The sequence below is a fragment of the Nocardiopsis akebiae genome, from assembly GCF_018316795.1.
In the GTDB taxonomy this organism is placed as follows: Bacteria; Actinomycetota; Actinomycetes; order Streptosporangiales; family Streptosporangiaceae; genus Nocardiopsis; species Nocardiopsis dassonvillei.
This window is the reverse complement of the sequence record NZ_CP074132.1, coordinates 228725-283786: the sequence shown is the minus strand read 5'-3', so window position 1 is coordinate 283786 and position 55062 is coordinate 228725. Positions and strand designations below refer to the sequence as shown.

Here is a 55062-nt window from a genome sequence, read left to right as displayed (position 1 = left end):
GCTACACCTACCTCAACCTGGCCGACCCGGGCGCGGTGCGGCACCGGACCGGGGCGCTGCTGGCCCAGCGCGACTTCGACACCTTCTGCGTGAACGACACCACGGAACCGGACGAGGCGGCCGAGAGGCACGTCGAGGAGTTCCTGGGCGACTACTTCCCCTTCAGAAGCAGCTTCGAGAAGTGAGGGGCGGCCCGGCCGCGGCCGGGCCGCCCCGGGTCAGCGCACCAGGACGGTGGTGTGCACGTCGATGTTGCCGCTCTCCCAGAGCCAGTCCATCGCGGCCAGGCTCACCCGGGCGCATCCGTGGGAGGCGGGCTGGGCCGGGACGACCGGGTACCCGTGCACGGCGATGCCGCCGTTGAAGTACTTCGGTCTGTAGAGCGCACCGTAGGGACCGGGGTCCCAGGCGTCGACCTCGCGGAAGACGGTGTAGGTGCCGGTCGGGGTGGTGGCGATCCGCTCGGTGCCGTCCGAGGACTCGTAGGGCTGGCCGGATCCCGTGGAGGTGTTGAGGACTCGCTCCACCTCGCCGCCGGAGACCACCAGCAGCAGCTGCCGGTCCAGGTCGATCTCCAACAGGTCGCCGGAGGTGCTCTGGGCCTCGGGGAGCACGCCCTCGGCGAGGGCGGCGCGGGTGGCCGGGCCCACGACGCCGTCGCGGGCGATACCGGCGGCCTTCTGGAGCGCCACGACGGCCTGCTCGGTGTGGAAGCCGAACTGGCCGTCCACGCCGTCGATCCAGTAGCCCAGTTCGGCGAGGCGCTCCTGGACGGCGCTCACCCCGGCCCCGGAGCTGCCCTGGCGCAGTTCCGGTCCGGTGCTGACCGAGGCCGGTGCGGCGTGCGCGGACGGAGCCGCCACGACGGCCCCAAGGAGCAGGGCGAACGCCGCGGCCACGGCCAGGAGGAGGGTCTGTTTCGGGTGCTGTGTCGGGAGGAAACGGGGGGTTGCCATACGTCCTCCTTACCCATCCGGCGCGCGGTTCTCCCCGCCGCGCGGGACTTGTGGACGACTTCCGCCCTCGTGTGCGGGCGGACGTGCGCGGACGCGCAGGCGGTTTCCCGGACCGCGCGTCCGCCGCGACGGCGGGCGGCGCCCGACCGGGTTCAGCGCCCTCCGGGGTCCGGGCTGTGCGAACGCGCGTGCAGGGACGAGGCGACGTGGGCCAGGGCCCGGCACCGGGCGAACTCCACGGCGGTGAAGGGGATGACCTCCCGGCGGACGGTCAGGACACCGCCGTCGGGCGCCGGAAGGGTCATGACCGTGCCGGACAGGTCCTCGCGGGCCGTTCCGGCGGGCGGTTCGGCGGTGTGCTCCACGGCCCGCGCCGAGGCCAGGGACAGCAGCGAGCGCTCCAGCGTGGTCGCCCCGGTGACCAGGGCGCTGACCAGGGAGAGCGTGCGGCTGGTGGTGTCGCTGAGCTCGTGGACGTCGGCGCGGCGCACGGCGGCGTCGCGTCCGCCCGCCGCCCGTACGGCGGTGTACATGTCGCCCTCTCCCACGTGCGCGGGAGCGCTGACGAAGAACTCGTCCACGGCGTCCGCCCCCGAAGGGTGCACCTGCATGAGCCGGATGTCGATCCCGAGGGCGGCGAACCGCGCGGTGAGCGCGGCCAGGCCGCCGGGCACGTCCGCGACCGTCGCGCGGACGCTCCACAGCAGGTCGTCGGACGGGGAGCGCAGCGGTTCCCCGCCCGCCGGAGCCTCGATCCCCTCCCCGTCGGGCAGTCCGGCCGGGCGGTGGTTCCGGAAGGGTCCTCGGCCATCGGCCGATCCGGTGTTCGCGGGCGCCCCTGCGCTCCCGGACGCGTTCACCTCCCCCGGGTCCCGGGGCGGCCGGGGAGCGGACGCGGCCTTGTGGCGTCGCCACCGGTGAACCGCGGAGACCGCGAGCAGCAGCAGTCCCACGGTGATCAGGACGCGGACGCCCGTGTCGCTGTGCCCGAGGGAGAGCACCACCAGGTGCGCCGCACCGGCGGCGAGGAGCAGGGTGCCCAGGTCGAGTGCCTCGCGGCCGAAGAAGCCGTGGCGGTGGTCGTCGGTTCCGTGCTGTCCTTCGGAAACGTCCATGGACCGAAGATCCCAGGGCGACGTTGCGCCCGTTCGCCCCTGCGTGAAGGACCGGTAACAACGGAGAGTGACAATGGCCACTTCTGCGGGACGCGCGCGTTCCGCAAGCGGACGCGCCCGGAGGCGGACGCCTCCCGGCGGGACCGGGAAACGGCTGCCGCACCGGCGTTCCCGAGGCCGCGAAGCTCTCAGGAAGCCCGCCCGATCAGCGAGAACGCCGGTCGGCCCGGCTCCGCGCACAAGGAATGTGCCGTGTCGCACAGCGCTTCTACCGTGAGGTGGAACGGCACCGGCGTGTCCTCCCCATGACGACATCCTCCCGTTGGACGCCTTCCGTCCACAGACGCATGGAGCACACGGAACACATGGAGCGCGACGTGACCAGGACCGGACCGCAGAACAGGGCCCGCGATCCGCACCCGCGAACGACGAGCGGCTCCGGGGCGCCGGTGCGCACACTGCGCGCCCGGTCCCCGCTGCCGCTCCTGGTCACCGGGGCCGTCGCCTCCCTGGTGGCCCTCCTGGCGACCGCCGAGATCGCCACCACCCTGGCGGGCGGACCGCTGCACCACCACGCGTGGATCTGGTTCGACACCCACGGCCACGAGGAGCTCTGGGCGACTCCCGAGACGATGCTCGCGTCCGCGCTGCTCATGTCCATGGGGCTGACCGTCGTCGTGCTCGCGCTCGTTCCCGCGCGAGGCGACTGGCTGGCGCTGTGCGACGACGGAGTCCGCCCCGCCGACGGCGTGCCCGGCCTCCGCCTCGCAGCGGAGGAGTAGGCGCACCGGTCACGGCCTCACCCGCCCCGGGCCGGGTCGTCCAGGTCGACGACATCGATGTCCAGGCGGGCGACCGGCAGGCCGAGCCGCTGTTCGGCCAGGGAGCGCATAGCGCTCCGGGCGGCGTCGGCGGCGTCCGGGATGGGGAAGCCGACGGCGACACGCGCCGTGGCCCGGACGGAGAGGCCCTCGCGGGTCTGCTCGACGCGGCAGCGGCCGACCACGACCCCCGGGACGGACTCGACGGAGGTCCGGAGCATGGCCGCCACGGCCGACTCCCGGACCTCGGTGCCGCCGGGGCCGGAGCCGCTCAGGACGATCGTCCCCTCGGATCGGCGCTCGGCGCGCACCACGCGCATGACGTCCGTGAGCAGGCCGGGAGGAGCGGTGACCTCCTCCGCGTCGTCCCGGCGCACCGCTTCGACGAGCGGGCGCAGCTCACCGGCCTCCGCCACGCAGTGCTCGCAGGAGGTCTCGTGCTCGGTGAGCCGACCGGACAGCAGGTCCCTCAGGAGTGCGTCCACCGAGGTTCCGCAGGGCAGTCGGTCGTGGTCGTCGGACGGGTCTACCGCCATGGCTCAAGCGCCTCCACGAGATGGGTACGCGCGCGGTGAATACGTCCACGCACAGCGGTCGGGGTCGTGTCGACGATCTCCGCTATCTCTTCATAGCCCAATCCTTCCATTTCGCGCAGAACCCAGCAGATCCGTTGCGGGGGCGGCAATCCCGACAGCGCTTCGAACAGCGCCTCGCGCAGGTCGCCCGCGAGCGTCTCCCCCGCCGGTCCGGGTTCCCGTGCCTCCAAGCGTTCGTCGTCCTCCACCGGTTCCACCGGCCTGCGGTCCCGCAGCATGTTCAGGGCGCGCCGTCCCACGATGCGGTTGAGCCAGGCGGGGAAGCTCTGCGGGTCGGCGAGTTCGGGAAGCCTGCGCCACGCGGTGATCAGGGCCTCCTGGGCCGCGTCCCGAGCGTCGGCGGGATCGCGCAGCACACGCAGGGCGATCCGGTAGACGACGTCCTGGTGCCGACGGACGAGGTCCTCGAAAGCCCTGTCGTCCCCGTCCTGGGCGCGCTCCACGAGCACGCTCTCCGGAAGTGCGGTTTCCCTGTGCATCGTCGCTGCGGCCACCCCTCCCCGTACACGAGCACAGAGAAACTACCCCAGGTTTCCGCCGAACACGGCAGTCCCGCACCCGCGCCTCCCCCACACTAGGGGTGACACAGGTCACACTGAAACGGCCGTGAGCCTACGGCCCTTCCCCGTGTCCTTCCCTGTGACGGCGCCACGAGGGGTGGCGCCGAGCGAGCGAGGAGAGCACCGCCATGGGAGAGATCAGGTTCAGCCTCAGGAGGACGGCCGCCATGCGCGCCGCCGAGGCGGCCGTCCCGGCCGGGACCCCGCCCCTGGCCCGCACCCCCGACGCCGCGCCGGAGCACGCCCGGAGCGACAGCCGGGACGTGGTCGTCGACGCGGCGGCCCGTTTCGCGGCCTCCTCTCGCGACCGAACGCGATAGAGGCCACAGCACCGCCGGAAGAGGAGTCGGCGGCGCCGCCCGGGGAAGACCGACAGTCCAGCTCAGAGCGGCCCCGACGGCCCCGCGCGAAGGACCGGCGGACGGGCCCGGCCACGGCGGGCCGCCCGTCTCCACCCCTGACCGAACACCCGAGAACACAAGGAGAACCGACCATGGCCGCGAAGAGCGCCCAGAGCAGTGAACTCGCCCCCGCCGAACTGCGCGAGGCGGGCAGCGCCCCCGTGCGCGCCCAGCACTCCCACGAGCTGAACACCGACACCGGCCGCACCTCGATCGCCGACCACGTGGTCGCCAAGATCGCCGGTATGGCCGCCCGGGAGGTCCGGGGCGTCCACCACATGGGCGGCGGGGCCGGACGCGCCTTCGACGCCGTCCGCGAGCGCATCCCCGGCTCCACCTCCACGAGCACCGCGGCGCGCGGTGTGGCCGTGGAGGTCGGCGAGCGCCAGGCCGCGGTGGACATCAACCTCGTCGTCGAGTACGGCGTCTCGATCCCGGACCTGGCGGCCGTCGTGCGGCGCAACGTCATCTCCGGCGTGGAGCGGATGACCGGCCTGGAGGTCACGGAGGTCAACGTGACCGTGGACGACATCCACCTGCCGGACGAGGAGGAGAGCCGTTCCACCGCCGAGCCGAGGGTCAGGTGACGGCGGAGCGGACAGCGGCACACCGGCAGACACGACGTGAGGGAGTGAGGACCCATGTGGTCGATCGTCGGACTCGCCTTCGGGGCGGTCCTCGGCCTCGCCGCCGCCTTCGGGGGCTTCGGAGCCTTCCTCCTGGTGCTGGTCCTGGGAGCCGCGGGCTTCCTGGCGGGCAGGGCCTACGAGGGCGAGGTCGACCTCGCGGAGCTGTTCACGCGCCGTGAGCGCGGTGGTCGCCTGTGAGCGCCGCCGAGGCCTTCCCGGGGAGCCGCGGACCGGCCCCCGGGGAGGACGCCGCGGGGGCCGGGGCGGCCGCGGAGGCCGCCGGGACGCCCGGTGCGCTTGCGCGGTCCGGCGCCGAGCCGGACCGGCACGCGCTCCGGGTGCCGCCCGAGGAGCGCGGCACCACGGTCGTGTCCGACCGGGCGGTCCGCCGCCTGGCGTGCGCCGCCGCCGCCGAGCACCGGTCCACCCGCCCCCTGGGCGACCGGCTGGGCGGGCTGGTGGGCGAGGGCCGCAGGGCCCGAGCCGAGGTGCGCCGGGGCGGCTCCCGTGTGGGACTGCGCCTGGAGATCGCCGTCGCCTACCCCTCCCCGCTCGCCCGCACCGCCGAGGAGGTCCGCGCGCACGTGGCCGCCACGGTGGAGGGCCTCACCGGGCTGACCGTCCACAGCACCGACATCGAGATCGTCGAACTCGTACCCGCGCCGCGGGTGCGCTGAGCCATCGGAGGAAGCGGAGATGACTTCCCTCCAGGAGGAGGCGCGGACCCACGGGGCGTCCGCGGACCCGGGCGGCCCCCCGCCCGGGGATCGGCGCGGGGACCGCGGGGCCCGGCGGACCGCTGTGAGGGTCTTCCGGCCCCGGCGGTCACTGCCCGCCGTCGTGGTCGCCGCCTCGGTGGCGGCGGTCTCCGGGCTGGTGCTAGCCGTGATCACCGCGAGCATGGTCGGCGCGCCCGCGCCGTTCCCCGCGGTGGACGGCATGGCCGCCCGCGCCGCCACGGTCCCGTGGGAGGCGCCCGAGACCATGCTGGCCTCGGGGGTCGCCGCCACCCTGGGCCTGATGCTGCTGATCGCGGCGTCACTGCCCGGGTACGGCGGCCACCTGGTCCTGCGCACCGACGACCGGGACATGGCCGTGGGCCTGTCCCGGCGGGCGCTGCGCGACCTCCTCGCCGTCTCGGCGCGCGGGGTGGACGGTGTCCGCGGAGCACGCGTGCGGGTGGGCCGCCGCACGGTGCGGGTGCGGGCGCGCACGCACGTACGCGGCGCCCACTGGCTGAGGCGGGACGTGGACGCGGCCGTGCGCCGGAGGCTGGAGGAGCTCGCTCCGGTCCGCGCGCCGAGGATCCGCGTCCGGGTGCGGGAGGAGGCGTGAGCATGGACGGACAGCGATCCGCACCGGAGCCGGACCCGTCCGGCACGGGGGACGCGGGGACGGACAGCCCGGGTACAGGCAGCACGGACGCGGGCGGCCCGAACACGGGCGGCGTCGCCGGGACCGCCCAGGGCACGACCGGCGCGAGCACAGCGGCCTCCGACACGGCCGGCGCCGACGCGTCACACGGGCACGCTCCGACCCGGTCCACGATCCGGGGCTTCCCCCACCGCCGCACCAGGAGGACCGCGCGGGGCAACCGGCTCGGACTGTTCCTCACCGGCCTGGTGCTCCTGATCGGCGGCGCGGCCGGGCTCGCCGTCGGCGGCGGCCTGTTCGGCGACGGCCCCGCCGCCGCCCCGCTGACCGGCCTCGAACCGGTGGCACGGGCCCTGGCCTGGCCCTGGGCACCCCACACCGCCGCGGCGGTCGCGCTGGTGCTCACCGTGCTGGCCGTGCGCTGGCTCCTGGTCCAGGGCCGCGCGTACCGCCCGCGCAGGCTGCTCGTGGGCGCGGACACGGCGGCGGGGCGGACCGAGGTGTCGCCCTCCGCCGCAGGGGAAGCCCTGGTCGCCCAGCTCAGCGCGCACCCGCGCGTGGTGCGCGGCAGGGCGAGGTTCACCGAGTCCGCGCGGGAGCCGCGCCTGTGGCTCGACCTGGTGCTGACCGAGGACGCAGATCCCGTGCAGGTGTGGCACGCCTGCCGGGACGAGGGGGTCGACTCCCTGCGCGAATCCCTGGAGCTGGAGCGGCTGCCCACCGTCGTGCGCATGTCGGCCTCGGGGCGCAGCGGGGGCAGGGACCTCGCCTGACACGTGCGCCCCGCGGGGAAACGGAAGCCGGGATCCCGCCGGGTCCCGTACGCCCCACCGGACACACGTGAACGAGAACACCGACCGCCCCGCGCACCCCGCTGAGGGGGAGCGGGCGCGGACGGCCCACCTGCCCCGCGCCCCCGCAGGGGGCGGGAGCGAGAACCCCGCCCGGTCCGCGCGTCCCCGTCGAGGGGAGGGGGCGTGACCGGGCGGGCGACGGGGGCGGCGCGGTCCGCCGGTACAAGGGGAGACGCCGGCGTGACCCCGCCCCCGTCATCACACCCGGACTCCGCCCGCCCGGCTCCCACCGCGACCGGGACCTGCGGCGGCCCCGCGTGTGCTATCTTCGCCACTCGCGGCGACCCGGACCTGAGCCCCGTGCGTCAGGGACGTGCCGGACCCCCGTGTCTCCCCGGCCCCCGGTGTCGAGACCGGTAGTTCACCACCTGCACGTCTCGACACACCAGGAGTCCACGCCCGTGCGCGTCTACTTCGCGGTGTACGCCCGAGGGCTGCACCGCTACTCCACCTACCGCGCGGCCACGGTCGCCGGGATCTTCACCAACTCCGTCTTCGGCGCGATCAACGCCACCGTCATGCTCGCCCTGTTCGCGGCGCGCCCCGAGATCAACGGCTACGACGCCGGGGACGCCGTCACCCAGGTGTTCGTCAGCCAGGGCCTGATCGGCATGGTCGCCATCATGGGCCCGCCGCTGGAGCTGGGCGAACGGGTGCGCTCGGGCGCCGTGGGCGCAGACCTGCTGCGGCCGGTCTCCCTCCAGGGCTGGTGGCTGGCCGAGGACCTGGGCAGGGCCACGTTCAACCTGGTCTTCCGCGGGGTGCCCACGTTCGCGGCGGGGATGGTGCTGTTCGACCTGGAGCTGCCCGGCGACCCGCTCCGCTGGGCCGCCGTCCTGCTGTCCGCCGTGCTGGCCACTCTGGTCTCGTTCGGGCTGCGCTACCTGTACGAGCTGGCCGGGTTCTGGATCCTTGACTCCAGCGGGGTCTGGGCGGTGGCCGGGCTGCTCGGCCCGGTGGCCGCCGGGATGCTGCTGCCGCTCACCCTGTTCCCCCCTGCGCTGGCCGACACCCTGCGGCTGCTGCCGTGGGCGTCGATGGTCCAGATCCCCGCCGAGATCATGCTCGGCAAGGACACCCTGCCGGGCGGCACCGTGCTCGGCGGGCTGGCCCTCCAGGCGTGGTGGGCCGCCGCCCTGTTCGGCCTGGGCGCGTGGGTCACAGCCCGGGCGACCCGCAGGGTGGTGGTCCAGGGTGGCTGACCCGCTCTCCCGCGCCCGCGAGTCCGTGGCCTGGCCGCTGCGCGCCTACCTGCTGCTGGCCTGGACCTGGTGCCGGGCCCTGGCCCAGTACCCGACCTCGCTGGTGCTGATGACGCTGGCGACCTCGATCGGGGTGTTCGCCGAGATCGGCGCCGTCCTGGTGGTGTTCGGCCACGCCGGGCGGCTGGCGGGGTTCGACCTCGTCGAGGGGCTTCTCATCGCCGGGCTGGCCGCGACCGCCTTCGCCTGCGCCGACATGCTCCTGGGCAACGTCGAGCGGCTGGGGGAGCACATCCGCACCGGGTCGCTCGACGTGATGCTGGTGCGCCCGGTGCCGCCGCTGGTGCAGATGGCGACCGACCGGTTCGCGCCGCGCCGCCTGGGCCGGATCGTCCCGGGCTCGGTCGTGACCGTCTTCGCCCTGGCCGCGTGCGACATCGACTGGACCCCCGGCAAGGTGCTGATGCTGCCGCTGCTGCTGGTCTCGGGGACCGCGATCTGCTGCGCGGTCTGGGTCATCGGGGCGTGCCTCCAGTTCCTCGTCGCCGATTCCAGGGAGGCGGCCAACTCGGTCACCTACGGCGGGCAGGCCCTCACCGAGTACCCGCTGGCCGTCTACGGCCGCGACCTCGTGCGGGCGGTGACCTTCGTGCTGCCGCTCGCCTTCGTCACCTGGCAGCCCGTCCTGTACCTGCTCGACCGCCCCGACCCGACGGGGCTGCCGGACGCCCTGCGCCACGCCACGCCCCTCGTCGCCGCCGTCCTGTGCGTGGTCGCCGCCGCCTGCTGGCGCTTCGGGCTGCGCCACTACCGATCCTCCGGGAGCTGAGCATGACCTCCGTCCGCGAGTCCGACGCGTCCGACGCCGAACCGATCATCGAGGCCGTCGGCCTGGGCCGCGACTTCGCCCTGTCCGAGGGGCCGTTCCTGCGGCGCAGGCGGCGCACCGTCAGCGCCGTGCGCGACGTGAACCTCACCGTGCGGCCCGGTGAGATCGTCGGTTACCTGGGCCCCAACGGCGCCGGGAAGAGCAGCACCATGAAGATGCTGACCGGCATCCTCACCCCCTCCTCCGGGCGCCTGCGGGTGACCGGCCTGGAACCCTCCCGCCAGCGGACGAGACTGGCGAGCCGGATCGGCGTGGTGTTCGGCCAGCGCACCACCCTGTGGTGGGACCTGCCGCTGCGGGACAGCCTGGAGCTGACCCGGCACATGTACCGCGTTCCGGCCGCCGACCACGCCCGCCGCCTGGCCGAGATGACCGAACTCCTCGAACTCGGGCCGTTCCTGGCCACCCCCGTGCGCCAGCTCAGCCTGGGCCAGCGCATGCGCGGCGACCTCACCGCGGCCCTGCTGCACGGCCCCCGGCTGCTGGTGCTGGACGAGCCGACCATCGGCCTGGACGTGGTCAGCAAGTCGAGCATCCGCGAGTTCCTGCTGCGGCTCAACGCGGAGGAGGGTACGACCATCCTGCTGACCACGCACGACCTGGGCGACGTGGAGCGCCTGTGCGAGCGGGTGGTGGTCATCGACCGGGGAAGCCTGGCCTACGACGGCGGTCTGGACGGGCTGCGCGCGAGCGTGCCCGCACCGCGCGTGCTGGTCGTGGACCTGGCCGAGCCCGCCCCGGACATCGAGGTGGAGGGCGGCCGGTGCGTGCGCGTGGACGGCCCGCGCCAGTGGCTGGAGCTGTCGGAGAACCCGGCGGCGGTGATCGCCCGCGTCGCCCAGCGGCACGAGGTGGTCGACCTGACCCTGCGCGAGCCCGACATCGAGGGCGTGGTGGCCGCGCTGTACCGGGGGACGGCCGTCGGCGGGGCCTAGCGTCTCCGGCCGGGGGCACCGTCGCCGCTCTTCTCCGCGGACCGCCTCCTCGCCGAGGCCACCACGCGTGTGGCGGGTGCGCCGGGGGTGTTTTTCCGGCCCCCGCGGCGAACCGGGACGGGGACGGCGGGATCATCGCTGTCATGGAATCAGGCGTGGTGTCGGGGATCGCGTTCGCGGTGCTCTCGTGTGCGGCCTACACGGCCGCCGCGGTGGCCCAGCGCAGGTTGGCGGTACGGGTGGCCGGGCCGCTCACCGGCGGTGGCCAGATCGCGGCGCTGCTGCGGCATCCGCTGTGGTGGCTCTCGCTGCTGTTCAACGGGGGCCGGGCCGGTTTCCAGGTGGCGGCGGTGAGCAACGCGCCGCTGACCGTGGTGCAGCCGCTGGGCGTGCTGGTGCTGGTGTTCGGCATCCCGTGGTCGGCCCGGCTGGGCGGGCGCCGGGTCACCCGCGAGGAGTGGCGGGGGGCCGCGTTCACCTCGGTGGCGCTGGGCGTGCTGCTGGCGGTGACTGTGACCGGCGGTCAGGGCGGTGTCCTCGACGACACCGGCTCGGTGGTGGTGGGCGGCGGGACGACCGCGCTCCTGCTGGCGGCCGCCTGGGCGGCGGGGCGGGTCCGCTCGGCGGCCTGGCGCAGCTACCTGCTGGCGGGCGCGGCGGGAGTGGCCTTCGGGGTCTCCTCCGCGACGGTCAAGACGGCGGTGGCGGTCATCGGGGAGACCGGCGCGATCGGACTGGTGCACGCGTCCTCGCTGGCCACGCCCGTGATCGCGGTGCTCGGACTGTTCCTGGCCCAGGCCGCCTACCAGGGCATGGAACTGGGCGCCCCGCTGGGGATCACCACCTTCACCAACCCCGTATCCGCCACCCTGGTGGGCGTGGCCTTCATGGGCGAGACCTACGCGGGCGGGTGGATCGGCGGCGCGGTCGCGGTGGTGTGCGCCCTGCTGGCGGCGTACGGGATCCGGCTGCTCACCGTTCCGCAGGGCCCGGCTCCCGAGCGGGAGCCGCGGAGGCAGCCGGAGTCCGGGAGCGCGGCCGGGGAGCGCTGAGCGGTCGGCGGTCCCGGCGGGCCGAGCTCAGCCCCCGGCGGCCGGGAACCCGACCGTCACCACCAGCCCCCCTCCCGGGCGCGCGCGGGCCTCGGCCCGCGCGCCGTGGGCGGAGGCGATCGAGCGGACGATGGCCAGGCCCAGGCCGCTGCCTGGTCGCCCGGTGCGCACCCGGGCGGCGTCGCCCCGGTGGAAGGGCTCGAACAGGCTCTCGGGGTCGGTGACGTTCCCGCCGGTGTTGGCCACCCTCAGCACGGTGCGACCGGCCGCCGTGCGCACCCGCGCCTCGACCCATCCGCCCGGGACGTTGTAGTGGACCGCGTTGTCCAGCAGGTTGCGCACGAGGTGCTCCAGGAGGACCGGGTCCCCCTCCACCTCGGCGGTCGCGAGGTCGGTCCGCAGGTCCACCCCGGCCTCCCGCGCGTCGCGCGCGAGCAGCGCCGAGGCGTTCTCCGCCGCCCCGGCCAGGTCCACCGGCTCGGTGCGGGCGAGGCCGCGGTCGGAGCGGGCGAGCAGGAGCAGCCCCGCGAGGAGGCGTTCGCTGCGGTCCACCGAGTCCAGCACGCGGGTGAACGCGGGCTTGAGGTCCTCGGGGACCCGTCCCTGCGACAGCGGTACCTCCACGGCGGCCTTCTGGACCGCCAGCGGGGTGCGCAGCTCGTGCGAGGCGTTGGCGACGAACCGCCGCTGCGCCTCGAAGGCCCGTTCCAGGCGGGAGAGCATCCCGTCGAAGGTGTCGCCCAGCTCCCGGAACTCGTCGTCGGGACCGGTCAGCGCCAGCCTGCTGTGCAGGTCGCGCTCGGAGATGTGGCGGGCCGTCTCGGTGACCGCGTGCAGCCTGCGCATCGGCCTGCCCGCGATCAGCCACCCGGCCAGGGCCGCCAGGGCGGCGACGGCCACCAGCACGGCGACCGACGTGGTCAGCAGGTCGGAGAGCACACCGTCCTGGTAGTCGCCCAGCGGGCTCGTCGGCCCGGACGCCCCCTCCACCTCCTCGAACGGTCCCGCCGACTCCGCGGGCGCGGCGGGCCCGACGGCGATGGAGGGCTCCCCTCCGTCCCCCGAGGCGACGATGGTCGCGGCCAGGTCGACGCCCCGGGTCTCCAGACTGGCGGAGACCATCGCGTAGTTGGCCCCGAGCAGCACCGCCCCGCCGGCGGCGAAGACGGCGGTGTAGACCAGGGTCAGCCTGGCGCGCAGGGTGAGCCCGGCCCTGGCCCCGCCGTCCCTCGCCCTAATCGCGGACCGCATGTCAGACCCGGTACCCGTGGCCGGGGACGGTACGGATCACCGGCGGGTCCCCGAGTTTGCGGCGCAGTCCGTGCACCACCACCTTGAGCACGCCGCTGAACGGGTCCAGGTGGGCGTCCCACACCTTCTCGACGAGGTGGGTCGTGCTCACCGGGGCGCCGTCCGCGCGCAGCAACTCCTCCAGCACACCCAGTTCCTTGGGCGACAGGGAGAGTTCGCGGCCCTCGCGGAAGGCGGTGCGGCGGTTGGTGTCGACCACCAGCCCGGCACGGGACAGCCGGGGGCGCGCACCCGGTCGGGACCGGCGCCCCAGCGCGCGGACCCGCGCGAGCAGTTCCGCGTAGGCGAAGGGCTTGGCCAGGTAGTCGTCGGCGCCCAGGTCCAATCCCTCGACCCGGTCGTCCAGGCCCCCGGCCGCGGTGAGCATGAGCACGCGTGCCTCGACGCCGGGGTCCTCGACCACCCGCGCGCACACCTGGTCTCCGTGCAGGACCGGCAGGTCCCGGTCCAGGACGATGACGTCGTAGCCGTGCACGCAGGCCATCTCCAGGCCCGTGTCGCCGTCGTGGCACACGTCCACGGCCATGCCCTCCCCGCGCAGCCCCTCGGCGACGGTCTCGGCCAGCGCCGGTTCGTCCTCCACCACCAGGACCCTCATGCGTCCCCCTCGCTCACGGCCCGCACACCGATGGCGGCGCCCCCGGACCAGCACTACCGTCCCGGCGGTTAGGCGGAGGTTAACCCCGCCGGACTCCACGGCCCTAACCGGTGGCTAACCCGGGCTCCGCTGACATGGGCCGTGCGACACGGAGGAGAGGTGCCGGACGGCACCCCCGTAGGACAGGAGTGATCGACATGCGCGTGACAGCGGGCCCCCTCGTCGGGGCGGCACTGGCCGGACTGCTGCTGACCGGCTGCGGAGCCCTAGGCGGCGGTGAGTCCGGCGGTGGCGGTGCCGGGGCGGGCGAGGAGACGTCCGCGGAGGAGGCCCGGCTGGAGTTCGCCGAGTGCATGCGCGACAACGGCCACGAGATGCCCGACCCCGAGCCCGACTCCGAGGGCGGCGTCTCCTTCGCCCTGCCCGAGGCCGACAAGGAGGGGTTCGCGGAGGCGTTGGAGGCCTGCGAGGAGCACCTTCCGGTGGACGAGGACGCCCCCGACCAGCAGGAGGTGTTCGAGCAGGACCTGAAGATGGCCGAGTGCCTGCGGGAGAACGGGGTCGACGTCCCCGACCCCAGGCCCGGTGAGAGCCTGACGCTGCCCGTGGACCCGGAGGACGACGAGCACACCGAGGCGCTGACCACCTGTTCCGAGGAGGTCTTCGGCGAGGGCGGCGGCTTCGGCGGCACCACCGGAGCCGGGGGAGGGAACTCGTGAGCGCCGACACCGCGCTCCTCCCCGAGGAGGAGCGGGAGGAGGAGCGGCCGCGCCGCCGCCGGCCCGGTCCGCTGTGGCTGGGCGCGGCGCTGCTCACCCTCGTGGTCCTGTGCGGCGTGGCGTGGGCGACCGTGCGGGGGCTGCCGGGGGACTCCCCCGGCGGGGAGGCTCCCGACCCCGGACCGACGGCGCGGGTCGAACGCACCACGATGCTGCGCGAGGAGACCTTCGACGGCGCCCTGGGATACGCGGGCGGGGGCACGTTCTTCGCCCGCTCCGACGGCGTGGTCACCCGGCTGCCCGGGGTGGGCTCCGAGTTGACCGCGGGCGACCTCGCCTGGGAGGTCGACGGCAGGCCCACGGTCCTGCTGCACGGGGACAGGCCCGCCTACCGGCCGCTGGCGCCGGGGAGCAGCGGCGAGGACGTGCGCCAGTTCGAGCAGGCGCTGGCCGGACTGGGCTACTCGGGCTTCACCGTGGACGACGAGTACACGTGGCTGACCGCCGAGGCCGTCCGGCGCTGGCAGGACGACACCGAGGGCATGGAGGTCACCGGCGAGGTGCGCCCCTCCCAGATCTGGTACACGTCCGGTGCGGTGCGGGTGACCGGGCACGAGGTGGACGTCAGCGCGGGCGTCGCGCCCGGGACACCGCTGCTGACCACCAGCTCCACCCGCCAGGTCGTGCGCGTGGACCTGCCCGTCGGCGACCGCGACCTGCTCACCGATGACGCCGGAGTCACCGTCCGGCTTCCCGGCGGGGAGAACGTCGCCGGGGTGGTGGAGAGCGTCGGCACCGTCGCCACCGTCGAGGAGGGCGAGGAGGGCGGGGGCGGCGGCGATCCCACCGTGGAGGTGGTCATCGACCTGGAGGAGGACGCCGCGGACTTCCTCGATCAGGCGCCGGTCACCGTGGTCGCCCGCGGGGAGTCGCGGGAGGACGTACTGGCCGCGCCGGTGGGCGCGCTGATCGCGCTGCCGGGGGACCGCTACGGGCTGTCCGTGGTGGACGGCGACGGCACCGTGCACGACGTGCCGGTGGAGACGGGCTGGTTCTCGGACGGCCGGGTGGAGGTCAGCGGCGAGGGGATCGGCGAGGGCACCGAGGTGGTGGTCCCCGAATGAACGCCGCGGAGTTCACCGGGGTGAGCCGCCACTACCCCGGCGGTGTACGGGCCCTGGACGGGGTGGACCTGGTCGTGGGCGGCGGGGAGATGCTGGCGATCGTGGGCCCCTCGGGCTCGGGCAAGTCCACCCTGCTCAACCTGCTCGGCACCCTGGACGCGCCGACCTCGGGCACGGTCCGCGTGTTCGGGCACGACGTGGGGTCCCTGCGCGACGACGGGCTGTCCGCGCTGCGGGCGCGCTCGATCGGGTTCGTCTTCCAGCAGTTCCACCTGGCGCCCAACGTGCGGGCCGTGGACAACGTGGCCGACGGCCTGCTCTACTCCGGCGCGCCCAGGCGCGAGCGCAGGCGGCGTGCGCTGGGAGCGCTGGAACGCGTGGGGCTGGCCGACCGCGCCGACCACCGGCCGCACGAGCTGTCCGGCGGGCAGAAGCAGCGCGTGGCGATCGCCCGCGCCGTGGCCTCCTCCCCTCGGATGCTGCTGGCCGACGAGCCGACCGGGGCGCTGGACTCGGCCTCGGGCGCGGCCGTGATGGAACTGCTCGGCGAACTGCACCGGGACGGGGTGACCGTGGTCGTGATCACGCACGACAGGGAGCTGGCCTCGGGCCTGCCGAGGCGGGTGGAGGTGCGCGACGGCCGGATCGCCGCCGACTCCGGTCCTCCGGCCCCGGCGGACGCGGGTGCCGGCGGCGCGAACACGGGTCGGACCCGATGAGGGGCGCACGGGCGCGGCGGCGCGGGCGCGGGTCGGGTCCACGACCGGCCAGGCTGTCCGTCGCGGACCGGCTGCGGACCGGGGCGAGCGGCCTGCGGGCCCGTCCGACCCGGGTGGTGCTGTCCGCCCTGGGCATCGCCATCGGGATCGCGGCCATGGTCGCGGTGGTGGGCGTCTCGGAGTCGGGCAGGGCCGAGTTGGACGCCCGGATCGGACGCCTGGGCACCAACATGCTGACCGTCGCCCCGGGCAGCGACCTGTTCGGCGGCACCACCACGCTCCCGCCCGAGGCCAAGGGCCGGATCGACCGCATGCCGGAGGTGGAGCGCTCCGCCCAGGTGGAGATGGTGAAGGGGGCGAACGTCTACCGGAGCGACCTCGTCCCCGAGGGCGAGTCCGGGGGGATCGCCGCGTACGGCGTGGAACCGGGGCTCCTGGACACCCTGCGCGCCCGCGTGGACCAGGGCGTGTGGCTGAACCCGGCCACCGCCGACCACCCGTCGGTGGTACTGGGGCGGGACGCGGCCGCGAGGCTGGGCGTCACCCGGGTCACCCCGGACACCCTCGTGCTCGTCGGGGGCGAGTACTTCGCCGTCGTCGGCATCCTGGACGCGGTGGAACTGGCCCCCGAGCTGGACAACGCGGTGCTGGTCGGCCAGGAGGCGGCCGAGGAGCTGCTCGGCGCCCGGGGCGAGGCCTCCACGATCTACGTGCGGCTGGCCCCCGAGCGGGTCGCGGACGCGCGATCGCTGGTCGGGCGCAACGCCAACCCGGAGAGCCCCAACGAGGTGAAGGTGTCGCGCCCCTCGGACGCCCTGGAGGCGCAGCGGGCCGCCGACCAGACCCTCAACGGGCTGCTGCTGGGTCTGGGCGGGATCTCCCTGCTGGTGGGCGGGGTGGGGGTGGCCAACACCATGGTCATCTCGGTCCTGGAACGCCGCGGGGAGATCGGGCTGCGCCGGGCCCTGGGTGCCACGCGCCGCGACATCCGGACGCAGTTCCTGGTGGAGGCGGTCGTGCTCTCGGCCCTGGGCGGCGCGGCCGGGAGCGTGCTCGGCGTCCTGGCGACGCTGGTCTACGCGACCCTGCGGGGTTGGCCGTTCGCCGTGCCCTGGTGGGCGGGAGCGGGGGCCCTGGTGGCGACGGTCGTCATCGGCGCGGCGGCGGGCCTGCTGCCCGCGCTGCGCGCGGCGGCCCAGCAGCCGACCGAGGCGCTCGGTTCCGCCTGATCCCCCGGCGCCGCCGCGGTGCCGCGCCCGACCGGAAGCAGGGGTCGGGCGCGGCCATTGCGTTGGCGTCCCGGGCTGGCCACGGGCCGATTTCCGTTGGCCTGAATGTGACGAAACCTGTTGCGTAGCCGATCGCGATTTCGTTGCGTTGTTTCGTCACCCGAAAACGCGTTCGGTGACGCCCTGACGGGCGCCCGCCCGAAGGCACGGCCGACCGACCGGTGCGACCGGCCGAGGCACCCGCGAGAACGCGACGGCGTGTGCGGCAGCGCCGGGGAGCACCGCCACGCCCGCGGCGCGATCGGCCTGGCGTCAAGCCGCGGGCGCGACGCCGGGGAGACGCCGCCACGTCCGCGGCGCGATCGGCCTGGCGTAGAGCCGCGGGCGCGACGCCGGGGAGACGCCGCCACGTCCGCGGCGCGATCGGGCCGCGTCCCGGCGGAGAACGCGACCGCGCGTGCGCGCACTGTTATGGGAACGCTCCCAAAAAGGGGGATGGGCGCCCTCGGGAATCTGGGGGATACTGACCGCCATGGCCGGTACGGTCCCGCTCCGACTGCCTCGCGCCACGGTGTTCGCCGCGGTGTGCACGGGCGTGTCCTCCACCGGCCACGTCCTCGCCTCCGGACACGCGGTGTCGCCGCTCGGCCTCGCGGCGGGGTTCGTCCTCGTCCTCGCCGTCGCCCACGGGCTGTTCCGCTCCGAGCAGCGCCTCGGCCCCCTCGTCGCGACGACGCTGTGGGGACAGGCCGCCCTGCACCTGCTGTTCGCGGTCGCCTCACCGGGCGGCTCCGCGTCGCACGGCGCCGACCACGCGGCCGGTTCCGGGACGCTGGCCGGAGCCGGAGTCGGGGCCGACATGCTCGTCGCCCACGCCGCCGCCGGGGTGGTGTGCGCGTGGTGGCTGCGCCAGGGGGAACGGGCGGTCTTCGCCCTCGTCGACCTCGTGCGCTCCCTGTTCCGCCGCCTCCTGGTCCTCGCCTCGGCCCCCGCCGTTCCCGCGCGCCGCGGCCCCGCCCGGCTCCGCGGGCGCACGCCGCTCCGGCACGGCGTCGTCCTCCTGTTCCTGCGGCACGTCCGGATCCTGCGCGGACCGCCCGCGGCCTTCCTGTTCTGAACCACCCGCCGGTGCCGCCAGCGCCCGGCCCCCACCGACACGTCGGTGCCCCAGGCGTGCCCGCGCACCCCCCGGGCCGCCCCGAACCGGACCCAGGAAGGTCGCTCCCATGACGTCCCATGCCCCCGACCGGCTCGGCTCCCCCGAGCCGCCTCCCCCTCCGAACCGCCGCTCCTCCGTCTGGGCGGCCCTGCGCCAACTCCTCCTACGCCTGCACTTCTACGCCGGAGTCCTCGTCGCGCCGTTCATCGCCGTGGCCGCCCTCACCGGACTGCTGTACGCGTACGCGCCGCAGCTGGAACAGGTGCTCTACGCCGACCAGCTCCGCGTCGCCCCCGGCGACAGCGCTCTGCCCCTCCAGGAACAGGTGGACACCGCGGTCGCCGCCCATCCCGAGGGAACGCTGAGCGCCGTGCGCCCGGGAACGGCCCCCGACGAGAGCACCCGCGTCCTGCTGGACGTGGAGGGGCTCCCCGAGAGCTACCGGCTCGCCGTCTTCGTCGACCCCTACGACGGCGAACTCCTCGGCGAGACGACCAGCTACGGCAGCAGCGGCGCGCTGCCCGTGCGGTCGTGGCTGTCCGAACTCCACCGCCACCTGCACCTGGGAGAGTTCGGCCGCCTGTACGGCGAACTCGCCGCGAGCTGGCTGTGGGTGGTCGCGCTGGGCGGGGTCGTGCTGTGGACCGCGCGCCGGCGCAAGGCCAGTCGTCTGCGCCGCACCCTGCTGCCCGAGCCCTCCGCCAAGGGGCGGAACCGGACCATGTCCTGGCACGGGTCGCTCGGCATCTGGGCCGTGGTCGGCCTGCTGATGGTGTCCGCCACCGGGCTGACCTGGTCCCGGTTCGCCGGAGCCAACGTCACCGACATGCGAGTGGCCCTCGGCTGGACCACGCCGTCGCTGTCGGCGCCCGCCCCGTCCGAGCACGAGGACCACGAGGAGCGGTCGGGCCACGGGGGCCACGGCGACCACTCGGACCACGGCTCGGGCGGGCAGGACGTGGACCTGGACACGGTTCTGGAGTCGGTGCGCGCCGCGGGGATCGACGGTCCGATGGAGATCTCGGTGCCCGTGGAGGAGGGCGCTCCCTTCACCGTCCAGGGAACCGGGCGGAGCTGGCCCGTGCACCAGGACGCGGCGGCCGTGGACGCGACGAGCGGCGAGGTGGTCGAGGAGCTGCGGTTCGAGGACCACCCCTTCGCGGCCAAGCTGGCCACGTGGGGGATCGCCTTCCACATGGGCCTGCTGTTCGGCCTGCCGAACCAGCTCCTGCTGACGGGGATCGCCCTGTCCGCGCTGTTCCTCGTGTTCTGGGGCTATCGGATGTGGTGGCTGCGCCGCCCGACCCGGGACACCGCGTTCTCCGTGGGACGGCCGCTCGCCCCGCGCGGGGCCTGGCGTGGGCTGCCGTGGTGGTGCCTGGCCCTGGTCGCCGCGGCGGCGGTGGGCGTCGGCCTGTTCCTGCCGGTGTTCGGGGTCTCCCTGCTGGCGTTCCTCGTGGTGGACGCGGCCCTGGGCCTGCGGCGCACGCGCCCGGAGTCAGTCCCCGAGCCGTGACCGCGCCGCCGGGGCCGGACGCGCCCGCCGCGTCCGGCCCCGGCGGGTCCGGTCGTCCGCACGGGACCGCCGACGGGCGCGGATGAAGAATTCCTCATGTTCGTTTCATCTCGTATTCCCCCGCGCCCGGAAGGCTCGGGGAGTATGAGATCACCACTGTCGTTGCTGTTAGCGGGCACCGTCGCGGCCTTCCTGGTCGCCGGGGCGGTCCTGGTGTGGGCGATGCCCGAGCGCACCCCGGACACCGCCGCCCCGGGCGAGGTGGTGGTCGGGGAGTCCCCCGGCGCCAGCCCCGCCCCTCCCTCCGACGAGGACGTCGTCCCTCCCCCGCCGCCGATCACCGACCACGACGGCGACGGGACCCCCGACGCGGAGGACCCCGACCACTCCGGGGCGTCGGGCGAGCCCTCGCCGTCCCCCTCCGCGACCCCGAGCCAGACCCCCGCTCCCACCTGCGGTGACGGCAGCGGCGATGATGACGACGACGACTGCGACGATGACGGCGACTACGAGGGCGGCGACGATGACGACTGAGGGTCGTTACGACGGGGACGCCCCGACCGAGGACCTCAGCGGAGTGGTCGGCGGGAACACCTGGGGCGGGTCGGCGCACACAGGCATGAACTCCACCATGGTCATGAGGGGCCCCCAACCGGAGGTGCCGCAGAAGCGGCGCATCCCCGCCAGACTCCTCATCATGGCCTGGGTCGTCCTGCTGATGGCCGCCGTCCTCGTCCTGGTCAACATCCTCACCTGGAGCGCGCTCACCGCGCGCAACGACGAGCGCGTGGACAGGGCGCTGTCCCAGGAGATCGGCGAGTTCCAGGAGTTCGCCGCCGTGGGCGTGGACCCGAACACGGGTGAGCCCTTCACCGACGTCTCCACCCTCATCCGGCTCCACCTGGCCCGTCAGTACCCCGACCGGGCCGAGATCCTGTTCGGCTGGGTGGAGGAGTCGGCCTCCGGCGGAGGCGCGGGCGGCGCCCCGGACGCCGGGGCCCAGCGCGGACGCATCCGCCAGGGCCAGGAGCCGCCCTTCGACGTGTCCGCGGATCCCGCGATGGTCGCGGAGGTGCTGGAGGCGTCCAGCGCCCGCGGGACCCTGGACACCCCCGCCGGTCCGATGCGGTGGGAGAAGATCCGCGCCCTGCCCCCGGGCGGCGGCACCGACGCCGCGGGCGCGGGATGGTTCGTCATCGGCTACTTCACCGAGGCCGACGAGGACACGGTCACCTCCACCACGCAGACGATCGCGCTGGTCAGCCTGGCCGGGCTGATCGCGGCGAGCACCGCGGCCTGGTGGGTGGCGGGCCGCTTCCTCGCGCCCGTGCGCCTGGTCCGGCAGACGGCCGCGCACATCACAGAGGAGGACCTGACCCGGCGCATCGACGTGTCCGGGCGGGACGACATCGCCGCGCTCGCCGAGCAGTTCAACAGCATGCTGGACCGGTTGGAGGGCGCCTTCACCGCCCAGCGGCGGTTCGTGGACGACGCCGGGCACGAGCTGCGCACGCCCATCACCATCGTGCGCGGCCACCTGGAGCTGATGGGCGACGACCCCGAGGAGCGGCGCGAGGTCGTGCGCCTGGTCACCGACGAGCTGGACCGGATGAGCCGGATCGTGGAGGACCTGCTGCTGCTCGCCAAGGCCCAGCAGCCCGACTTCCTGCGCGGGGAGGAGGTGTCCCTGGCCGAGCTGACCAGCGACATCGACGCCAAGGTGCGCAGGCTCGGCGACCGCGACTGGCGCCTGGAGTCGCTGGCCGAGGGGGTCGCCCTGCTCGACCCGCAGCGCGTCACCCAGGCCGTGGTGCAGCTGGCCGCCAACGCGGTGCGGCACACCGAGCCGGGATCGACACTGCGCGTGGGCTCGGGGTTCAGCGGCGACGAAGTGCTGTTCTGGGTCTCCGACCAGGGGCCCGGCATCCCGGCCGAGGAGCACGGCCGGATCTTCGAGCGCTTCTCGCGGGGCAGCGGGGCGGCCAGGGGGGACCGGGGCGCCGGTCTGGGCCTGGCCATCGTCCGCGCCATCGCCGAGGCCCATCACGGGCGGGTGGACCTGCGTTCCGCGCCGGGCGCCGGTTCGACGTTCACCCTCGTCATCCCCACCGGAAGGAGGTACGTGTGAGTCGCATCCTCATCGTCGAGGACGAGGAGCGGATCGCCTCGTTCGTCCGCAAGGGCCTGGACGCCAGCGGGTTCACCACCACCGTGGTGGGCACGGGGGCGGAGGCCGTGGACTACGCGGTGACCGGCGGTTTCGACCTGATCCTGCTGGACCTGGGCCTGCCGGACACCGACGGGTTCGACGTGCTGCGACGCGTGCGCTCGCTGGGCGTGGACATACCCGTGGTCATCCTGACCGCGCGCGACGGCGTGCGGGACACGGTGACGGGCCTGGAGATCGGGGCCGACGACTACGTCACCAAACCGTTCCGGTTCGAGGAGCTGCTGGCCCGGGTGCGGCTGCGGATGCGCAACGAGCGCCCCGCCGAGCTGACGGTGCTGCGCGCGGGCGGCCTGGCCCTGGACCTGCGCACGCGGCGGGTGGCGGTGGAGGGGACGTCCGTGGACCTGACCGCGCGCGAGTTCTCCCTGCTGGAGCTGCTGATGCGACACCCGGGCCAGGTGCTCACCAGGCAGCAGATGCTGTCGCACGTGTGGGGCTACGACTACGACCCCGGGTCGAACGTGGTGGACGTGTTCGTGCGGGCGCTGCGCCGCAAGGTGGGCGCGGAGCGGATCGTGACCGTGCGCGGGATGGGTTACCGGTTGACCGGGTGAAACGGGCGGCCCGGAGCGGCCCGGTGCGGCCCCGGATGACCGGCGTGCTCCGGGGAGGCAGGGTCCCGGTACGCGACGGGCGATGTCCCGGTGACCAGGGGGCGGAGGTGTCGGTGACGCCTCCGGCCCCTCTCCCGTGCCGCGGATGACCGGTGCATGACGAACATGAGGGTTCCCTCATCCACTCCTCATGGGTTCCTCACCGCCCGTCCAGAGGATGAACGCATGTTCTGGTTCGCACTGGCGGTCAACACGACCGCGATCATCGTCCTGTCGTACGCCATCTACTTCCGCCGCCACGGGCGGCGCGACCTGCTGCTGGCCTACGTGGCGCTCAACACCGGCATCTTCGCCGTGGTGTCCATGCTGACCAACCAGGAGGTCGGTCTGGCGGTCGGCTTCGGTCTGTTCGGCGTGCTGTCGATCCTGCGCCTGCGGTCGGACCTCATCAGCCAGGGCGAGATCGGCTACTACTTCACGGCGATCGCCCTGGGGCTGGTCAACGCGGTGGCGGCCCCGATGCCCTGGGTGCTGCTGGGCCTCAACGCACTGCTGCTCACCGGCATGTACGCGGCCGACCACCCGCGCCTGCTCTCGCGGCACGAGCGCCGCGTCCTGACCCTGGACGTGGTGCACGAGGACCCCGTGGCGCTGCGCCAGGACCTGGAGGCGCGGCTGCGCGGCCGGGTCACGAAGATCGAGGTCACCGAGGTCGACTACGTGCGCGACCTGATGATCGTGGACGTGCGGTTCCGGGCGCCCCGGATCGCGTCGGTCCCCGGCTCAGGACGCGGGTTCGGACGGGGCTACACCTCCGTGGCGGGACGGCCGGGACGCCGATGAGCACAGCCGTCCTCGCCCCCGCGCAAACCCTCGTCACCGTGGAGACACCCATGACCCTGGACGCCCTCAGACCCGTGGAGACGCCCGCTCCGTCGGACGTCCCCTCTCCTGTCCTCGCGGGGCTGAGCCCGATGTCGCTCGCCGAGATCAACGAGCGCGCCGCCCTGGTGACCCGGACCTGCCGCAAGTACCTGGTGCCCGTCGAGCTGCTGGAACCGCTGTTCGCGTCCGCCGGGGAGCGGTTCGGGGTGCTGGCCATCGACGGGCAGCGGGACTTCCGGTACTCGTCCACCTACTTCGACACCCCCGACCTGCGGACCTTCCACGACCACCGGCAGGGGCGGCGGGTGCGCTTCAAGGCCCGGACGCGCACGTACGTGGACACGGGAACGCGCATGTTCGAGATCAAGCTCAAGGGCGCGCGCGGGATCACCGACAAGACGCGGATCGCCTACACGGGGCCGCCGGACCGGATGACCCCCGAGGCCCGGCGGTTCCTGGACGACACCCTGGTCTCGTACGGCATCGAGGCACCGGACGTGCTGAGGGCCAGCGCGGTGACCGACTACCGGCGCACGACGGTGGTGGCCTTCTCGGGTGAGGAACGGGTGACGGTGGACACCGGCCTGGTCGGCTACCGGGCGGGCTGGTCGGTGCGGATGCGCCCGGAGGCGGTGCTGCTGGAGATCAAGACGCGCGGCGGGCTCACCGCGACCGAGCGCAGGCTGCACGAGCACGGGGTCCGGGAGGCGCGGTTCACCAAGTACGGGGCGACGGTGGCCGCGCTGGAGCCCCGGCTACGGGGCAACCGGTGGCACCGGGCGATGGGCGCGTGCCTGGACCACCCGGCGCCGTGCACCCTGGAGCGGGCGCGGGTGGGGGCAGCGCCCGTTCGCTGACCGGCCGCCGACGGGCGCGGGAACCCACCGCGCCCGGCCCTGGCCGGTTCGGCCGAGGCCGCCCGAACACCTCGTGCGCGAATACTTTCAATTCTGGCATGAGGGATTTTTTGGATAGGGCCAGCAGTTAACGCTGGCCCCTTTTTCATGTCCTCTGAACTGGCACGACAGGAGTCAAGGGAACTTTTCCCGGCCGTTTCGCGGAAAAAGTGCTCCGCCCGAACAGGCGTGCCCCAATCTGGCTGCGACCACACAACTGAACTCACACGATGACCCCGCAACGGTTAACAGCCGTTCGGGGCCGTGGCCAGCAACCCCATCCCTCTAAGCCAGAAGGATTGCCAGTATGCGCCAGTTTAGCGCTGCCCTTCTCAGCCGTGCCCTCGGCCCGCTGATCGCCTTCCTCTCCGCGCCCTGGGGACGCCATTCCACGGTGGCCGGTCGCCGCCGACGCCGGTCCACCCGCGTGCGACGCTACGTCCCCGCCCCTCCCCCGGCGCCGCTTCCGCCTCCCCGCCCGGCCACGCCCAGCACGTCTTTTCCGGCCGAGGACATCGCGCTGGTCAGGCCCTACTTCGCCGCCCACGAGCGCTCACGCGCCGCTGTGCCCGGCACCCGCGCGCCCCGCCTCCCGGCGCCCCGTGTTCCCGAACTCCGAACCTCCGCCGCGCCCCGGGGCCCCGGACTCGCCTCCGAGACGGAGGAGGTCCGGCGCGCGTTCGCCCTCGCCGTGGAACGCGCCGCCGTCCTGCGCCAGCAGTGGAAGGACGACCCCGGCGGCGACCTGCTCGGTGAGCCAGCGCCCCGTTCCGGGGTGGTCAGGGCCGCCGGACCCCGGGAGCGGTACGTGCTCTCCGGCCTGCCGCACACCCGGCTCGACCGACAGCGCCAGGCCGCACCCGCGTGACTTCAACCCCGACAGCACCGACAGCACCGACAAGGAGACGTATGCCCAGCCGAGCCCATGAGATCCCACTACGGATCATCCAGAACCAACCAGCCCTGGCCTCAGTGCTGCTCAAGGAGTCCTTGGGATTCGATGTCCCCCACCACACCGAGGCACTGCCCACCACTTCGGTTCTCACCAACTGTGACCCGAAGGAACTCAACAGCGACGGAGCCACACTGCTCCGCGACGGGACCCGCAACGTGCTGGCGGTCGTCGTGGAACGCCAGCACGACCGGGACAAGGAGAAGCGGGCGAGTTGGCCCGCCTACCTGGTCAACCTGCACGTCCGCCTGGAGTGCCCCGCCGTGCTCGTGGTCCTGTGCCCCGACGACGCGATGGCGCGCTGGTGCGCCAAGCCCATCAGCATCGGCCATCCCGGCTTCGTGCTGAGGCCGTTGGTGATCGGTCCGGGCAACACTCCCGTCGTCACCGATGTGGAGCAGGCACGCGCGATGCCCGAACTCGCGGTGCTGTCGGCCTACGCCCACGGGGACACCGACCCGCGCACCCTGAAAACGGTGGTGGAGGCGCTTGACTCCACCGCTCCGAAGAACCGCACGTTCTACTATGACTACGTACTGGCCGGTCTTCAGGAGGCCGCCCGGAAGGAGTTGGAGGGCTTGATGGCCTTGGACACCTAAAAGTGGCAGAGCGACTCCGCCCGCAAGTACGTCCATATGGGCCGCGAGGAGGGCCGGGCGGCCGAGGCCGCGAACAGCGTCCTGCTCTTCCTCGACGCACGCGGCCTGACCGTCTCCGACGAGGTCCGCCAGCGCGTCGAATCCTGCACCGACCTGGAGACCCTGCGGACGTGGATCCGTCGCGCCGGCGAGGTCGAGCGCGCGGAGGACATCTTCGGCTGACACGCCCGCGACCAGCTCAAAGGTTTCACGTGAAACCTCGCTGAGCTGCGGGAACGAGGTAGCCACCGTCCCGTATCCGATCGGGACGGTGGCCTGTCGCGATGCCCCTCCCGCTACCGGAGGGGCGCCGCGATCTCCAGAGATTACCGGGTCCGGCCCCGCCGTCGACGGGACCTTCGCCCCTCAGGAGGGGGTACTCAGGTCCACCCGGCGCAGGAGCTGGGCGTTGAGCGCCACGATGATCGTGGACAGGCTCATCAGCACCGCTCCCACGGCCGGGGCGAGCACGATCCCGACCGGCGCCAGCACCCCGGCGGCCAGCGGGACGGCGACCACGTTGTATCCGGCGGCCCACACGAGGTTCTGCACCATCTTGCGGTAACCGGCCGACGACAGCTCGCGGACCGCCACCACGCCGCGCGGGTCGTCCGAGGCCAGCACGACCCCGGCGGACTCGATCGCCACGTCGGTGCCCGCGCCGATCGCGATGCCGACGTCCGCCCTGGCCAGGGCGGGCGCGTCGTTGACACCGTCGCCGACCATCGCCACCCGGTTCCCCCTCGACTGGAGGTCGCGGACCACGGCGTCCTTCTGGTCGGGCAGGACTTGGGCGAAGACCTCGTCCAGGCCGAGCCGCTCGGCCACGGCGTCGGCCACGCTGCGGGCGTCGCCGGTCACCATCGCGACGCGCACGCCCCGCTCCTGGAGACGCTGGACGGCCGCGGCCGACTCGGGTCGGACCTCGTCGGCCAGTGCCAGGGCACCGGCCACCTCGCCGTCCACGACCACGTGCAGCACCGTCGCGCCGCGCTCACGCCAGGATCGGGTGCGTCCGGCCAGGTCGTCCGGCTCGGTGAGACCGAGCGACTCCAGCAGGGACGGGCCGCCCACGTGCACGTCGGAGCCCCCGACCGAGGCGCGGACACCGCGTCCGGTCAGCGACCGGAAGCCGGTGGCGGCGGGCACCGGACCCGCCTCCCGCGCCGCCCGGACGATCGCCCTGGCGAGCGGGTGCTCGGAGTCGGCCTCGACCGCACCGGCCAGGGCCACCACCCGCTCGGAGGTGTGCCCGGAGGCGGCGGCGGTGTCGGTGACGGCGGGGGCGCCCTTGGTCAGGGTGCCGGTCTTGTCGAAGAGCACGGTGTCCACGAGGCGGGTCCGCTCCAGTGCCATGCGGTCCTTGACCAGGATGCCGTTGCGGGCGGAGACGGCCGTGGAGATCGCGATGACCAGCGGGATCGCCAGCCCCAGGGCGTGCGGGCAGGCGATGACCAGGACGGTCACGGTGCGTTCGACGGCCTCGGTGGCCTCACCGAGCAGGGTCCACACGGCGGCCGTGAGCACGGCGGCGACCAGGGCGAACCAGAACAGGAGGGCGGCGGCCCGGTCGGCGAGCGCCTGCGAGCGCGAACGGGACTCCTGCGCCTCGCCGACGAGCCGCTGGATACCGGCCAGTGCGGTGTCCTCGCCGACGGCGTCGACGCGGACCCGGACTGAGGAGTCGGTGGCGACGGTCCCGGCGACGACGCGGTCGCCCTCGGAGCGGGTGACCGTACGGGACTCGCCGGTGATCATCGACTCGTCCATGGCGGCGCCGCCCCCGACCACCGTGCCGTCGGCGGGAACGCGCCCGCCGGAGCGGACCAGGACGGTGTCGCCGGTGCTCAGGTCGGCGAGGCCCACCTCCTCGATCCCCCCGTCGGCGCCGACCCTCTCGGCGCGGTCGGGCAGGAGCGCGGCCAGGGCCTCCAGGGCGCCGGACGCCTGGCCGAGGGCGCGCATCTCCAGCCAGTGGCCGAGGAGCATGACCACGACCAGCAGGACCAGCTCCCACCAGAAGTCGAGTTCCATGCCCACCACGCCGAACGTGGCGAGCATGCTGGAGCCGAAGGCGACGGTGATCGCCATGGCGACCAGGGTCATCATGCCGGGCCTGCGCTCGCGGAGTTCGCCGACGACGCCGGAGAGGAAGGGCCAGCCGCCGTAGAGGTAGACGACGGTGCCGAGTACCGGCGGCACCCAGGTCAGCGCGGAGGGGACCTGGTAGCCGAGCCAGCCGGAGATCATGTGGCTGGTGAGAACCACGGGAACGCTGAGCAGCAGACTCCACCAGAAGCGGGTCCGGAACATCGCGGCGTGGTCCCCGTGGCCGCCGTGCCCCCCGTGACCGGCGTGCTCACCGTGTCCCGGGGCGTCTCCGTGGCCGTGCGGTCCGTGTTCACCTGCGGTCATGTCGTTCTCCCCCTCACTCTCGCAACATACCCGTTAGGGGTATCCACGGGGCAGACGTCCACCCCGTCGGCGCGTCACTACGAGCAATATACCCCCAAGGGGTATTCCCACAACGGGTGACGTCTCCCTCCCCGTTCCGGGACCGGTGCCTCCCGCCACGGCCCCGCCCCGCTTCCGCCGGAGGGCCCGGGACCGTCCGCGCCCGACACCGGGCCCGGGTGTCCCGCACAGCGCTGCCCCGCACGGCGCCGCCCGGCACAGCACCCGCACGAAGCTCCCGCACGGGTTCCCTCCGGGGGGCGCCGGGGTAGGCCGATGCCGAGTGGACCTGGAGGAACACCATGGCAGGACGCGAGATCGACGAACGCGGGCTCCTGAGCGGCCCGAACACCACCGAACGCCCCCGTGCCACGAGCACGGCGGTCTACACGGCCCACTTCGACGCGCCGCCCGACCGGGTGTTCGCGTTCTGCACGAGCCGGTCGGGACTGGAGGACTCCATGCCCGGCGGGGTAGGCGTCCTGCGCTGGCCCGAGGCGGGCTTCGCCGTGGGCGAGACGATGGTGATGCGCTGGCGCCTGGCAGGGGTCCTCCCCGTGCGCTGGGTCGGCGTCATCGACTCCTTCGAGGAGGGCGACCACTTCACCGACCTCCAGCTGCGCGGCATGTTCCGGTACTTCCGGCACACGCACACGACGGCACCCGAGGGGGCCGGGACCGCCTACACGGACCGGGTGGAATTCGCCAGCCTCTTCGGTCCCGTTGTGGACAGAACCGTACTAAGGTTTGTGATGGACCGGATGTTCCTGCAACGTCTGGCCCGCATGCGGGAACTGGTGGAGGCCGGGGCCTGACCGCGGGGAGCCCCCACAGCTCCCCCACGTCGGTTCCACGGACCCGCCAGCGCCCCCACCAGCACGTACGCGGTGCGCCGAAACGTCGGCGCATCCGGCCCCGTCCCGGACGGGCGTCGGGACCGCGGACGAGCGCGGCGCCCGCCGGACCGGGTCCGACGGGCGCGGTGCCACGGGTGGGAGAGCGGCTCAGTCCCTCGCGGGAAGCGCGCCGTCCCCGTCGCCGTACCAGGGCCACCACTGCGTGGTGCGCCCGGACGGGATCATCCGGTCCAGCCGGATGGTCACCCTCAGTGCGAAACCGCCCGCGACCATCCCCGCCATCAGATCCGTGAACCAGTGGAAGTGCAGGTAGATCGAGACGATGGACTGGAGCAGGGCGATGGCGACGATGCAGTACGCCAGGCGCCGGATGACGTGCGGCCGGGCCGCCCCGAACCGGATGATCAGGAAGAGCACCAGGCCGTAGATGAGGATCGCGTTCGCCCCGTGGCCGGACGGGAAGGCCACGTTGCCCGGGCCCATGAAGAAGTCGGGGTTGAACTCCTTGGCGTGCCCGCGGTTGATGGCCAGCTTCATCACCGACACCAGGGACATCATCCCCACCACGCCGACCGCGCCCAGCACGATCGGACGCCAGCTGCGATGCCAGTAGGCCAGTTGGAGCGCGGTGACGCCCAGGACCGGCAGCGCGACCGCACGGGAGGCGACGGTGTCCGGCCACAGGATCATGGGCTCGCGGAGCGTGTCCCAGTAGGGCCGGGGCAGCTCGTTCAGGAAGTTGTCGACCGGGTGCAGCGGCCCAGCTGCCAGCATCGTCATGACGAGCAGCGCCACGGCGAGCATGATGGCGACGCGGTCCGACGCGATTCCCCACGCGATCTCGCTCACACTGGGCCATCGGACCGGGCGCACGACGGGCCGCCCGGGGTCGTACACGGTGGTACGCACCATGGGGATCGGCCCGCTGTAGGGTCCCGGGAGCGGTGCCGCCCGCTCTTGCCTGTCGTGTGGCTCGGTCAACTGCCTCGCCCGTGGATGTCGTCGTGTCCTCGAAGAGTGCGTCATGTGCTCAGTGCTGTCTCACACGTCGTGGGCTTGCCTGTGGCACTTGTGAAGCGTGGGGGACGGGCTAGCCGTGGTTACTGGAACTGATCTGACGTCCTCAGCGCCGACTCGGAGTGGACATGACGGAGAGTTCACTACTCTCCGCCCACTCCGTTCGACGGCCGGTCCTTCGGGCTGGTTCACTACGTCGTGACCGGCCTCTGGGCAGGATCGGCGTCCGAGGAACAAGGGGTGTCGACCGTGGCGTCTACGGTGCGCCGTGTGCTCGGCCCGGACCAGTCGGCGCGGACCGCTTGAGCGCGGATGAAGGCGGCGCAGGTCAGGGCGCCTCATCGGATTCCTCGTCGTTACGTGCGTCACGCTCCGTACAGCTTCGTGTGAATATTGCCGACAGATGAGCCTACCCGGACAGTTCCCCCCGTCGGTGGTGTGGTGGCCCACGTGCGTACCCGCCACCTCGGACTTTGCCCGACCCCCCGACACTGGACGCTGGCGGTTCACCGCCATGCGACCTGTTCGTGAGCCTTCCGTTAGCGGTTCGAGGCCTGCTGTCCGGTTGACCCGCGGGTGTGTGGCACTCTTCAGAGAGCTTGTACGACGCTGAGCGAGCCGGTCCGCGCACGGGCCGTGTGCTGGACGTGGAACGGAAGGGACCTGGATGGTCGACCTGCCCCAGCTGCCGGATGATCCCTCGAAGCTGGCCCGTGAGCCGCTCAGGGAGCAGATCCGGCAGGTACTGGTCGAGGGTTTGCTGTCCGGTCGCTGGCAGCCCGGCGAGCGGATCGTGGAACGCCGCGTCGCCACGGAGCTGAGGGTGAGCCAGGCCCCGGTGCGCGAGGCGCTGCGCGAACTGGAGACCCTGCGCCTGATCGAGACCGTCCCCAACAAGGGCGCCCGGGTGCGGGCCTTCGGCGTCCAGGACATGGCGGAGATCTACCCCGTGCGCGCCGGACTGGAGCTGGTCGCGGCGCAGTTGGCCGCGCCCCGGCTGGCCGACGACCCCTCCCCCCTGGAGCGGGAGGTGGAGGCGCTCCAGCGGGCGACCGCCCAGGGCGACGTGTCCGAGCAGATCCGGCACAGCGTGGAGTTCCACCGCGAGGTCGTGCGCGCGGCCCGCAACAGCGTGCTGCTGCACACCTGGGAGTCCCTGGGAGTGGAGGTGTGGACGGCGCTGTCGGTGCGCTGGCTGAACATGGAGCTGCACGCCAAGGCCGCCGACCACGCCCAGATCACGCGCGCCTTCGTCGAGGGCGACCCCGCGGTCGGACAGATGCTCAGCGACCACGTGCTCAACTACGTGGAGGCCGCGCTGAAGTCCCACGAGAGCGCCCGCTGACCCCCGGTCCCGGAGCAGCCCGGCACCCGCGTTCCACGGGAGCGCGGTGACCTGCCCCGTCTCACCGAAACCGGACCTTCTGGCATAGAGTTGTATTGATCGATCATCGATCAGACCGTAGAGTGTGCGCGACACACATCACACACGAGCGGACCCCTCCCGGGCAAGCGGAGTCGTTCATCCGGCCGGTGGACGAACCCGTACGACCGGAAACCGCCGCGCCGGACCACGGACGCATACGCGGGTGCAGACCGGGAAGCAATGCGGCAGGGGTCCTGCGGACAACTGCACACGAGACCCCACCAGCGCTTCGTGTCCGGGAGAGGACGAGCCACCCTCCCCCGGGACGCGCCCCGCAACAGCCACAGAGCGCCGCCACCGCATGAGCCGGGTGGCTGCGCACGCCACGGTCGCACCCGACAGCGCGGCCACGGCGGGCCTGGTACCCCGGTCCACAGACCCGGGGCCCCAGGCCTTCTCGTACGTAGAAAGGCACACCATGGCTGACACGGCCAAGCCGAAGGGCCGCACCGCCAGGTCCTCAGGGACCCGGCGGCGTACCACCCGCAAGGACACCTCCCCCGGCCTCGCCGACGAGAAGCCCGACACCCTCCTCGACTACTACCGCCAGATGGTGTTCATCCGGCGGTTCGAGGAGCGCACGGCCCAGGCCTACACCCAGGCCAGGATCGGCGGCTACTGTCACCTCAACCTCGGCGAGGAGGCCACGGTCGTCGGCCTGATGACCGCCCTCCAGGAGCGCGACTACCTGTTCACGAACTACCGTGACCACGGGTACGCGATCGGCAAGGGCATGGACCCCAAGCGGGTCATGGCCGAGCTCTACGGGCGCGCCGACGGCGTTTCCAAGGGCTGGGGCGGCTCGATGCACATGTACGACACCGAGACCCGCATGCTCGGCGGCTACGGCATCGTCGGCGGGCAACTGCCGCTGGCCGCCGGCGCCGCGCTGGCCGTCTCCTACCGGGGCGGCGACGAGGTCGTCATGTGCCAGATGGGCGACGGCACCACCAACATCGGCGCCTGGCACGAGACGCTCAACATCGCCAAGCTGTGGAACCTGCCGATCGTCTTCGTGGTGATCAACAACTTCACCGGCATGGGCACCACGGTCGAGATGTCCTCCGCCGAGCCCGACCTGTACAAGCGCGGCGCCGCCTTCCGCATCGAGGGCGAGCGCGTGGACGGCCGCGACGTGCTGGCGGTCCGCGACACCGCTTCCAGGCTCATCGAGCGCGCCCGCGAGGAGCAGACCCCGTTCCTGCTGGAGGCGTGGAGCTACCGGATGAAGGGCCACTCCGTGGTCGACCCGGCCAAGTACCGCACCGACGAGCAGAAGGACGAGGCGCGGTCGGAGGAGAACGACCCGATCGCCCTGTTCGAGGCCAGGCTCGCCGAGCAGGGCGTCCTCACCGACGAGCTGCGCGAGGAGATCGCCGCCTCCGTCAAGGCCGAGGTCGCCGAGGCCGCGGACTTCGCCGAGAACAGCCCGCACCCGGAGGTCTCCACCCTCTTCGACTACACCTACGCCACCCCGGTGCCCAACGAGTCCACCCGCATGCCCGCCGACCCGGTGTTCGCGGAGTAGGGAAGGAACCCACATGTCTGTGATCACTTACCGCCAGGCTCTGCGGGACACCCTTCGCGCCGAGATGGTCCGCGACGAGAACGTCCTCGTCATGGGCGAGGAGATCGGCGTCTTCGAGGGCTCCTACAAGATCACCGAGGGCCTGCTCAAGGAGTTCGGCCCGCGCAGGGTCAAGGACACCCCGATCGCCGAGGAGGGCTTCGTCGGCGCGGCCGTCGGCGCGGCCATGCTGGGCCTGCGCCCGGTCGTCGAGCTGATGACGATCAACTTCTCGCTGATCGCCATCGACCAGATCATCAACCACGCCGCCAAGATCTACGGCATGTTCGGCGGACAGACGAGCGTGCCCATGGTCATCCGCACGCCCGGCGGCGGCGGCCAGCAGCTCGGCGCCACGCACTCGCAGAACATCGAGCTGTTCTACTCGTTCATCCCCGGCCTGAAGGTGCTCGCTCCCAGCACCCCGGCCGAGGCCTCGCAGATGCTGCGCGCGGCGATCCGCGACGACGACCCGGTCCTGTTCCTGGAGAACCTGGGCCTGTACAACTCCAAGGGCGAGGTCCCCGACGACTACGCCGAGCCGGAGAACGACGACGTCGCCACGATCGGCCGCGCCAAGGTCACCCGCGAGGGCAGCGACGTCACCCTCATCGGCTACTCCCGGATGGCCATGGTCGCGAACCAGGTCGCCGAGAAGCTGGCCGAGGAGGACATCGACGTCGAGGTCGTCGACCTGCGCAGCCTGCGGCCGCTGGACCGCCAGACCTTCGTGGACTCGGTCAAGAAGACCGGCTCCGCGGTGATCTGCGAGGACGACTGGCTGACCTACGGGATCGGCGCGGAGATCGCCGCCTCGATCCAGGAGGGCGCCTTCGACTACCTCGACGCCCCGGTCCGCCGGGTGGCGATGGCGGAGGTCCCCATGCCCTACGCCAAGCCGCTGGAGACGGCGGCCCTGCCGTCGGTCGAGTCGATCAGCACCGCCATCAAGGAGACCCTGAGCGCCGTCGGCAAACGGGTCGGGTAGAGGGAGTTTCAAGCATGAGCGAGATCCAGATGCCGCGCCTCTCCGACACCATGGAGGAAGGCGTCATCAGCACGTGGGTCAAGAACGTGGGCGACAAGGTCGCCTCCGGTGACGTCCTGGTCGAGATCGAGACCGACAAGGCCGTCATGGAGTACGAGGCCTACGAGGACGGCTACCTGGTCAAGCAGTCCGTCTCCGAGGGTGAGACGGTGCCGATCGGCGCGGTCATCGGCGTGATCGCCGACTCCCCGGACGCGGTGCCCGAGGACTCCGGCGACGGCGGCTCGGAGCCCGAGCCCGCCGCGGAGGAGCAGGGCGAGAAGGCGGAGGAGATCCAGGAGGCCGCCGAGGGCACGGAGAAGGAGGCTGAGGAGTCCGGGGAATCCGCTCCGGCCTCCGCCGACGAGGCCGCGCGCCCGCGCACCTCCCCGCTGGCCCGGCGCCTGGCCAAGGAGTACGGCTTGGACATCAACAAGATCCAGGGGTCGGGCCCCAAGGGCCGGATCGTGCGCGCCGACATCGAGGCAGCCCGGGAGAAGGGTTCGGCCGCCGAGGAGACGCCGCACGCCGTGGAGGCAAAGGAGGAGGCCAAGCCCTCCGCCGAGCGGGCCGCGTCCGCCCCGGCCTTCGACGACGGCCGCGCCTCCGAGGAGCTCAAGGTCAGCAACGTGCGCAAGGTGATCGCGCGCCGCCTGACCGAGAGCAAGCAGACGGTGCCGCACTTCTACCTTCGCCGCACGATCGACGCCGAGGCGCTCAAGGCCTTCCGCGCGCAGATCAACGAGCAGCTGTCCAGCACGGGCGTGAAGGTCAGCTTCAACGACCTGATCGTCAAGGCCAGCGCGACGGCGCTGAAGCTGCACCCGGCGGTGAACACCTCGTGGGTGGACGACAAGCTGCTCCAGCACCACCGGGTCAACGTGGGTGTGGCCGTGGCCGTGGACGCCGGGCTCGTGGTGCCGGTGCTGCACGACACGGACAAGGCGACGCTGTCGGAGATCTCCACGCGCACGCGCGAGCTGGCGGGCAAGGCCCGTGACGGCAAGCTCAAGCCGCAGGAGATGAGCGGCGGCACGTTCAGCGTGTCCAACCTGGGCATGTTCGGCGTGGACAGCTTCTCCGCGGTGATCAACCCGCCGGAGGCGGCCATCCTCGCGGTCGGCGCGATGCGCCAGGAGCCGGTGGTCGTGGACGGCGAGGTCGCCGTGCGCAACCGGATCTCCCTGGAGCTGTCGGTGGACCACCGCGCGGTGGACGGCGCCGTGGGCGCCGCGTTCCTCAAGGACCTCGCGGAGATCCTTGAGGAGCCGATGCGGATCATCCTGTAGCGTCCGGCGCTCGGTACACGCGACGCCCCGGCCGGGAACGGCCGGGGCGTCCGTCGTTCCCCGGACCGTCGCGCCCGGACTGGCGCGGCGGGTTCCGTCCACAGCCTGTGGACGAGTGGACGCGGGGACGAGCGGACACGAGGACATGCCGACGAGTCGACACGGCGACGAGTCGGCAGAGCGGCTCGGCACCGCTCCGGCACCGGCGCGGCGGCCACCGTCGTCCACAACCTGTGGACAGCCGGGCGAGCGGACGGAGGAACACGTCACCGGGGCGGCACGGCGGCGGCCTGAACGGTTCCGGCCGCCCGCGTCCACACAGTGATCCGGCCGCCTCCGGACCGGGCAGGAAGGCACGGCAAAGCCCCGGGCGCATGAGACAGAGGCGGCACCGGGGCGTTCCCCGCAAAGATAGCCTCTCCGCATGCCTGGTGTCGATGATGACGTTGACCTCGTGTGGAGTCGGCTCTCCGAGCCCCGGATGGCCCCCTACCTCGACATGACCGGGGGCGACAGACACGCCGCCCTCGCGGTGTACGAGTGGAGCGGCCGCATGGCCGCGGCGGCGTTCGAGGACGTCGGCCACCTGGAGGTCCTGCTGCGCAACACCCTGGACCGCTGCCTGCGCGACCACTACCGGGAGGACGCCAGCGGCATCCCCTGGTTCCTCACGCCCGTACCCGGCGGCGAGTACGTCGGCGAGGCCGTGGGCTTCGTACGCCAGCGCCTGCGCGGGAACACCACGCGCTTCCCCGCTCCGCGCGAGACACGCGACCAGATCGTGGCGGGCCTGACCTTCGGGTTCTGGTCCGGCCTCGTGGGCGCGAGGTACGAGCAGCTGTGGCGCGAATGCCTGCACCGGGCCTTCCCGCACTCCTCGGGACAGCGCAAGGAGGTCTCCGTCGCCCTGGACGGGGTGCACAAGTTCAGGAACCGCCTGGCCCACCACGACTCCATGCTCAACGTCGACATCCCCTTCGAGATCCGGCGGATCTTCGAGGCGGCCGAGTACATCGACCCCCGGGTGGCCGCCTGGCTCAGGCGGCGCAGCCGGGCGATGCGGGTGTACCGGCAGCGCCCCGTCGACACCGAGGACACCGTGGTCGTGGCCGCCGACGACGCCTGGCCGCTCTACCGGGAGTGCCACGCCTACGTCTGCCGGGCGGGCCGCTTCTTCCGGGACGTGGAACGGATCGCCTTCCACTCCGACGGGGAGGTCAAGGCCGCGGTGCCCGCGATCGTCCACCGGCGCGACCAGGTCGAGTGGTCCCCCGGAGCCGTCGCACGGCTCCTGGCCTCGCCGGATTCCGACGACCGCAGGATCGCCGAGGTCATCCAGGCCTCCCGGGCCCGGGGCTGGCGCGAGGGCCGCTATCAGGTCTTCCTCCTCACCCGCGACGGGGACCCCCGCCACCGCGAGCTTTCGGCCGACCTGCCCGACGAGCGGGCCGGAGACGGAGCCGCCCTCACCCCGGACCAGCGCTACACGTCACTGCACTCGCTTCAGACAGCGGAGACGACGGCGGACCTGTGACCGCGTTTGCCCGCGCCGTTGTCCACAGCCTGTGGACGACGACCCGCCTCGCCCCGGCTGGTGTACGGTCGGCCGCATGCCCAACGTGCTGCACATGACCGAACTCGAACGCTGGACCTCCGGCAGCGGCGACATCGAGGCCGACTCGCTGCGCACACAGGGGTTCGTGCACGCCTCGCCGGACGAGCCCACGCTGCTGGCGGTGGCCAACGCCTTCTACACCAGCGCCGCCGGACAGTTGGTCGCCCTCGTCGTGGACACCGACGCGGTCGGCTGCGAGGTGCGCTGGGAGGCCGCCGAACCCGCCCCGCCGCCGGGCGTCGGAGAAGACACCCTCTTCCCGCACGTCTACGGTCCCGTCCCCCGCGGGGCCGTGACGGGCGTGCGCTACCTGCGCCGCGATCCCTCGGGCCGCTACACGGGCGCCGAGGAGCGCACCGCCACGGCCGAGGCGCTGGACCTGCTGCCGCACCCCGAGGGCGGCTGGTACCGGCAGACCTGGCACAGCGGCGTCACCGTGCACGCGGAGAGCTACCCGGGGCCGCGGTCCACCGCCACCGGCATCCACTTCCTGCTCGGCCCCGGGGAGGAGTCGCGCTGGCACCGGGTGCGCTCCGACGAGGTGTGGGTGTTCAACCGGGGCGGGCCCCTGGTACTGGAGTACGGCGGCACGGGAGGAGCACCGGAGCCCGACGGGCAGGTGACCCTGGGCTCGGGGATCGAGCGGGGGGAACGCCTCCAGGCGGTGGTCCCCGCCGGCACCTGGCAGGCCGCACGCCCGCTGGGCGGCGAGGAGGCACTGGTCAGCTGCTTCGTCTCCCCCGGTTTCGACTTCGCCGACTTCGAGGCGCTCTGACCTCACCCGACCCTCTGGCGGACGCGGTCGGCGAGGTCACCGTCCCGCGCGATGCGGGCCAGCCCGGCCGCCAGGTTCGCGACCTCGTCACCCTCCACGAGCCTGGCGAGCTTGCCGCCGTCCTCCGGCAGGCCGACCTTCTTGGCCCCGCCCAGTACGTACTTGTCGGTGTAGGGCCGCAGCCAGGGCCACACCGCCTGCACCTCCCGGCAGAACATCACGGCGCCCGTCGGACCGATGCCGGAGAACTCCCGGACCATCGACTCCACCCGGCTCGCCCGGTGCTCGGAGCGCTCCCCGAGTCTGCGCAGGTCGCCCTGGTACTCCTCGCGCACCCGGTCGACGCACTCGCCCAGCCGGGTGGCGGTGCTCTCGTCGTAGCGCACGTAGTGCCCGCGCCCCAGCGCGTCCACGCGGTCCTGCCAGCTGAGCGAGGCCATGCCGTCGGGGGTCGTGCCGCCCGCCTCGTTCAGCTCACGGGCGGCGGCGATCGCGATCCGCGCCGAGACGCGCGCGGACAGCAGGTTCACCAGCACCAGCAACTGCCACAGCGCCGAGGGTCTGTCCGCCATCCGGATCCCGGCCTCGGCGGCGAGGGTCGTCCCCGCCTCGTCCACCACGGCGCGGGCGACGTCGGCGTTCCTGGCCATCTCCCGGTCCCCTTCCAGGTGTGGTCGGATGCGTCCTGGTACAGGGCTGATACCCGGCCGGAGGACGCTGACGCGCTTGTCCACAGGCTGTGTACGGCCCCGCCCTTCCGGCACCGGACGCGGGAGAGCCCCGGATCCGGGTCCCGTCCCGGTTCCGGGGCTCTCCTCCCCGCCGCGGCGCCAGGCGCCGGGCTCAGGCGTGGCTCAGTCCGTTGCGGTGGGGCGGCACGTCGCTGTGCTGGCCGACGCTGGCCGGGATCGTGTGGCGCGCCCTCCCCTTGTCGATGCCGAGGAAGCGGTTGAGGTGGCCCTTGCGGCCCACCACGAACCAGGCGATCGCCCCGAACAGCGGGAACCAGAGGATGAAGATGACCCACAGCAGCTTGCCGCCCGCGGAGGTGTCGCGGTCGACCAGCGCCGAGATGACCGCGGCGAGGAGCAGGACCAGCAGTGCCAGGCCCACGAGCGCCAGGGCCACTCCGAAGATCCCGCTCATCCAGGTGACGGCCGTGTCCGCGCGGTCCGCGAGGTTCGTGATCATGGTCTCCCCCAACAAGGCACACTCCCTATTGTTACGCAGAGTAACCTTTTGAGCGGAGGATTCCGTGGTGCTTCCGGTTTTCGGGCGTTTCCACTACGCAAGGACCGGATTCCGTTTCCGTGGTGACTTTCCGAACGCACGTCACTACTTTCAGGTAAGTCCACCTGTCAGGCCCTCTCGCTGCTTTACTGGGAACCATGGGCGAGCTTCGGCGATCTGGCAGGTTCACTCCCCTTCTCTCCCCCGGGTCCCCCACCGGAGACGGTGGCGGCCCCGGCACCGTCGACCACGGCGTCCCCGTCCCCCTGGCCAAGCGCAGAGACCAACGGGTGACGGGAGGCCGCACGGCCGAGGCCCGGTGACCGTGGGCAGGCAACCCAGGTACCTCTGGCTGGCGGAACAGCTGCGCGGGCCGATACTGAGCGGCGAACTGCCGCCCGGCACGCGTCTGCCCTCCCGGACCCGGCTGGCGCGCTCCTACCGGGTCAGCGAGCAGATCTCCCGCACCGCGCTCCGGCTACTGGTCACCGAGGGCCTGGTCGAGTCCAGGCCCGGCTCCGGGTACTACGTACGCACCGTCCCCGAACTCTTCCGGATCTGCCGGACCGACTCCTCCTCAGGCTCCGGCCTGGGGCGGCTCAGCCGTGAGTCGATCGGCACCGAGCAGGAGCAGTGCGCGCCGCCGCTGAGCCTGCGGCTGCGGCTGCGCGAGGGGGAACCGGTGTACCGCACCACCTCGCGCGGACTGTCCTCGGAACTGCCGATCACGCTGCACCGGTCCTGGGAGCCCGCGTCCCTGACCGCGGGCACCCTGCGCACCCCCTTCGACAGCTCGCCCGGCAGCGGGCTGCTCGAACGGCTCAGTGCGGCGGGCCACCCGGTCGACCGCGTGGTGGAGGAGGTGGGCGTCCGCGCGCTGCGCGACTCCGAGGCCTCCCTGCTCGGGTCGGCGCCGGGGATACCCGTGCTGGTGGTGGAGCGCACCCACTTCAGCGGCAACCGGCCGGTGGAGACCTCCGACCTGATCGGCTCCTCCGAGCAGTGTCGACTCCTCTACAAACTGACACTGGCCCGGCCCCGCCGCGTCGGCGACCCGCGGCGGTACTGAACCGGCCCGGACACGAGTGAGGGCGGCGGCCCCTCCCCTTCAGGAGGGGGCCGCCGCCCTCACCGTTCACCGGTCGTCGCTCCGGTTCGGACACCACCGGACGTCTGCTCCACCCAACCGTTCCCCGTCACACGGAGTGACCGGTTGGAGTCGCCCGGCGGTGTGCGCGGTCAGGCCCGGGTGAACTCCCCGGCCACGACCTCGGCGATCTGCGCCGTGTTGAGCGCGGCGCCCTTGCGCAGGTTGTCGCCGCACAGGAACAGGTCCAGCGACTTCGGGTCGTCCAGCGACTGGCGGATGCGGCCGACCCAGGTCGGGTCGGTGCCCACGACGTCGGCCGGGGTCGGGAACTCGCCGTTGGCCGGGTCGTCCTGGACCCGGACGCCCTCCGCGGAGCCGAGCAGCTCGCGGGCGGCGTCGGCGGGCACCTCCTCGGCGAAGGACGCGTGCACGACCAGCGAGTGGGTGGTGATCACGGGGACGCGGACACAGGTGGCCGAGACGCGCAGGTCGGGCAGGCCCAGGATCTTGCGGGACTCGTTGCGGACCTTGAGCTCCTCCGAGGACCAGCCGCCGTCCTTGAGCGAACCCGCCCACGGAACGACGTTGTAGGCCAGCGGCGCCGGGAACGGGCCCAGCTCGCCGACTGCGGCGCGCACGTCGCCCGCCGCGTCGCCCAGGCTGCGGTCGGCACCGGCCTTGGCCATCTGGTCGCGCAGGGTGTCGATGCCCTCCTGGCCGGCGCCGGAGGCGGCCTGGTAGGAGGAGACCACCAGGTCGGTGACGCCGTAGGCGCGGTGCAGGGCACCGATGGCCACGATCATCGACAGGGTGGTGCAGTTGGGGTTGCTGATGATGCCGCGCGGGCGGTTGCGAACCTGGTCCGCGTTGACCTCGGGCACCACGAGCGGGACGTCGGGGTCCATGCGGAACGCGCCGGAGTTGTCGACGGCGACCGCGCCGCGGGCGGCGGCGACCGGCGCCCACTCCTTGGACACCTCGTCGGGGACGTCGAACATGGCGACGTCGACGCCGTCGAAGACCTCGGGGGCCAGGGCCTGGACCACGACGTCCTCGCCGCGCACGCGCAGGACCTTGCCCGCGCTGCGCGGGGAGGCGACGAGGCGGATCTCGCCCCAGACGTTCTCGCGCTGGGTCAGGATGTCCAGCATCACGGTGCCGACGGCGCCGGTGGCGCCGACGACGGCGAGGGTGGGAAGACGGTTGCTCATCGGCCGGTACCTCCGTAGACGACAGCCTCGACTTGGTCGGCGTCGAGCTGGAACTCGCTGTGGGCGGCGCGGACCGCCGCGTCGATCTGGTCCTCCTCGACGATCACCGAGATGCGGATCTCCGAGGTGGAGATCATCTCCACGTTGGTGCTCGAACCGGCGATCGCGTCGAAGAAGCGGGCGGTGACGCCCGGGTAGGAGCGCATGCCCGCGCCGATCAGCGACACCTTGCCGATCTTGTCGTCGTAGCGCAGGGACTCGAACCCGACCTTGTCCTGCACCTTCTTGAGCGCGGCGACGGCCTCCTTGCCGAAGTCCTTGGGGACCGTGAAGGAGATGTCGGTGCGCGAGGTGGAGACCGCCGACACGTTCTGGACGATCATGTCGATGTTGATCTCGGCGTCGGCCAGGGCCCGGAAGATCGTCGCGGCCTCACCGATCTTGTCGGGCACGCCGACGACGGTGATCTTGGCTTCGCTCCGGTCGTGAGAGACACCGGAGATGATCGGCTGTTCCATGCCTTCGCTTTCCTCGACTTCCGGGACGACCCAGGTCCCTGGCTTCTGGCTGAAAGATGAACGGACGTGAAGGGGGATGTTGTACTGACGCGCGTACTCGACACAGCGCAGGTGCAGGATCTTGGTCCCGGACGCCGCCATCTCCAGCATCTCCTCGTAGGAGATCTGGGGGATGCGCTGGGCGCTCGGCACGATGCGCGGGTCGGCGGTGAACACACCGTCGACGTCGCTGTAGATCTCGCAGGCGTCGGCCTCCAGGGCGGCGGCCAGCGCGACGGCGGTGGTGTCGGAGCCGCCCCGGCCCAGGGACGTGATGTCCTTGGTGTCCTGGGAGACGCCCTGGAACCCGGCGACGATGCAGATCGCGCCCTCGCCCACGGCCTCCTGGATCCGGCCCGGGGTCACGTCGATGATCTTGGCGTTGCCGTGCAGCGACGTGGTGATCACACCGGCCTGGGAACCGGTGAAGGACCTGGCTTCGAACCCCAGGTTCTCGATGGCCATCGCCACGAGTGCCATGGACATGCGCTCGCCCGCGGTGACCAGCATGTCCAGTTCGCGGGCCGGCGGCATCGGGCTGACCTGCTCGGCCAGGTCCAGGAGTTCGTCGGTGGTGTCGCCCATGGCCGAGACCACGACGACGACGTCATATCCCGCCTTTTTCTGAGCGACGATCCGCTGGGCTACTCGCTTGATGGCTTCCGCGTCTGCCACGGAAGACCCACCGTACTTCTGCACGATTAGGGCCACGATCGATGCTCCTGAGGAGTTGGGATCCAGACAATGAAATGGAGTGTAGTCACAGACGTCCTCGTCCACCCCATCTGACCTGCGAAGGGAGGGCGTGGCGTCTTGACACACCGGCGATGGGGCTTACCCGGTCAGGCGGAGGTTACTCGTGTTTCGCGCGGATGAACGGCGAATGTGAGCTAGAACTCCAGAGCGCGACGCGCTAGAACTCCAGGCTGCGGCGGCCCTCGAAGGCACGGCCGAGGGTGACCTCGTCGGCGTACTCCAGGTCGCCGCCCACGGGCAGGCCGCTGGCCAGACGGGTCACCTTCAACCCCATGGGTTTGACCAGCCGCGCCAGATAGGTCGCGGTGGCCTCCCCTTCCAGGTTGGGATCCGTGGCCAGGATCAGCTCCGTCACCTGGCCGTCGGCCAGGCGGGTCATGAGTTCCTTGATGCGCAGGTCGTCGGGGCCCACACCCTCGATGGGGCTGATGGCGCCGCCCAGGACGTGGTAGCGGCCCCGGAACTCGCGGGTGCGCTCGATGGCGACGACGTCCTTGGACTCCTCGACCACGCAGATGACGGCGGGATCGCGGCGGACGTCACGGCAGATGCGGCACTGGTCCTCTTCGGCGACGTTGCCGCAGACCGAGCAGAAGCGCACCTTCTCCTTGACCTCGACGAGCGCGCTGACGAGGCGTTTGACGTCGGCGTGCTCGGCGGACAGGAGGTGGAAGGCGATGCGCTGCGCGCTTTTCGGACCGACGCCGGGCAGCCGCCCGAGCTCGTCGATCAGATTCTGCACCGCGCCTTCGTACATCGCCTACCCATCAGTGACGGACCGGGTCTGCCGGGGCGGTCCGCGGCCCCGTTCCCCCACCGTATCCGGCGCGGAGGACTCGCGCGTACGCCGGGACCCGTCCGCCCGCTCCCGGTGCCGTTGCCGCCACCGGGACCGCCTCCGGGGACCGGCCTGTGAAGCGGTGCCGGGACCGGTCCGAGGACCGGCCCCGGGAAGTCCGTGCGGCTTTCGCGGACCGGGCTAGAAGCCGGGCAGACCGGGCATGCCGCCGGGCATCCCGCCGCCGCCCAGGCCCTCGGCGAGCGGGCCCATCTTCTCCTGCTGGAGCCGCTCCACCTGCGCCTCTGCGTCGCGGATGGCCGCCAGGACCAGGTCCGCGACGGTCTGGGCGCTCTCGGCGGGGTCGGCCGGGTCGATCGCCTCGGGGGCGACGGTCACGTCCTCGACCTGTCCGCGCCCGCTCAGCTTGACCTTCACCAGGCCACCGCCGGAGGTGCCCTCGACCTCGGCGTCCTCCAGCGCCTGCTGGGCCTCCACGAGCTGCTGCTGCATCTGCTGGGCCTGCTGGAGCAGGGCCTGCATGTCCATTCCGCCAGGGTTCACGGCCGTCTCCTCGCCGCACTCTTCGTGCTTGGTCTCGCTGTCATGTCGCTGTTGCTGTGAGCGTAACCGGTCATCAGCGAACATGCGGGCGGGCCGGTGGGCCGCGGGAGGGAAGGGGAGGAGACGGGCGGGCCGCCCCTCGGGGGAAGCGGTGCCCCGCCGGTAGGACGACTCTCCCGAAAGGGCACCTACCAGGAGTGAGAACCAAGAGTGGCGCTAACATCACTCTCGGTTGAAAAGGTGTTCTGCGGGGCACAAGAGTTCCGGTAGTGCCCTCGGGCGCCACCGGCAGCGCTGAGAGCCACGGGGGAGTGAGGACGTGTTGACCGCCAGAGAGCGCCACTCGGCGCTGGTCGAGGCGATGGTCGCGGACGGCACGCTGACCGACGCCGCCCTCACCGACACGTTCCGGTCGGTGCCCAGACACCGGTTCGTCCCCGAGACCGGCGCGCTGACCGCGCACGGGACCGCCCTCAACGCCAACAGCAACCCCGAGCGGTGGCTGGCGGCCGTGTACGCCGACAACGCCATCGTGACCCAGGTCGACGGCCCGGACCCGTCCGCGTACCGGGAGGCTCCCGACCCCCGGGCCCCCGGATTCCGGGCGCCCGGCGAAGAGGAGCCGGAGCCCCGGGAACAGCGCGCCCACGACGCCGGGGAGTCCGGGGCCGGGCGGCGGGGGCCGAGCGGCCCGGACCCCCGGGAGCGGGCGGAGGCGGCGACCTCGTCCGTCTCGGCGCCCCGGGTCCTGGCCCGCATGCTGGAGCTGTCCGACCTCGCCAACGGGCAGAGGGTCCTGGAGGTGGGCACCGGGACCGGCTGGAACACCGCCCTGCTGGCGCACCGGCTCGGCGACAGCGCCGTCACGTCCGTGGAGACCGACCCGCGCCTGGCCGGGGTCGCCCGCGAGGCCCTGCGCGCGGAGGGCTACTCCCCCGCCGTCCACGTGGCCGACGGCTACGAGGGGTACCCGCCCGACGCGCCCTACGACCGGATCACCTCGACCTGCGGCGTGCGCCGCGTGCCGCCCGCGTGGGTGGAGCAGCTGCGCCCCGACGGCCTGGTGGTGTGCCCGTGGGGACTGCTGGAGGGTGCCGGGGTGATCGCGCGCGTGGAGTGCCCCGGTGACGGCTCGGCGCGGGCGAGCTTCCACGGCGGTGTGGGGTTCGTACCGCTGAGGACCCCCGACGCCCAGCCCCGCCCGGTACGGGACTCGGGGCAGCAGCCAGACGAGTACCGGCTCACGCAGACCGACCCCGTGGCGCCGCTGATGTCCTTCCAGTCGGCGTTCGCGCTGTCGGTGATGGTGCCGGGCTGGCGGGTGCGGCGGCGGTGGATCGGCACCGGGTCGGGCGTGTGGGTGTTCGACCGGAGCGGCTCCTCGTGGGTGCGCGTGTACCCCTACGGCACCTCGTGGATGATCGAGCAGGGCGGCCCGAGGAGCATCTGGGACGAGTTCGAGGAGGCCCTGGAGCTGTGGGCCCGGCTGGGCGCGCCCGACCCGGACCGGTTCGGGCTGTCAGTGGGCGCCGACGGCACGCACCGGGTGTGGCTGGACTCACCGGACGGACGGGGCTGGACGGTGTGACCGCGCGGGGTGCGCGGACGCCGACGGCCCCCTCGGAGGGGGCCGTCGCCGCGCGCTCACGCCTGTCCCCGGGCGCCTTCGGTCTCCTCGTGCTCCGCGTTCGCGTCCTTGCCCTGCTTCTCGCGGAGCTTGCGCAGCAGCTCCTGCTTGCGCTCCACGGCGTCGTCGCTGGGGCCGCCCCGGCCGCCGCCCTTGCCCCCGCGAAGCGCGGAGCGCGAGACGGTGTTGCGCTGTCCGCCCATACCCAGAAGGTTGTCGCTGTTCCTGCCCACGCGGACCTCCTTTCCCTCCAGACGAGGCGAGACGCCTCGGCGAGTCGATCCGACCTCCGCAGGATATCGGCACCAAGACGATACGTCTCGTCATTTTTCAGCGGTTAACGTGGCAGGTATGGCAGAGAACACCGCGCAGGAAGAGCCCAGGGTCCGCCGCGGTCCCGATCCCCGCCGCCGCAGCGAACGCGCGCGGCGCGCCATCGTCGACGCCGCCGCCGAGCTGATGGGCGAGGTCGGTTACGCCGGGCTCACGATGGAGGCGATCGCCGCCAGGGCCAGGGTCGGCAAGCAGACCATCTACCGCTGGTGGCCGTCCAAGGCGGCCGTCGTCCTGGACGTGTTCACCGCGCTGACCGGCGGGGTCGCCGGTGAACCCCTGCCCGACACCGGCGACCTGGCCGAGGACATGCGGACGGTGCTCCGCGCCACGGCGGACGAGTTCCGCATCCCGGAGATGGACCGGACCACGCGCGCGTTCACCGCCGAGATCCAGCACGACCCGGTCTTCGCCGAGATCGTCCAGGAACGCCTGATGGGCCCGAACGCGCGGGTTTTCGAGGACCGGCTGCGCTCCGCAGTGGCGGCGGGCGAGGTGGACCCGGAGATCGACCTGCGGCTGGCCACGGAGCTGTTCCTCGGGCCGTTCCACCAACGCTGGCTGCTGCGCACCGGGCCGCTCACGCACGAGTACGTGGACGAGCTCGTGGACGTGGTGCTGCGCGCGCTGCGCCCCCGCGAATAGTCGCGAGGGCGCCCTTCAGCGGCGAACCCGGAGGCCGGAGGGGCGTCGCTGGGCCCGTTCTTTGCACCGGTCTCGGCTTGCGGGGGGGTCGGTTCGTGCGCCCACGGGGTTCCGGAGGGGCCGGAGGCGGGTTCCCGTGGGGGAACCGCGCCGTAGGCGTCGGTTGAGGTGGTGGCGGGCGACGGGTGGAACGAAGCGGAGCGGAGGGTCCAAAAGAACACAGCCTAGAGGGACGGGTCCGGGGCCTCGTGCTCGATCTCGTCGATGACCCGGCCGCCGAGCTCGGACTCGATCAGCCCGGCGCCCGACGTCCCCGAGGCGCTGGAAGCCCCGGAGGCATCCGCGCCGCCGACGGCGCCCGCGGAGGCGGCTCCGGTGGGCGGCGCCGCGGTCTCGGGCCGCGGCGCAGCGGGACGGGGAGCCTGCTCGACCGGGGGCGAGGAGTCGCCGTACTCGGGCGGCGGCGCGGCGGCCGCGTCCTCGTAGGGGTCGGGCGGCGGTTCCTGGAGTCCGGTGACGACGCGGTCCGGCGGCGGACCGGTCGGCGCGGGGGCCGGGGCCGGAGCGGGTTCCGGGGCCTGTCCGGGGTTCGGACCGGAGGCCGCCTGCGGCGCTGGTTCGGGCGCCGCGGGCCGCCCGGCCTCGGGAGCGGGCGCGTCCCATCCGGCGGGTTCGGTCCGGCGCGCGGGCTCGGGCCTGCGCGCGGGGGCGGCGGAGGCCGCGGCGGCGCTGCCCGCGGCGGCGACGCGCACCTCCATGCCCAGGACCTGCTGGATCGCGGCGGCAACCACCTGGTCGCTGCCGCTGTTGCTGAAGCCCTTGGCCTCGTTGGGCCGGGAGAAGCCGAGCAGGACGGCGTTGCCCTCCACGCCCACCGGACGGACGTCGCTGCCGCTCAGCACCATCCAGGTGAACCGGCGGCGGCCCTTGACCGCCTCCAGGATCTGCGGCCAGGCGCCCTGCACGCGCCCCAGGTCCAGGGGACCGCCGGACGCCGCCGGCGTCTGGCTCCGCGCGGGGGCGGCCGGCTCGGCCGGGGCGTCCCAGCCCGCGGGCTCGGAGCGCTGCTGTGCCGGGGCCGGGGTGGCGGGGGCCTCCGGAGGGGCCGGAGCGACCGACGGGGCGGGAGCCGCGGCGGCGCGCACGGGCTCGGAGGGCACAACCGGGGAGGCCGGTGCGACCGGTGCGGGCGCGGGGGCGGGGGCGGGCTGGACCGGAGCGGCTGAGGGGGCGACGGCACCGGAGGCGATCCGGCGTTCCATCTGCTCCAGGCGGGCCAGCAGGGCCACGCCCTGGTCGCCGTCGGCGGCCGGGAGCAGCACCCGCGAGCACATGAGTTCCAGCAGCAGACGGGGCGCGGTGGCGCCGCGCATCTCGGTCAGGCCCTGGTTGAGGATGTCGGCCGCGCGGCTCAGCTCGGCCGGGCCCAGACGCGCGGCCTGGTCCTTCATCCGCTCGGTCGCCTCCGGGTCGACGTTGACCAGGCCTTTGTCCAGGGCGTCGGGCACGGCGGCCAGGACGACCAGGTCGCGGAAGCGCTCCAGCAGGTCCGTGGTGAACCGGCGCGGGTCGAGCCCGCCCTCCACCACGCGGTCGATCAGGCCGAACACGGCGGCGCCGTCGCGGGCGCCGAGCGCGTCGACCATCTCGCCGAGCAGGCTGGAGTCGGTGTAGCCCAGCAGGGAGACTGCGCCCTCACGGGTGATACCGCCCTCGTCCGAACCGGCGATGAGCTGGTCCAGCACCGAGAGCGTGTCGCGCGCCGAACCCGCGCCCGCGCGTACGACCAGCGGCAGCGCGGCCGGGTCGTAGGAGACGCCCTCCTCCTTGAGGAGGTCCTCCATGAGCTCCTTGAGGGTGCTCGGCGGGATCAGGCGGAACGGGTAGTGGTGGGTCCGCGAGCGGATCGTGCCGATGACCTTCTCGGGCTCGGTGGTCGCGAACACGAACTTCAGGTGCGGCGGGGGCTCCTCGACCAGCTTGAGGAGGGCGTTGAAGCCCTCCCGGGTCACCATGTGCGCCTCGTCGATGATGTAGATCTTGTAGCGCGAGTTGACCGGGGAGAAGAAGGCGCGTTCGCGCAGGTCGCGGGCGTCGTCCACACCGCCGTGGGAGGCGGCGTCGATCTCGATGACGTCGATGCTGCCGCCGCCGTCGGGGGCCAGTGCCACGCAGGAGTCGCAGGTGCCGCAGGGGTCGGGGGTGGGGCCCTCGGCGCAGTTGAGGGAGCGGGCCAGGATGCGGGCGCTGGTGGTCTTGCCGCAGCCGCGCGGGCCGCTGAACAGGTAGGCGTGGTTGATCCGTCCGCTGCGCAGCGCCTGGCGCAGCGGGTCCGTCACGTGTTCCTGGCCACGCACCTCGCCGAACGTCGCGGGCCGGTACTTGCGGTACAGCGCGATGCTCACGGTGTGATTCCTCCCCTGGTCCCTGCCACGTGTCCATTCAACCCGCGAGCCATGACAGCTCGCGCCGGTTGACGGGGACCGGGAGGGGTTCGACCGGGCCGGAGAAAGACGAAGGACCCCCCGCGCACCCGCCAGAGCCCATTTATCCTTGCTGCCTTCCGGCCCTGGGGAGGTTCATAGGGTGACGCCGCACGAGGGGTCTGCTCCGAGTGTATCCGAACCCCGGACCGCTCGGGCAACCCGTGCGCGCCCCGGCCCCTCCCCCGGAGCGCGTCGCCCTCCCGAACACCGGCACCGGGCGGAACGCACATCCCACATCAGGCGTCTCATCTCGGGCACGGGGCCCACGGGGCCCGGACCGGCACACACGTAACCTCTCAGAGATCATGGACGGCATGGGCATGCTCGACCGGCTCGATTCCACCGACAGCTCCCCGGAGCGCCGCGACCTCATCGTCGCCACGCTGGAGAACGCCTTCTCGGACCTGATGGCCGCCGACCCGGCGGCGTTCCGCGTCAAGTTCCGCAAGATGGCGGCCAACCCGTTCGCCTTCTACCGGGGCAGCGCCGCGCTCTTCTACGACGACGTCTCGGGCATGGACGACCCCTGGGCCGACGAACGCACCTCGCGGGTGTGGATCCAGGGCGACCTGCACGCGGAGAACTTCGGCACCTACATGGACTCCACCGGGCGGCTGGTGTTCGACGTCAACGACTTCGACGAGGCCTACCTCGGCCACTTCACCTGGGACGTGCTCAGGTTCGCGGCCAGCATCGGGGTGATGGGCTGGCAGAAGGCCCTGTCCGACGAGGACATCAGCGCGCTCCTGCCGCACTACATCGACGCCTACATCGCCCAGGTGCGCGAGTTCGCGACGACGGGCGACGACTCGGAGTTCTCGCTCAAGCTGGGCAACACCGACGGCACCGTGCACGACGTGCTCCAGAAGACCCGGCTCAACAGCCGCGCCGGGATGCTGTCGTCCATGACGTCCCGCGACGGGTACACCCGCCGCTTCACCGAGGGCCCCCGGGCGCGCCGCCTGGACGACGCCGAGCGGGAGCGGGTCCTGGCCGCCTACGAGGCCTACCTGGACACCATCCCCGAGGACCGGCGGTACGCGTCGATCAACTACGCGGTCAAGGACGTGGTGGGCAGCGGCGGCTTCGGGATCGGCTCGGCGGGGCTGCCCGCCTACACCCTGCTCATCGAGGGCCAGTCGGAGGCGTGGGACAACGACATCGTGCTTTCCATGAAGCAGGGCAACGTGGCCGCGCCCTCGCGGGTGGTGACCGACCAGCGCATCATGGACTACTTCCAGCACCACGGCCACCGCACCGCGGTGTCCCAGCGGGCGCTCCAGGCGCACACGGACCCCCTGCTGGGCCACACCGAGATGGGCGCCGTGGGCTTCGTGGTGAGCGAGGTCTCCCCCTACACCAACGACCTGGACTGGGACGACCTCACCGAGCCCGCGGAGGTCGCGCCGGTGCTGGACTACCTGGGGCGCGCCACCGCCAAGGCGCACTGCGTGTCCGACTCGCACGCGGACGCCACGCTCGTGCGCGGCCAGACCGAGGAGGCGGTCATGGAGGTGCTCGACGGCCGCGAGGCGGAGTTCACGCGGTGGTGCGTGGACTTCGCTCACCGGTACGCGGCCCAGACCCGGGCCGACTACTCGCTGTTCGTGGACGCCTTCCGCAACAACGCCATCAGCGCGGTGAGGTCCAGCCGGGCCCTGTGATCCCGGGGCCGGGCGGGGCCGCGGGAACCTGTTCGAAGCACCCCGTCGCGGCATGTAGAGTTGTTCGCGGAGGATTCGCCTAGTGGCCTAGGGCGCACGCTTGGAAAGCGTGTTGGTGGCAACGCCTCAGGGGTTCGAATCCCCTATCCTCCGCGAGCGGCCCGTGGTGGTCGACGACCTTCGGTCGTCCTCCCCACGGGCCGAAGTGCTTCCCGGGGGGACGACCCCCTGGAACCCCCGAAAGCCAGCAGCCGAAACGAAGGCCCCGACCGGACACCGGTCGGGGCCTTCGTCGTTCGTAGTCTCAGTTTTGGGCTCGGTCGGCCGTTCCGGGGCCTGGGCCGCCCCTCTCCCGCAGTCCCTCGGCGGCCTCTCGCCCCTGTTCCTGGTCGGCCCGGGCCCGCTTCCCGGTACACGAGGTGCGCCCACGACCCTTTTTGCAACTTGTTGCATAATGAATGCGGGCCGACCGGACACCGGCCCGCACGGCACCGCGCGAGGAGACGAAATGGGCGACTACCCCCACCTGCTGGAACCGCTGGACCTGGGCTTCACCACCCTCGCCAACCGCGTGGTCATGGGCTCCATGCACCTGGGCCTGGAGGAGGCGCCGGGCGGCTTCGAGCGGATGGCCGCCTTCTACGCCGAGCGCGCCCGGGGCGGCGTCGGCCTCATCGTCACGGGCGGTATCGCCCCCAACCCCGAGGGCGCCACCTACAAGGGCGCCGCGAAGATGACCACCGAGGCGGAGGCCGAGGAGCACCGCGTGGTCACCGAGGCCGTGCACCGCGAGGGCGGGCGCATCGCCATGCAGATCCTGCACACCGGCCGCTACGCCTTCAGCGAGGACGCGGTGGCGCCGAGCGCGGTCCGGGCCCCCATCAGCGCCTTCACGCCCCGGGCGCTCACCGGCGACGAGGTCGAGCACACCATCGAGGACTTCGCCCGCGCCGCCGAACTGGCCGGGCACGCCGGGTACGACGGCGTGGAGGTCATGGGCTCCGAGGGGTACCTGATCAACCAGTTCACCGCCCGGGCCACCAACAGGCGCGAGGACGGCTGGGGCGGCTCCTTCGAGAACCGCATGCGCTTCCCCGTGGAGGTCGTGCGGCGCGTGCGCGAACGCGTCGGCGCCGACTTCATCGTGGTCTACCGGCTGTCCATGCTCGACCTGGTCCCCGGCGGCTCCACGTTCGACGAGGTGGTCCGGCTGGCCAAGGCCGTGGAGGAGGCCGGGGCGACCATCATCAACACCGGCATCGGCTGGCACGAGGCGCGCATCCCCACCATCGCCACGTCCGTTCCGCGCGGCGCCTACAGCTGGGTGACCCGCAGGCTCCGGGGCCGGGTGTCCGTGCCGCTCGTCGCGGTCAACCGCATCAACACCCCCGAGGTCGCCGAGGAGATCCTGGCCGGGGGCGACGCCGACATGGTCTCCCTGGCCCGCCCCTTCCTGGCCGACCCCGACTTCGTCGCCAAGGCCGCTGCGGGCGCCCCCGAGCAGATCAACACCTGCATCGGCTGCAACCAGGCCTGCCTGGACCACACGTTCAGCCTGAAGGTCAGCTCCTGCCTGGTGAACCCGCGCGCCTGCCACGAGACCGAACTCGAGCTCTCCCCCACCCGCCTGCGCAGGAGGGTGGCCGTCGTGGGAGCCGGACCCGCCGGGCTCGCCTGCTCCGTGTCCGCCGCCGAGCGCGGGCACGAGGTCACGCTGTTCGACGCGGCCGGGGAGATCGGCGGCCAGCTGAACCTGGCCCGCCGCGTGCCCGGCAAGCGGGAGTTCGACGAGACCCTGCGCTACTACCGGGTCCAGCTAGACCGTCACGGGGTGGACGTGCGGCTGGGCACCAGGGTGGGGGCAGCCGACCTGGAGGGCTACGACGAGGTCGTGCTCGCCACCGGCGTCACCCCGCGCGTGCCGGGGATCCCGGGCGTGGACCACCCCAAGGTGGTGGGCTACGCGGACGTCCTGCGCGGGAACGCCGAGGTCGGCGAGCGCGTGGCGGTCATCGGCGCGGGCGGCATCGGCTTCGACGTTGCCGCCTTCCTCACCGAAGGCGGGGGCGACGTCGACACCGGGGAGTTCCTGCGCAGGTGGGGCGTGGACACCGACCCCGCCTCCCGGGGCGGCCTCGGCGAGCCCCTGCGTCCGGCGTCGCCGCGCACCGTGCACCTGATCCAGCGCAGGACCGGCAAGGTCGGCGCGGGCCTGGGCAAGACGACCGGGTGGATCCACCGGCTGGAGCTGCGACACCGCGGCGTGGAGACGGTCGCGGGGGCCGAGTACGACCGGATCGACGACGAGGGCCTGCACCTGACCGTCGACGGGGAGAAGCGCGTGCTCGACGTGGACACCGTCGTGGTGTGCGCGGGCCAGGAGCCGCTCCGGGACCTCGCCGACGAGTTGACCGCCTCGGGCCGCGCGGTCCACCTGATCGGCGGCGCCGACGAGGCGGCCGAGCTCGACGCCAAGCGCGCGATCGACCAGGGCACCCGCCTGGCCGCCGCGCTGTGACGCCCGCCCCGGCGTCCCGGCGCAAGAGCGACGGGAGGCCGGGGAAAGCCGGGTTCAAGGATCCGCGCGGCCCCGTGTCCCGTGAGTGGCACGCGCGAACCCCGGGTAGCCGCACCACCATGAGAATCGGTGAACGCATCCGCCGGATCGAACGCGACGAGCAGCTCGACCCCGCGGTCTCCAGCATGAAGAGCCTGGCCGAACGGATCCCGTCCGGCACCGTCCGAGACATGCTGCACGGAGTCCAGCTCGGGCACCCCGTCCATCCGATCCTGGTGCAGCTGCCCCTCGGCACGTGGATGGCGGCGGTCCTGCTCGACTCGCTGCCCGGCGACCACCGCCGCAGCGCGCACGCGCTGGTCAACGCAGGTCTGGTCACGACCCTGCCCGCCGTGGTGAGCGGCCTGGCGGACTGGTCGCAGCAGCACGAGCGCCAGCAGCGCGTGGGCGTGGTGCACGCGGCGACCAACGGCGTCGGCACCCTGCTGTTCGGCGCCTCCTCGCTGGCCCGGGCCCGCGGCCGCCAGGGCTGGGGGAGGTTCCTGGCGCTGGTCGGCGTCGGCGTGGTCGGCCTGAGCGGGTCCCTGGGCGGGCACATGGCCTACTACCGGTCGGCGGGCGCCAACAGCGCCGACCACCTGGTCGACCTGCTGCCCGGGGGCTGGCACGACCTCGGCCCGCTGGACGGCTTCGACGACGGCGGTCTCGGCGGGGGCGACGTGGCGGGCGTCCCGGTCCTGGTGGCGCGGACCGGCGGCTCCGTGAGCGCGATGCTGGGCACGTGCCCGCACATGGGCGCTCCCCTGGCCGAGGGCGAGCGGGTGGACGGGTGCGTGCGCTGCCCCTGGCACGGCAGCGAGTTCCGCCTGGACGACGGGACGGTGGTCCACGGGCCCGCGACCGCTCCGCCGCAGGTCCTGGAGGCGTCGGTCGTGGAGGGCAGGGTCATGGTCCGCCTCCCCGAGTCCGCTCCGTGATGGGGCGCGGATCTTTTTCCTGAGCCCGCTACAGGGGGTCTTCGGGCGTCCACGGGGTCCTGGAGGTGACGGAGGTGGGGCTGCGAGGAACGAGCCGCCTCACCGGGGGCACCGAAGGTTCCCGTTCTCCGGACGCCCGAACACAAGAAGGGCCGCGCGCAGCGTCCGTTGAGGGTGGTGGCGGGCGACGGGTGGGACGAAGCGAAGCGGAGGCCCCGAGGAACACTGCCTAGAATGCGCCCATGTCCCTGCCCCACGCCATCCTGACCGCCCTGTTGGAGAAGCCCTCGTCCGGACTGGAGTTGGCCCGGCGCTTCGACCGCTCGATCGGGTACTTCTGGTCGGCCACCCACCAGCAGATCTACCGGGAGCTGGGCAAGCTGGAGCGGGCGGCGCTGATCCGGGCGCTGGCGGCGGACGGGCCGACCCGCGGAGGGCGCAAGGAGTACGAGGTGCTGCCCGCGGGACGGGAGGAGCTGGAGCGCTGGGTGGACCTGCGCGAGGACCCCAGGGCCTCCCGCGACCCGCTGCCGCTGCGGCTGCGCGCCGCCGGGGTGGTGGGCGTGCGCGGCCTGGTCGCGGAACTGCGCCGCCACCGCGACCTGCACCTGCTGCGGCTGGAGGAGTACCGCGGGTTCGAGCGGCGCGACTACCCGGACGGGCCCGCCACCGAACGGGAACGGGT

56 protein-coding genes, 1 tRNA gene and 1 other RNA gene (2 of these 58 only partly in view) are annotated in these 55062 nt (G+C 72.9%); 41 read left to right on the top strand and 17 right to left on the bottom strand.

Features of this window, described 5'->3' with window-relative positions:
- Positions 1 to 185, top strand: partial view of a stealth family protein gene (locus KGD83_RS01305; RefSeq protein WP_212642140.1) — the 3' end only. It extends 1360 nt beyond the left edge of the window; the window shows 185 of its 1545 coding nt (coding positions 1361-1545); the start codon falls outside the window, past its left edge; the stop codon is at positions 183 to 185.
- Positions 186 to 218: 33 nt separating this feature from the next.
- Here the strand turns inward: KGD83_RS01305 and KGD83_RS01300 are convergent, their stop codons facing one another.
- Positions 219 to 956 carry a L,D-transpeptidase family protein gene (locus KGD83_RS01300; RefSeq protein WP_212642139.1) on the bottom strand — a complete coding sequence of 246 codons (738 nt, stop codon included), beginning with the start codon at positions 954 to 956 and terminating at the stop codon, positions 219 to 221.
- Between the two features lie 152 nt (positions 957 to 1108).
- Positions 1109 to 2071, bottom strand: a complete 963-nt coding sequence (locus KGD83_RS01295) for an ACT domain-containing protein (protein WP_212642138.1) — start codon at positions 2069 to 2071, stop codon at positions 1109 to 1111.
- A 377-nt stretch (positions 2072 to 2448) separates the two neighbouring features.
- Here KGD83_RS01295 and KGD83_RS01290 point away from each other — a divergent pair, with 377 nt between their 5' ends.
- Positions 2449 to 2853, top strand: a complete 405-nt coding sequence (locus KGD83_RS01290; RefSeq protein WP_249352070.1) for a hypothetical protein — start codon at positions 2449 to 2451, stop codon at positions 2851 to 2853.
- A gap of 17 nt (positions 2854 to 2870) precedes the next feature.
- On the opposite strand, the gene KGD83_RS01285 is transcribed toward KGD83_RS01290, so the two are convergent.
- Together KGD83_RS01285 and KGD83_RS01280 are read right to left on the bottom strand one after the other, a co-directional pair.
- Complete coding sequence (locus tag KGD83_RS01285) at positions 2871 to 3428, bottom strand: hypothetical protein (protein ID WP_212642137.1); 558 nt, start codon at positions 3426 to 3428, stop codon at positions 2871 to 2873.
- Positions 3419 to 3967 (bottom strand): RNA polymerase sigma factor, encoded by a 549-nt coding sequence (locus tag KGD83_RS01280; protein ID WP_212644222.1) that lies wholly within the window; start codon positions 3965 to 3967, stop codon positions 3419 to 3421. Before KGD83_RS01280 ends, KGD83_RS01285 begins: the two co-directional genes overlap by 10 nt.
- A 209-nt stretch (positions 3968 to 4176) precedes the next feature.
- Between KGD83_RS01280 and KGD83_RS01275 the strand changes: the two genes are divergently transcribed.
- The 10 genes from KGD83_RS01275 (at position 4177) to KGD83_RS01230 (ending at position 11384) form a co-directional block, all read left to right on the top strand.
- Positions 4177 to 4368, top strand: coding sequence for a hypothetical protein (locus KGD83_RS01275; protein ID WP_212642136.1), 192 nt, complete (start codon positions 4177 to 4179; stop codon positions 4366 to 4368).
- A gap of 173 nt (positions 4369 to 4541) precedes the next feature.
- Positions 4542 to 5036, top strand: coding sequence for an Asp23/Gls24 family envelope stress response protein (locus KGD83_RS01270; protein ID WP_212642135.1), 495 nt, complete (start codon positions 4542 to 4544; stop codon positions 5034 to 5036).
- A 54-nt stretch (positions 5037 to 5090) separates the two neighbouring features.
- The gene (locus KGD83_RS01265; protein WP_019609456.1) at positions 5091 to 5276 is read left to right on the top strand and encodes a hypothetical protein; all 186 of its coding nucleotides are present in this window, start codon (positions 5091 to 5093) and stop codon (positions 5274 to 5276) included.
- The gene (locus KGD83_RS01260) at positions 5273 to 5755 is read left to right on the top strand and encodes an Asp23/Gls24 family envelope stress response protein (protein WP_212642134.1); all 483 of its coding nucleotides are present in this window, start codon (positions 5273 to 5275) and stop codon (positions 5753 to 5755) included. The genes KGD83_RS01265 and KGD83_RS01260 overlap by 4 nt, the downstream gene beginning before the upstream one ends.
- A gap of 19 nt (positions 5756 to 5774) precedes the next feature.
- A complete protein-coding gene (locus tag KGD83_RS01255; protein WP_212642133.1) occupies positions 5775 to 6413 on the top strand; it encodes a DUF6286 domain-containing protein in 639 nt (212 codons plus the stop codon).
- Between the two features lie 2 nt (positions 6414 to 6415).
- Positions 6416 to 7225 carry an Asp23/Gls24 family envelope stress response protein gene (locus KGD83_RS01250; RefSeq protein ID WP_212642132.1) on the top strand — a complete coding sequence of 270 codons (810 nt, stop codon included), beginning with the start codon at positions 6416 to 6418 and terminating at the stop codon, positions 7223 to 7225.
- 482 nt (positions 7226 to 7707) lie between these two features.
- On the top strand, positions 7708 to 8508 hold the full coding sequence (locus KGD83_RS01245; RefSeq protein WP_212642131.1) for an ABC transporter permease: 801 nt from the start codon (positions 7708 to 7710) through the stop codon (positions 8506 to 8508).
- The gene (locus KGD83_RS01240; protein ID WP_212642130.1) at positions 8501 to 9337 is read left to right on the top strand and encodes an ABC transporter permease; all 837 of its coding nucleotides are present in this window, start codon (positions 8501 to 8503) and stop codon (positions 9335 to 9337) included. Before KGD83_RS01245 ends, KGD83_RS01240 begins: the two co-directional genes overlap by 8 nt.
- 2 nt (positions 9338 to 9339) lie before the next feature.
- The gene (locus tag KGD83_RS01235) at positions 9340 to 10332 is read left to right on the top strand and encodes an ABC transporter ATP-binding protein (protein ID WP_212642129.1); all 993 of its coding nucleotides are present in this window, start codon (positions 9340 to 9342) and stop codon (positions 10330 to 10332) included.
- 143 nt (positions 10333 to 10475) lie between these two features.
- Positions 10476 to 11384: a DMT family transporter gene (locus tag KGD83_RS01230; RefSeq protein WP_212642128.1), complete on the top strand. Its 909-nt coding sequence runs from the start codon at positions 10476 to 10478 to the stop codon at positions 11382 to 11384.
- Positions 11385 to 11411: 27 nt separating this feature from the next.
- Here KGD83_RS01230 and KGD83_RS01225 read toward each other — a convergent pair whose 3' ends face one another.
- Both KGD83_RS01225 and KGD83_RS01220 read right to left on the bottom strand, forming a co-directional pair.
- Entirely contained in the window at positions 11412 to 12635 is a 1224-nt protein-coding gene (locus KGD83_RS01225) for a sensor histidine kinase (protein ID WP_212642127.1), read from the bottom strand.
- A gap of 1 nt (position 12636) precedes the next feature.
- Positions 12637 to 13293, bottom strand: a complete 657-nt coding sequence (locus tag KGD83_RS01220) for a response regulator transcription factor (protein ID WP_212642126.1) — start codon at positions 13291 to 13293, stop codon at positions 12637 to 12639.
- 197 nt (positions 13294 to 13490) lie between these two features.
- On the opposite strand from KGD83_RS01220, the gene KGD83_RS01215 reads away from it, so the two are divergent.
- From KGD83_RS01215 to KGD83_RS29070, 14 genes are all read left to right on the top strand, one after another.
- Positions 13491 to 14012: a hypothetical protein gene (locus KGD83_RS01215; protein WP_212642125.1), complete on the top strand. Its 522-nt coding sequence runs from the start codon at positions 13491 to 13493 to the stop codon at positions 14010 to 14012.
- Positions 14009 to 15136, top strand: coding sequence for a peptidoglycan-binding protein (locus KGD83_RS01210; protein WP_212642124.1), 1128 nt, complete (start codon positions 14009 to 14011; stop codon positions 15134 to 15136). The genes KGD83_RS01215 and KGD83_RS01210 overlap by 4 nt, the downstream gene beginning before the upstream one ends.
- Positions 15133 to 15855, top strand: a complete 723-nt coding sequence (locus KGD83_RS01205; protein WP_212642123.1) for an ABC transporter ATP-binding protein — start codon at positions 15133 to 15135, stop codon at positions 15853 to 15855. The genes KGD83_RS01210 and KGD83_RS01205 overlap by 4 nt, the downstream gene beginning before the upstream one ends.
- Entirely contained in the window at positions 15852 to 17084 is a 1233-nt protein-coding gene (locus KGD83_RS01200) for an ABC transporter permease (protein WP_212642122.1), read from the top strand. Before KGD83_RS01205 ends, KGD83_RS01200 begins: the two co-directional genes overlap by 4 nt.
- A gap of 532 nt (positions 17085 to 17616) precedes the next feature.
- Positions 17617 to 18201 (top strand): hypothetical protein, encoded by a 585-nt coding sequence (locus tag KGD83_RS01195; RefSeq protein ID WP_212642121.1) that lies wholly within the window; start codon positions 17617 to 17619, stop codon positions 18199 to 18201.
- A 109-nt stretch (positions 18202 to 18310) separates the two neighbouring features.
- Positions 18311 to 19759 carry a PepSY-associated TM helix domain-containing protein gene (locus tag KGD83_RS01190; protein ID WP_212642120.1) on the top strand — a complete coding sequence of 483 codons (1449 nt, stop codon included), beginning with the start codon at positions 18311 to 18313 and terminating at the stop codon, positions 19757 to 19759.
- Positions 19760 to 19903: 144 nt separating this feature from the next.
- Entirely contained in the window at positions 19904 to 20293 is a 390-nt protein-coding gene (locus KGD83_RS01185; protein WP_212642119.1) for a hypothetical protein, read from the top strand.
- On the top strand, positions 20283 to 21887 hold the full coding sequence (locus KGD83_RS01180) for a sensor histidine kinase (RefSeq protein ID WP_212642118.1): 1605 nt from the start codon (positions 20283 to 20285) through the stop codon (positions 21885 to 21887). Before KGD83_RS01185 ends, KGD83_RS01180 begins: the two co-directional genes overlap by 11 nt.
- Positions 21884 to 22543, top strand: a complete 660-nt coding sequence (locus KGD83_RS01175) for a response regulator transcription factor (protein WP_212642117.1) — start codon at positions 21884 to 21886, stop codon at positions 22541 to 22543. Before KGD83_RS01180 ends, KGD83_RS01175 begins: the two co-directional genes overlap by 4 nt.
- A 225-nt stretch (positions 22544 to 22768) precedes the next feature.
- Positions 22769 to 23386, top strand: a complete 618-nt coding sequence (locus KGD83_RS01170) for a DUF4956 domain-containing protein (RefSeq protein WP_212642116.1) — start codon at positions 22769 to 22771, stop codon at positions 23384 to 23386.
- Positions 23383 to 24285 carry a polyphosphate polymerase domain-containing protein gene (locus KGD83_RS01165; RefSeq protein WP_212642115.1) on the top strand — a complete coding sequence of 301 codons (903 nt, stop codon included), beginning with the start codon at positions 23383 to 23385 and terminating at the stop codon, positions 24283 to 24285. Before KGD83_RS01170 ends, KGD83_RS01165 begins: the two co-directional genes overlap by 4 nt.
- 346 nt (positions 24286 to 24631) lie before the next feature.
- Positions 24632 to 25192, top strand: coding sequence for a hypothetical protein (locus tag KGD83_RS01160; RefSeq protein ID WP_212642114.1), 561 nt, complete (start codon positions 24632 to 24634; stop codon positions 25190 to 25192).
- Positions 25193 to 25233: 41 nt separating this feature from the next.
- Positions 25234 to 25875 (top strand): hypothetical protein, encoded by a 642-nt coding sequence (locus KGD83_RS01155; protein ID WP_338036947.1) that lies wholly within the window; start codon positions 25234 to 25236, stop codon positions 25873 to 25875.
- 36 nt (positions 25876 to 25911) lie between these two features.
- Entirely contained in the window at positions 25912 to 26097 is a 186-nt protein-coding gene (locus KGD83_RS29070) for a hypothetical protein (RefSeq protein ID WP_338036946.1), read from the top strand.
- Positions 26098 to 26280: 183 nt separating this feature from the next.
- Here KGD83_RS29070 and KGD83_RS01150 read toward each other — a convergent pair whose 3' ends face one another.
- Positions 26281 to 28329, bottom strand: coding sequence for a heavy metal translocating P-type ATPase (locus KGD83_RS01150; RefSeq protein ID WP_212642113.1), 2049 nt, complete (start codon positions 28327 to 28329; stop codon positions 26281 to 26283).
- A 341-nt stretch (positions 28330 to 28670) separates the two neighbouring features.
- Between KGD83_RS01150 and KGD83_RS01145 the strand changes: the two genes are divergently transcribed.
- Positions 28671 to 29183 (top strand): SRPBCC family protein, encoded by a 513-nt coding sequence (locus KGD83_RS01145; protein WP_212642112.1) that lies wholly within the window; start codon positions 28671 to 28673, stop codon positions 29181 to 29183.
- A gap of 189 nt (positions 29184 to 29372) precedes the next feature.
- On the opposite strand, the gene KGD83_RS01140 is transcribed toward KGD83_RS01145, so the two are convergent.
- Positions 29373 to 30137, bottom strand: coding sequence for a phosphatase PAP2 family protein (locus tag KGD83_RS01140; protein WP_212642111.1), 765 nt, complete (start codon positions 30135 to 30137; stop codon positions 29373 to 29375).
- A gap of 772 nt (positions 30138 to 30909) precedes the next feature.
- On the opposite strand from KGD83_RS01140, the gene KGD83_RS01135 reads away from it, so the two are divergent.
- The 6 genes from KGD83_RS01135 (at position 30910) to KGD83_RS01110 (ending at position 37941) form a co-directional block, all read left to right on the top strand.
- Positions 30910 to 31587, top strand: a complete 678-nt coding sequence (locus KGD83_RS01135) for a GntR family transcriptional regulator (protein WP_212642110.1) — start codon at positions 30910 to 30912, stop codon at positions 31585 to 31587.
- 499 nt (positions 31588 to 32086) lie between these two features.
- The gene (gene pdhA / locus KGD83_RS01130; protein ID WP_212642109.1) at positions 32087 to 33196 is read left to right on the top strand and encodes a pyruvate dehydrogenase (acetyl-transferring) E1 component subunit alpha; all 1110 of its coding nucleotides are present in this window, start codon (positions 32087 to 32089) and stop codon (positions 33194 to 33196) included.
- A gap of 13 nt (positions 33197 to 33209) precedes the next feature.
- On the top strand, positions 33210 to 34223 hold the full coding sequence (locus tag KGD83_RS01125) for an alpha-ketoacid dehydrogenase subunit beta (RefSeq protein WP_212642108.1): 1014 nt from the start codon (positions 33210 to 33212) through the stop codon (positions 34221 to 34223).
- A 14-nt stretch (positions 34224 to 34237) separates the two neighbouring features.
- Positions 34238 to 35551: a dihydrolipoamide acetyltransferase family protein gene (locus tag KGD83_RS01120; protein WP_212642107.1), complete on the top strand. Its 1314-nt coding sequence runs from the start codon at positions 34238 to 34240 to the stop codon at positions 35549 to 35551.
- A 424-nt stretch (positions 35552 to 35975) separates the two neighbouring features.
- Positions 35976 to 37085: a hypothetical protein gene (locus KGD83_RS01115; RefSeq protein ID WP_249352069.1), complete on the top strand. Its 1110-nt coding sequence runs from the start codon at positions 35976 to 35978 to the stop codon at positions 37083 to 37085.
- A gap of 76 nt (positions 37086 to 37161) precedes the next feature.
- Positions 37162 to 37941, top strand: coding sequence for a cupin domain-containing protein (locus KGD83_RS01110; RefSeq protein ID WP_212642106.1), 780 nt, complete (start codon positions 37162 to 37164; stop codon positions 37939 to 37941).
- A gap of 2 nt (positions 37942 to 37943) precedes the next feature.
- Here the strand turns inward: KGD83_RS01110 and KGD83_RS01105 are convergent, their stop codons facing one another.
- Together KGD83_RS01105 and KGD83_RS01100 are read right to left on the bottom strand one after the other, a co-directional pair.
- Positions 37944 to 38591, bottom strand: coding sequence for an endonuclease (locus tag KGD83_RS01105; protein WP_212642105.1), 648 nt, complete (start codon positions 38589 to 38591; stop codon positions 37944 to 37946).
- A gap of 193 nt (positions 38592 to 38784) precedes the next feature.
- A complete protein-coding gene (locus tag KGD83_RS01100; protein WP_212642104.1) occupies positions 38785 to 39132 on the bottom strand; it encodes a PLD nuclease N-terminal domain-containing protein in 348 nt (115 codons plus the stop codon).
- A gap of 364 nt (positions 39133 to 39496) precedes the next feature.
- Between KGD83_RS01100 and KGD83_RS01095 the strand changes: the two genes are divergently transcribed.
- Positions 39497 to 40240, top strand: a complete 744-nt coding sequence (locus KGD83_RS01095) for a GntR family transcriptional regulator (RefSeq protein ID WP_013155802.1) — start codon at positions 39497 to 39499, stop codon at positions 40238 to 40240.
- A gap of 170 nt (positions 40241 to 40410) precedes the next feature.
- On the opposite strand, the gene KGD83_RS01090 is transcribed toward KGD83_RS01095, so the two are convergent.
- The 4 genes from KGD83_RS01090 to KGD83_RS01075 form a co-directional block, all read right to left on the bottom strand.
- Positions 40411 to 41472: an aspartate-semialdehyde dehydrogenase gene (locus KGD83_RS01090; RefSeq protein ID WP_212642103.1), complete on the bottom strand. Its 1062-nt coding sequence runs from the start codon at positions 41470 to 41472 to the stop codon at positions 40411 to 40413.
- Positions 41469 to 42740: an aspartate kinase gene (locus tag KGD83_RS01085; RefSeq protein ID WP_212642102.1), complete on the bottom strand. Its 1272-nt coding sequence runs from the start codon at positions 42738 to 42740 to the stop codon at positions 41469 to 41471. Before KGD83_RS01085 ends, KGD83_RS01090 begins: the two co-directional genes overlap by 4 nt.
- 202 nt (positions 42741 to 42942) lie before the next feature.
- Positions 42943 to 43542, bottom strand: coding sequence for a recombination mediator RecR (recR, locus tag KGD83_RS01080; RefSeq protein WP_212642101.1), 600 nt, complete (start codon positions 43540 to 43542; stop codon positions 42943 to 42945).
- A 222-nt stretch (positions 43543 to 43764) separates the two neighbouring features.
- The gene (locus tag KGD83_RS01075) at positions 43765 to 44112 is read right to left on the bottom strand and encodes a YbaB/EbfC family nucleoid-associated protein (protein ID WP_017562872.1); all 348 of its coding nucleotides are present in this window, start codon (positions 44110 to 44112) and stop codon (positions 43765 to 43767) included.
- Between the two features lie 337 nt (positions 44113 to 44449).
- Here KGD83_RS01075 and KGD83_RS01070 point away from each other — a divergent pair, with 337 nt between their 5' ends.
- The gene (locus tag KGD83_RS01070; protein WP_212644220.1) at positions 44450 to 45715 is read left to right on the top strand and encodes a methyltransferase domain-containing protein; all 1266 of its coding nucleotides are present in this window, start codon (positions 44450 to 44452) and stop codon (positions 45713 to 45715) included.
- Positions 45716 to 45771: 56 nt separating this feature from the next.
- Here KGD83_RS01070 and KGD83_RS01065 read toward each other — a convergent pair whose 3' ends face one another.
- Positions 45772 to 45987, bottom strand: coding sequence for a DUF6243 family protein (locus KGD83_RS01065; protein WP_212642100.1), 216 nt, complete (start codon positions 45985 to 45987; stop codon positions 45772 to 45774).
- Between the two features lie 118 nt (positions 45988 to 46105).
- On the opposite strand from KGD83_RS01065, the gene KGD83_RS01060 reads away from it, so the two are divergent.
- Positions 46106 to 46732 carry a TetR/AcrR family transcriptional regulator gene (locus tag KGD83_RS01060; RefSeq protein ID WP_212642099.1) on the top strand — a complete coding sequence of 209 codons (627 nt, stop codon included), beginning with the start codon at positions 46106 to 46108 and terminating at the stop codon, positions 46730 to 46732.
- A 224-nt stretch (positions 46733 to 46956) separates the two neighbouring features.
- Here the strand turns inward: KGD83_RS01060 and KGD83_RS01055 are convergent, their stop codons facing one another.
- Entirely contained in the window at positions 46957 to 49137 is a 2181-nt protein-coding gene (locus KGD83_RS01055; RefSeq protein WP_212642098.1) for a DNA polymerase III subunit gamma and tau, read from the bottom strand.
- Positions 49138 to 49245: 108 nt separating this feature from the next.
- An RNA gene (ffs, locus tag KGD83_RS01050) (signal recognition particle sRNA small type) lies at positions 49246 to 49341 on the bottom strand.
- Positions 49342 to 49523: 182 nt separating this feature from the next.
- Here ffs and KGD83_RS01045 point away from each other — a divergent pair.
- From KGD83_RS01045 to KGD83_RS01025, 5 genes are all read left to right on the top strand, one after another.
- Positions 49524 to 50882 carry a DUF2252 domain-containing protein gene (locus KGD83_RS01045; RefSeq protein WP_212642097.1) on the top strand — a complete coding sequence of 453 codons (1359 nt, stop codon included), beginning with the start codon at positions 49524 to 49526 and terminating at the stop codon, positions 50880 to 50882.
- Between the two features lie 68 nt (positions 50883 to 50950).
- Positions 50951 to 51035 (top strand) — tRNA-Ser (locus KGD83_RS01040).
- Between the two features lie 355 nt (positions 51036 to 51390).
- Positions 51391 to 53400 (top strand): NADPH-dependent 2,4-dienoyl-CoA reductase, encoded by a 2010-nt coding sequence (locus KGD83_RS01035; RefSeq protein ID WP_212642096.1) that lies wholly within the window; start codon positions 51391 to 51393, stop codon positions 53398 to 53400.
- Positions 53401 to 53519: 119 nt separating this feature from the next.
- The gene (locus KGD83_RS01030; RefSeq protein WP_212642095.1) at positions 53520 to 54377 is read left to right on the top strand and encodes a Rieske (2Fe-2S) protein; all 858 of its coding nucleotides are present in this window, start codon (positions 53520 to 53522) and stop codon (positions 54375 to 54377) included.
- Between the two features lie 242 nt (positions 54378 to 54619).
- On the top strand, positions 54620 to 55062 hold the 5' portion of the coding sequence (locus tag KGD83_RS01025; RefSeq protein ID WP_212642094.1) for a PadR family transcriptional regulator. The gene runs 112 nt beyond the window's last position; the window shows 443 of its 555 coding nt (coding positions 1-443); the start codon lies at positions 54620 to 54622; its stop codon lies off the right edge, out of view.

What these genes read in the sequence shown, in the direction of transcription:
- KGD83_RS01300 (WP_212642139.1), bottom strand. Translation starts at nt 956, where the DNA reads ATGGCAACCCCCCGTTTCCTCCCGACACAGCACCCGAAACAGACCCTC.
- KGD83_RS01295 (WP_212642138.1), bottom strand. Translation starts at nt 2,071, where the DNA reads ATGGACGTTTCCGAAGGACAGCACGGAACCGACGACCACCGCCACGGC.
- KGD83_RS01285 (WP_212642137.1), bottom strand. Translation starts at nt 3,428, where the DNA reads ATGGCGGTAGACCCGTCCGACGACCACGACCGACTGCCCTGCGGAACC.
- KGD83_RS01280 (WP_212644222.1), bottom strand. Translation starts at nt 3,967, where the DNA reads ATGCACAGGGAAACCGCACTTCCGGAGAGCGTGCTCGTGGAGCGCGCC.
- KGD83_RS01275 (WP_212642136.1), top strand. Translation starts at nt 4,177, where the DNA reads ATGGGAGAGATCAGGTTCAGCCTCAGGAGGACGGCCGCCATGCGCGCC.
- KGD83_RS01270 (WP_212642135.1), top strand. Translation starts at nt 4,542, where the DNA reads ATGGCCGCGAAGAGCGCCCAGAGCAGTGAACTCGCCCCCGCCGAACTG.
- KGD83_RS01265 (WP_019609456.1), top strand. Translation starts at nt 5,091, where the DNA reads ATGTGGTCGATCGTCGGACTCGCCTTCGGGGCGGTCCTCGGCCTCGCC.
- KGD83_RS01255 (WP_212642133.1), top strand. Translation starts at nt 5,775, where the DNA reads ATGACTTCCCTCCAGGAGGAGGCGCGGACCCACGGGGCGTCCGCGGAC.
- KGD83_RS01250 (WP_212642132.1), top strand. Translation starts at nt 6,416, where the DNA reads ATGGACGGACAGCGATCCGCACCGGAGCCGGACCCGTCCGGCACGGGG.
- KGD83_RS01235 (WP_212642129.1), top strand. Translation starts at nt 9,340, where the DNA reads ATGACCTCCGTCCGCGAGTCCGACGCGTCCGACGCCGAACCGATCATC.
- KGD83_RS01230 (WP_212642128.1), top strand. Translation starts at nt 10,476, where the DNA reads ATGGAATCAGGCGTGGTGTCGGGGATCGCGTTCGCGGTGCTCTCGTGT.
- KGD83_RS01225 (WP_212642127.1), bottom strand. Translation starts at nt 12,635, where the DNA reads ATGCGGTCCGCGATTAGGGCGAGGGACGGCGGGGCCAGGGCCGGGCTC.
- KGD83_RS01220 (WP_212642126.1), bottom strand. Translation starts at nt 13,293, where the DNA reads ATGAGGGTCCTGGTGGTGGAGGACGAACCGGCGCTGGCCGAGACCGTC.
- KGD83_RS01215 (WP_212642125.1), top strand. Translation starts at nt 13,491, where the DNA reads ATGCGCGTGACAGCGGGCCCCCTCGTCGGGGCGGCACTGGCCGGACTG.
- KGD83_RS01205 (WP_212642123.1), top strand. Translation starts at nt 15,133, where the DNA reads ATGAACGCCGCGGAGTTCACCGGGGTGAGCCGCCACTACCCCGGCGGT.
- KGD83_RS01200 (WP_212642122.1), top strand. Translation starts at nt 15,852, where the DNA reads ATGAGGGGCGCACGGGCGCGGCGGCGCGGGCGCGGGTCGGGTCCACGA.
- KGD83_RS01195 (WP_212642121.1), top strand. Translation starts at nt 17,617, where the DNA reads ATGGCCGGTACGGTCCCGCTCCGACTGCCTCGCGCCACGGTGTTCGCC.
- KGD83_RS01190 (WP_212642120.1), top strand. Translation starts at nt 18,311, where the DNA reads ATGACGTCCCATGCCCCCGACCGGCTCGGCTCCCCCGAGCCGCCTCCC.
- KGD83_RS01185 (WP_212642119.1), top strand. Translation starts at nt 19,904, where the DNA reads ATGAGATCACCACTGTCGTTGCTGTTAGCGGGCACCGTCGCGGCCTTC.
- KGD83_RS01180 (WP_212642118.1), top strand. Translation starts at nt 20,283, where the DNA reads ATGACGACTGAGGGTCGTTACGACGGGGACGCCCCGACCGAGGACCTC.
- KGD83_RS01170 (WP_212642116.1), top strand. Translation starts at nt 22,769, where the DNA reads ATGTTCTGGTTCGCACTGGCGGTCAACACGACCGCGATCATCGTCCTG.
- KGD83_RS01165 (WP_212642115.1), top strand. Translation starts at nt 23,383, where the DNA reads ATGAGCACAGCCGTCCTCGCCCCCGCGCAAACCCTCGTCACCGTGGAG.
- KGD83_RS01160 (WP_212642114.1), top strand. Translation starts at nt 24,632, where the DNA reads ATGCGCCAGTTTAGCGCTGCCCTTCTCAGCCGTGCCCTCGGCCCGCTG.
- KGD83_RS01155 (WP_338036947.1), top strand. Translation starts at nt 25,234, where the DNA reads ATGCCCAGCCGAGCCCATGAGATCCCACTACGGATCATCCAGAACCAA.
- KGD83_RS29070 (WP_338036946.1), top strand. Translation starts at nt 25,912, where the DNA reads ATGGGCCGCGAGGAGGGCCGGGCGGCCGAGGCCGCGAACAGCGTCCTG.
- KGD83_RS01150 (WP_212642113.1), bottom strand. Translation starts at nt 28,329, where the DNA reads ATGACCGCAGGTGAACACGGACCGCACGGCCACGGAGACGCCCCGGGA.
- KGD83_RS01145 (WP_212642112.1), top strand. Translation starts at nt 28,671, where the DNA reads ATGGCAGGACGCGAGATCGACGAACGCGGGCTCCTGAGCGGCCCGAAC.
- KGD83_RS01140 (WP_212642111.1), bottom strand. Translation starts at nt 30,137, where the DNA reads ATGGTGCGTACCACCGTGTACGACCCCGGGCGGCCCGTCGTGCGCCCG.
- KGD83_RS01135 (WP_212642110.1), top strand. Translation starts at nt 30,910, where the DNA reads ATGGTCGACCTGCCCCAGCTGCCGGATGATCCCTCGAAGCTGGCCCGT.
- pdhA (WP_212642109.1), top strand. Translation starts at nt 32,087, where the DNA reads ATGGCTGACACGGCCAAGCCGAAGGGCCGCACCGCCAGGTCCTCAGGG.
- KGD83_RS01125 (WP_212642108.1), top strand. Translation starts at nt 33,210, where the DNA reads ATGTCTGTGATCACTTACCGCCAGGCTCTGCGGGACACCCTTCGCGCC.
- KGD83_RS01120 (WP_212642107.1), top strand. Translation starts at nt 34,238, where the DNA reads ATGAGCGAGATCCAGATGCCGCGCCTCTCCGACACCATGGAGGAAGGC.
- KGD83_RS01115 (WP_249352069.1), top strand. Translation starts at nt 35,976, where the DNA reads ATGCCTGGTGTCGATGATGACGTTGACCTCGTGTGGAGTCGGCTCTCC.
- KGD83_RS01110 (WP_212642106.1), top strand. Translation starts at nt 37,162, where the DNA reads ATGCCCAACGTGCTGCACATGACCGAACTCGAACGCTGGACCTCCGGC.
- KGD83_RS01105 (WP_212642105.1), bottom strand. Translation starts at nt 38,591, where the DNA reads ATGGCCAGGAACGCCGACGTCGCCCGCGCCGTGGTGGACGAGGCGGGG.
- KGD83_RS01100 (WP_212642104.1), bottom strand. Translation starts at nt 39,132, where the DNA reads ATGATCACGAACCTCGCGGACCGCGCGGACACGGCCGTCACCTGGATG.
- KGD83_RS01090 (WP_212642103.1), bottom strand. Translation starts at nt 41,472, where the DNA reads ATGAGCAACCGTCTTCCCACCCTCGCCGTCGTCGGCGCCACCGGCGCC.
- recR (WP_212642101.1), bottom strand. Translation starts at nt 43,542, where the DNA reads ATGTACGAAGGCGCGGTGCAGAATCTGATCGACGAGCTCGGGCGGCTG.
- KGD83_RS01075 (WP_017562872.1), bottom strand. Translation starts at nt 44,112, where the DNA reads ATGGACATGCAGGCCCTGCTCCAGCAGGCCCAGCAGATGCAGCAGCAG.
- KGD83_RS01060 (WP_212642099.1), top strand. Translation starts at nt 46,106, where the DNA reads ATGGCAGAGAACACCGCGCAGGAAGAGCCCAGGGTCCGCCGCGGTCCC.
- KGD83_RS01045 (WP_212642097.1), top strand. Translation starts at nt 49,524, where the DNA reads ATGGACGGCATGGGCATGCTCGACCGGCTCGATTCCACCGACAGCTCC.
- KGD83_RS01035 (WP_212642096.1), top strand. Translation starts at nt 51,391, where the DNA reads ATGGGCGACTACCCCCACCTGCTGGAACCGCTGGACCTGGGCTTCACC.
- KGD83_RS01030 (WP_212642095.1), top strand. Translation starts at nt 53,520, where the DNA reads ATGAGAATCGGTGAACGCATCCGCCGGATCGAACGCGACGAGCAGCTC.